This is a genomic window from Pseudomonas sp. LFM046, assembly GCF_000949385.2.
Lineage (GTDB): Bacteria > Pseudomonadota > Gammaproteobacteria > Pseudomonadales > Pseudomonadaceae > Metapseudomonas.
Map to the genome: position 1 here is coordinate 3737968 of NZ_JYKO02000001.1, position 57671 is coordinate 3795638.

Annotated in this window: 49 protein-coding genes, 4 tRNA genes and 2 pseudogenes (2 of these 55 only partly in view); 27 read left to right on the forward strand and 28 right to left on the reverse strand. The window is 62.5% G+C overall.

Annotation, left to right across the window (positions count from 1 at the left end; genetic code table 11):
- The 5 genes in view from TQ98_RS17210 to fabI are tightly spaced (at most 20 nt apart) and all read left to right on the forward strand, a layout consistent with a single transcriptional unit that may run on beyond the window.
- Positions 1 to 475, forward strand: the end of a protein-coding gene (locus TQ98_RS17210) for an extracellular solute-binding protein (protein WP_044874576.1). Its footprint begins 1373 nt before the window's first position; the window shows 475 of its 1848 coding nt (coding positions 1374–1848); its start codon lies beyond the left edge, outside the window; the stop codon is at positions 473 to 475.
- A complete protein-coding gene (locus TQ98_RS17215; RefSeq protein WP_044874575.1) occupies positions 476 to 1561 on the forward strand; it encodes a microcin C ABC transporter permease YejB in 1086 nt (361 codons plus the stop codon). It abuts the gene before it with no gap.
- A gap of 2 nt (positions 1562 to 1563) precedes the next feature.
- On the forward strand, positions 1564 to 2583 hold the full coding sequence (locus TQ98_RS17220) for an ABC transporter permease (RefSeq protein ID WP_044874574.1): 1020 nt from the start codon (positions 1564 to 1566) through the stop codon (positions 2581 to 2583).
- Position 2584: 1 nt separating this feature from the next.
- Positions 2585 to 4192, forward strand: a complete 1608-nt coding sequence (locus TQ98_RS17225) for an ABC transporter ATP-binding protein (RefSeq protein WP_044874573.1) — start codon at positions 2585 to 2587, stop codon at positions 4190 to 4192.
- 20 nt (positions 4193 to 4212) lie between these two features.
- Entirely contained in the window at positions 4213 to 5007 is a 795-nt protein-coding gene (gene fabI / locus TQ98_RS17230) for an enoyl-ACP reductase FabI (protein ID WP_044874572.1), read from the forward strand.
- Between the two features lie 177 nt (positions 5008 to 5184).
- Here the strand turns inward: fabI and TQ98_RS17235 are convergent, their stop codons facing one another.
- The 10 genes from TQ98_RS17235 to TQ98_RS17280 all read right to left on the reverse strand — a co-directional run bounded on the left by TQ98_RS17235 (position 5185) and on the right by TQ98_RS17280 (position 14414).
- Positions 5185 to 7059: a SurA N-terminal domain-containing protein gene (locus tag TQ98_RS17235; protein ID WP_044874571.1), complete on the reverse strand. Its 1875-nt coding sequence runs from the start codon at positions 7057 to 7059 to the stop codon at positions 5185 to 5187.
- 219 nt (positions 7060 to 7278) lie between these two features.
- The gene (gene hupB, locus TQ98_RS17240; protein ID WP_003087931.1) at positions 7279 to 7551 is read right to left on the reverse strand and encodes a nucleoid-associated protein HU-beta; all 273 of its coding nucleotides are present in this window, start codon (positions 7549 to 7551) and stop codon (positions 7279 to 7281) included.
- A gap of 135 nt (positions 7552 to 7686) precedes the next feature.
- Positions 7687 to 10083 carry an endopeptidase La gene (lon, locus tag TQ98_RS17245; RefSeq protein ID WP_044874570.1) on the reverse strand — a complete coding sequence of 799 codons (2397 nt, stop codon included), beginning with the start codon at positions 10081 to 10083 and terminating at the stop codon, positions 7687 to 7689.
- A gap of 133 nt (positions 10084 to 10216) precedes the next feature.
- Positions 10217 to 11497, reverse strand: a complete 1281-nt coding sequence (gene clpX / locus TQ98_RS17250; protein ID WP_016493555.1) for an ATP-dependent Clp protease ATP-binding subunit ClpX — start codon at positions 11495 to 11497, stop codon at positions 10217 to 10219.
- A gap of 109 nt (positions 11498 to 11606) precedes the next feature.
- Positions 11607 to 12248, reverse strand: a complete 642-nt coding sequence (gene clpP / locus TQ98_RS17255; protein WP_044874569.1) for an ATP-dependent Clp endopeptidase proteolytic subunit ClpP — start codon at positions 12246 to 12248, stop codon at positions 11607 to 11609.
- 97 nt (positions 12249 to 12345) lie between these two features.
- A complete protein-coding gene (tig, locus tag TQ98_RS17260; protein ID WP_044874568.1) occupies positions 12346 to 13656 on the reverse strand; it encodes a trigger factor in 1311 nt (436 codons plus the stop codon).
- Between the two features lie 242 nt (positions 13657 to 13898).
- Positions 13899 to 13974 (reverse strand) — tRNA-His (locus TQ98_RS17265).
- A gap of 115 nt (positions 13975 to 14089) precedes the next feature.
- Positions 14090 to 14174, reverse strand: a tRNA-Leu gene (locus TQ98_RS17270).
- Positions 14175 to 14227: 53 nt separating this feature from the next.
- Positions 14228 to 14303, reverse strand: a tRNA-His gene (locus tag TQ98_RS17275).
- Positions 14304 to 14337: 34 nt separating this feature from the next.
- A tRNA-Arg gene (locus TQ98_RS17280) sits at positions 14338 to 14414 on the reverse strand.
- 262 nt (positions 14415 to 14676) lie between these two features.
- Between TQ98_RS17280 and folD the strand changes: the two genes are divergently transcribed.
- Complete coding sequence (folD, locus tag TQ98_RS17285; protein WP_044874567.1) at positions 14677 to 15531, forward strand: bifunctional methylenetetrahydrofolate dehydrogenase/methenyltetrahydrofolate cyclohydrolase FolD; 855 nt, start codon at positions 14677 to 14679, stop codon at positions 15529 to 15531.
- Between the two features lie 55 nt (positions 15532 to 15586).
- On the opposite strand, the gene cysS is transcribed toward folD, so the two are convergent.
- Both cysS and TQ98_RS17295 read right to left on the reverse strand, forming a co-directional pair.
- Entirely contained in the window at positions 15587 to 16972 is a 1386-nt protein-coding gene (gene cysS, locus TQ98_RS17290; protein ID WP_044874566.1) for a cysteine--tRNA ligase, read from the reverse strand.
- The gene (locus TQ98_RS17295) at positions 16972 to 18639 is read right to left on the reverse strand and encodes a glutamine--tRNA ligase/YqeY domain fusion protein (protein WP_044874565.1); all 1668 of its coding nucleotides are present in this window, start codon (positions 18637 to 18639) and stop codon (positions 16972 to 16974) included. The genes cysS and TQ98_RS17295 overlap by 1 nt, the downstream gene beginning before the upstream one ends.
- Before the next feature lie 122 nt (positions 18640 to 18761).
- On the opposite strand from TQ98_RS17295, the gene TQ98_RS17300 reads away from it, so the two are divergent.
- Both TQ98_RS17300 and lpxH read left to right on the forward strand, forming a co-directional pair.
- Positions 18762 to 19256 carry a peptidylprolyl isomerase gene (locus tag TQ98_RS17300; RefSeq protein ID WP_044874564.1) on the forward strand — a complete coding sequence of 165 codons (495 nt, stop codon included), beginning with the start codon at positions 18762 to 18764 and terminating at the stop codon, positions 19254 to 19256.
- Complete coding sequence (gene lpxH / locus TQ98_RS17305; RefSeq protein WP_044874563.1) at positions 19253 to 19975, forward strand: UDP-2,3-diacylglucosamine diphosphatase; 723 nt, start codon at positions 19253 to 19255, stop codon at positions 19973 to 19975. Before TQ98_RS17300 ends, lpxH begins: the two co-directional genes overlap by 4 nt.
- 57 nt (positions 19976 to 20032) lie before the next feature.
- Here lpxH and miaE read toward each other — a convergent pair whose 3' ends face one another.
- Positions 20033 to 20635, reverse strand: coding sequence for a tRNA isopentenyl-2-thiomethyl-A-37 hydroxylase MiaE (gene miaE / locus TQ98_RS17310; protein ID WP_044874562.1), 603 nt, complete (start codon positions 20633 to 20635; stop codon positions 20033 to 20035).
- Between the two features lie 174 nt (positions 20636 to 20809).
- Between miaE and TQ98_RS17320 the strand changes: the two genes are divergently transcribed.
- Complete coding sequence (locus TQ98_RS17320) at positions 20810 to 21673, forward strand: universal stress protein (RefSeq protein WP_044874560.1); 864 nt, start codon at positions 20810 to 20812, stop codon at positions 21671 to 21673.
- 48 nt (positions 21674 to 21721) lie between these two features.
- Here TQ98_RS17320 and TQ98_RS17325 read toward each other — a convergent pair whose 3' ends face one another.
- Positions 21722 to 22198: a DUF1289 domain-containing protein gene (locus tag TQ98_RS17325; RefSeq protein WP_044874559.1), complete on the reverse strand. Its 477-nt coding sequence runs from the start codon at positions 22196 to 22198 to the stop codon at positions 21722 to 21724.
- Between the two features lie 401 nt (positions 22199 to 22599).
- Between TQ98_RS17325 and acnB the strand changes: the two genes are divergently transcribed.
- The 13 genes and pseudogenes from acnB (at position 22600) to cobA (ending at position 38534) form a co-directional block, all read left to right on the forward strand.
- Positions 22600 to 25209: a bifunctional aconitate hydratase 2/2-methylisocitrate dehydratase gene (gene acnB / locus TQ98_RS17330; RefSeq protein ID WP_103103155.1), complete on the forward strand. Its 2610-nt coding sequence runs from the start codon at positions 22600 to 22602 to the stop codon at positions 25207 to 25209.
- Between the two features lie 184 nt (positions 25210 to 25393).
- Positions 25394 to 25603, forward strand: coding sequence for a YgdI/YgdR family lipoprotein (locus tag TQ98_RS17335; protein ID WP_044870151.1), 210 nt, complete (start codon positions 25394 to 25396; stop codon positions 25601 to 25603).
- Between the two features lie 194 nt (positions 25604 to 25797).
- The gene (locus tag TQ98_RS17340) at positions 25798 to 27012 is read left to right on the forward strand and encodes a CmpA/NrtA family ABC transporter substrate-binding protein (RefSeq protein WP_044870152.1); all 1215 of its coding nucleotides are present in this window, start codon (positions 25798 to 25800) and stop codon (positions 27010 to 27012) included.
- An 18-nt stretch (positions 27013 to 27030) separates the two neighbouring features.
- The gene (locus TQ98_RS17345) at positions 27031 to 27609 is read left to right on the forward strand and encodes an ANTAR domain-containing response regulator (protein ID WP_044870153.1); all 579 of its coding nucleotides are present in this window, start codon (positions 27031 to 27033) and stop codon (positions 27607 to 27609) included.
- A 163-nt stretch (positions 27610 to 27772) separates the two neighbouring features.
- Positions 27773 to 29125 carry a pyridoxal-dependent decarboxylase gene (locus tag TQ98_RS17350; protein ID WP_044870154.1) on the forward strand — a complete coding sequence of 451 codons (1353 nt, stop codon included), beginning with the start codon at positions 27773 to 27775 and terminating at the stop codon, positions 29123 to 29125.
- Positions 29126 to 29221: 96 nt separating this feature from the next.
- Positions 29222 to 30463: an alanine transaminase gene (alaC, locus tag TQ98_RS17355; RefSeq protein ID WP_044870155.1), complete on the forward strand. Its 1242-nt coding sequence runs from the start codon at positions 29222 to 29224 to the stop codon at positions 30461 to 30463.
- Between the two features lie 463 nt (positions 30464 to 30926).
- The gene (locus tag TQ98_RS17360; protein WP_044870156.1) at positions 30927 to 31586 is read left to right on the forward strand and encodes a hypothetical protein; all 660 of its coding nucleotides are present in this window, start codon (positions 30927 to 30929) and stop codon (positions 31584 to 31586) included.
- Between the two features lie 246 nt (positions 31587 to 31832).
- Positions 31833 to 32519, forward strand: coding sequence for a polysaccharide lyase family 7 protein (locus TQ98_RS17365; RefSeq protein WP_044870157.1), 687 nt, complete (start codon positions 31833 to 31835; stop codon positions 32517 to 32519).
- A gap of 79 nt (positions 32520 to 32598) precedes the next feature.
- Positions 32599 to 33042, forward strand: a complete 444-nt coding sequence (locus TQ98_RS17370) for a thioesterase family protein (protein ID WP_044870158.1) — start codon at positions 32599 to 32601, stop codon at positions 33040 to 33042.
- Between the two features lie 417 nt (positions 33043 to 33459).
- Positions 33460 to 34671: a nitrate/nitrite transporter gene (locus TQ98_RS17375; protein WP_044870159.1), complete on the forward strand. Its 1212-nt coding sequence runs from the start codon at positions 33460 to 33462 to the stop codon at positions 34669 to 34671.
- A 63-nt stretch (positions 34672 to 34734) separates the two neighbouring features.
- Positions 34735 to 36405, forward strand: a complete 1671-nt coding sequence (locus TQ98_RS17380) for a bifunctional protein-serine/threonine kinase/phosphatase (protein WP_044870160.1) — start codon at positions 34735 to 34737, stop codon at positions 36403 to 36405.
- A 253-nt stretch (positions 36406 to 36658) separates the two neighbouring features.
- Positions 36659 to 37660, forward strand: a pseudogene (locus tag TQ98_RS17385) (FAD-dependent oxidoreductase); the annotation flags it as partial.
- A gap of 136 nt (positions 37661 to 37796) precedes the next feature.
- On the forward strand, positions 37797 to 38534 hold the full coding sequence (gene cobA, locus TQ98_RS17390; RefSeq protein WP_044870161.1) for a uroporphyrinogen-III C-methyltransferase: 738 nt from the start codon (positions 37797 to 37799) through the stop codon (positions 38532 to 38534).
- A 118-nt stretch (positions 38535 to 38652) separates the two neighbouring features.
- Here cobA and TQ98_RS17395 read toward each other — a convergent pair whose 3' ends face one another.
- The 9 genes from TQ98_RS17395 to ppsA all read right to left on the reverse strand — a co-directional run bounded on the left by TQ98_RS17395 (position 38653) and on the right by ppsA (position 46974).
- Positions 38653 to 39705, reverse strand: coding sequence for an OmpA family protein (locus tag TQ98_RS17395; protein ID WP_044870162.1), 1053 nt, complete (start codon positions 39703 to 39705; stop codon positions 38653 to 38655).
- Between the two features lie 110 nt (positions 39706 to 39815).
- Positions 39816 to 40406 (reverse strand): RNA polymerase sigma factor SigX, encoded by a 591-nt coding sequence (gene sigX / locus TQ98_RS17400; RefSeq protein WP_044870163.1) that lies wholly within the window; start codon positions 40404 to 40406, stop codon positions 39816 to 39818.
- A 95-nt stretch (positions 40407 to 40501) separates the two neighbouring features.
- Positions 40502 to 41326, reverse strand: a complete 825-nt coding sequence (locus TQ98_RS17405; protein ID WP_044870164.1) for a mechanosensitive ion channel domain-containing protein — start codon at positions 41324 to 41326, stop codon at positions 40502 to 40504.
- A 2-nt stretch (positions 41327 to 41328) separates the two neighbouring features.
- Complete coding sequence (locus tag TQ98_RS17410) at positions 41329 to 41583, reverse strand: CrfX protein (RefSeq protein ID WP_177410179.1); 255 nt, start codon at positions 41581 to 41583, stop codon at positions 41329 to 41331.
- 48 nt (positions 41584 to 41631) lie between these two features.
- Complete coding sequence (locus TQ98_RS17415) at positions 41632 to 42627, reverse strand: zinc transporter ZntB (RefSeq protein WP_044870166.1); 996 nt, start codon at positions 42625 to 42627, stop codon at positions 41632 to 41634.
- A gap of 48 nt (positions 42628 to 42675) precedes the next feature.
- A complete protein-coding gene (rraA, locus tag TQ98_RS17420; protein ID WP_044870167.1) occupies positions 42676 to 43164 on the reverse strand; it encodes a ribonuclease E activity regulator RraA in 489 nt (162 codons plus the stop codon).
- A 20-nt stretch (positions 43165 to 43184) separates the two neighbouring features.
- A complete protein-coding gene (locus TQ98_RS17425) occupies positions 43185 to 43484 on the reverse strand; it encodes a Rieske (2Fe-2S) protein (RefSeq protein ID WP_044870168.1) in 300 nt (99 codons plus the stop codon).
- Between the two features lie 68 nt (positions 43485 to 43552).
- Entirely contained in the window at positions 43553 to 44539 is a 987-nt protein-coding gene (locus TQ98_RS17430) for an alpha/beta fold hydrolase (RefSeq protein WP_044870169.1), read from the reverse strand.
- A 65-nt stretch (positions 44540 to 44604) separates the two neighbouring features.
- Positions 44605 to 46974, reverse strand: a complete 2370-nt coding sequence (ppsA, locus tag TQ98_RS17435; RefSeq protein WP_103102995.1) for a phosphoenolpyruvate synthase — start codon at positions 46972 to 46974, stop codon at positions 44605 to 44607.
- Here ppsA and TQ98_RS28165 point away from each other — a divergent pair.
- Positions 46921 to 47102: pseudogene (locus TQ98_RS28165) on the forward strand (hypothetical protein). The gene ppsA and the pseudogene TQ98_RS28165 sit on opposite strands and share 54 nt — an antisense overlap.
- 36 nt (positions 47103 to 47138) lie before the next feature.
- Positions 47139 to 47957 carry a pyruvate, water dikinase regulatory protein gene (locus tag TQ98_RS17440; protein ID WP_044870172.1) on the forward strand — a complete coding sequence of 273 codons (819 nt, stop codon included), beginning with the start codon at positions 47139 to 47141 and terminating at the stop codon, positions 47955 to 47957.
- Between the two features lie 64 nt (positions 47958 to 48021).
- Here the strand turns inward: TQ98_RS17440 and prpF are convergent, their stop codons facing one another.
- The 5 genes from prpF to TQ98_RS17465 form a co-directional block, all read right to left on the reverse strand.
- Complete coding sequence (gene prpF, locus TQ98_RS17445; RefSeq protein ID WP_044870173.1) at positions 48022 to 49209, reverse strand: 2-methylaconitate cis-trans isomerase PrpF; 1188 nt, start codon at positions 49207 to 49209, stop codon at positions 48022 to 48024.
- 130 nt (positions 49210 to 49339) lie between these two features.
- On the reverse strand, positions 49340 to 51961 hold the full coding sequence (gene acnD / locus TQ98_RS17450; RefSeq protein WP_044870174.1) for a Fe/S-dependent 2-methylisocitrate dehydratase AcnD: 2622 nt from the start codon (positions 51959 to 51961) through the stop codon (positions 49340 to 49342).
- Position 51962: 1 nt separating this feature from the next.
- The gene (prpC, locus tag TQ98_RS17455; protein WP_044870175.1) at positions 51963 to 53123 is read right to left on the reverse strand and encodes a 2-methylcitrate synthase; all 1161 of its coding nucleotides are present in this window, start codon (positions 53121 to 53123) and stop codon (positions 51963 to 51965) included.
- An 82-nt stretch (positions 53124 to 53205) separates the two neighbouring features.
- Positions 53206 to 54090 (reverse strand): methylisocitrate lyase, encoded by an 885-nt coding sequence (gene prpB, locus TQ98_RS17460; protein WP_044870176.1) that lies wholly within the window; start codon positions 54088 to 54090, stop codon positions 53206 to 53208.
- A complete protein-coding gene (locus TQ98_RS17465; protein WP_044870177.1) occupies positions 54087 to 54809 on the reverse strand; it encodes a GntR family transcriptional regulator in 723 nt (240 codons plus the stop codon). Before TQ98_RS17465 ends, prpB begins: the two co-directional genes overlap by 4 nt.
- 303 nt (positions 54810 to 55112) lie before the next feature.
- On the opposite strand from TQ98_RS17465, the gene TQ98_RS17470 reads away from it, so the two are divergent.
- The 3 genes in view from TQ98_RS17470 to TQ98_RS17480 are tightly spaced (at most 5 nt apart) and all read left to right on the forward strand, a layout consistent with a single transcriptional unit that may run on beyond the window.
- Positions 55113 to 55649 (forward strand): ATP-dependent zinc protease, encoded by a 537-nt coding sequence (locus tag TQ98_RS17470; RefSeq protein WP_044870178.1) that lies wholly within the window; start codon positions 55113 to 55115, stop codon positions 55647 to 55649.
- A gap of 5 nt (positions 55650 to 55654) precedes the next feature.
- Entirely contained in the window at positions 55655 to 57181 is a 1527-nt protein-coding gene (locus TQ98_RS17475) for an inactive transglutaminase family protein (RefSeq protein ID WP_044870179.1), read from the forward strand.
- A gap of 3 nt (positions 57182 to 57184) precedes the next feature.
- Positions 57185 to 57671 carry the 5' end (the start) of an alpha-L-glutamate ligase-like protein gene (locus TQ98_RS17480; protein WP_044870180.1) on the forward strand. Its footprint extends 500 nt past the window's final position, so only the first 487 of its 987 coding nucleotides appear in the window; it begins with the start codon at positions 57185 to 57187; the stop codon falls past the right edge of the window.

The following is a 57671-nucleotide window of genomic DNA, read 5'->3' on the forward strand; positions in this document are numbered from 1 at the left end:
TCTGGCGGAACTGGGCATCGACCTGCAGATCCGCCGGGTAGACGTTTCCCAATACATCAACCGTCTGCGTTCCCGGGACTTCGACATGATCCCTGCCACCTGGGGCCAGTCCAATTCGCCGGGCAACGAGCAAATGGAATTCTGGCACTCCCGCAGTGCCGACAGCCCCGGCAGCCGAAACTTCATCGGCCTGCGTGACCCGGCTATCGACACGCTGGTGGAAGGCCTGATCCGCGCCGACTCGCGGCAGAGCCTGGTAGAACATGCCCGCGCCCTGGACCGCGTACTGCTCTGGGGTCACTACGTGGTGCCGAACTACTATGTCGACACCTGGCGCGTCGCCTACTGGAACCACTTCCAGCGGCCGGAAAACACGGCGCTCTACGATTACGGCCTGATGACCTGGTGGCAGAAACCGAACACGGATACCGCCAGCCAGTCCGAGCAAACCCCTTCCGAGCCGGGTGTCCAGTAAATGCTCGCCTACATACTGCGTCGACTGCTGCTGATCATTCCCACGCTGTTCGGCATCCTTCTGATCAACTTCATCATCATCCAGGCAGCCCCAGGCGGCCCGGTGGAACAGATGATCGCCAAGCTGGAAGGCTTCGATGCCGCGGCCGGCGGGGCCACCGGGCGCATCTCCGGCGGCGGCGCCGAGGTCGCCACGGCCAGTTCCAACTACCGTGGCGCCCAAGGCCTGGACCCGGAGCTGGTGGCGGAAATCGAGAAGATGTACGGCTTCGACAAACCGCCCTATGAACGCTTCTGGCTGATGGTCTCCAACTACGCGAAGCTGGACTTCGGCAGCAGTTTCTTTCGCGACGCCAAGGTCATCGACCTGATCCTCGAGAAGCTCCCGGTCTCCATCTCCCTCGGGCTCTGGAGCACCCTGATCATGTACCTGGTGTCCATCCCGCTGGGCATCGCCAAGGCAGTGCGCCACGGCAGCGCCTTCGACGTATGGAGCAGCACCGCGATCATCGTCGGTTACGCCATCCCGGCCTTCCTCTTCGCCATCCTGCTGATCGTGCTCTTCGCCGGCGGCAGCTACTTCGACTGGTTCCCCCTGCGAGGCCTGACCTCGAACAGCTTCGACGAGCTGAGCTTCGGCGGCAAGATCATCGACTACTTCTGGCACCTGGCCCTGCCGGTGACCGCCCTGGTGATCGGCAACTTCGCCACCCTCACCCTGCTGACCAAGAACAGCTTCCTCGACGAGATCAACAAGCAGTACGTGATCACCGCACGCGCCAAGGGCCTTTCCGACCGGCGTGTGCTCTACGGCCACGTGTTCCGCAATGCGATGCTGATCATCATCGCCGGCTTCCCCTCCGCCTTCATCGGCATCTTCTTCACCGGCTCCCTGCTGATCGAAGCGATCTTCTCCCTCGACGGCCTGGGCCTGCTGAGCTTCGAGTCCGCCCTGAACCGCGACTATCCCGTGGTGTTCGGAACCCTCTTTATCTTCACCCTGCTGGGACTGGTGGTGAAATTGATCAGCGACCTCACCTACACCCTGGTCGATCCACGCATCGACTTCGAAGGCCGGGAGGGCTGACCATGACACTCTCCCCCATCAACCGGCGGCGCTTCGAGCGCTTCAAGGCCCACAAGCGCGGCTGGTGGTCGCTCTGGCTGTTCCTCATCCTCTTCGGACTGAGCCTGGGTGCCGAGCTGATCGCCAACGACAAGCCCCTGGCGGTGAGCTACGACGGGCAATGGTATTTCCCCTTCCTCAAGCGCTACCCGGAAACCACATTCGGCGGCGAATTCCCCCTGGAAGCCAACTACAAGACGCCCTATATCCGCGAGCTGATCGAGTCCAAGGGCGGTCGCATGGTCTGGGCGCCCATTCCCTTCAGCTACGACACCATCAATTTCGAGTTGAAGGTGCCCGCCCCCGCACCGCCCTCGGCCGACAACTGGCTGGGCACCGATGACCAGGGCCGCGATGTGCTGGCACGGGTGATCTACGGCTTCCGCATCTCGGTCCTGTTCGCCCTGACGCTCACCCTGCTGAGCTCGATCATCGGCGTGATCGCCGGCGCCCTGCAGGGGTTCTACGGCGGCTGGGTGGACCTGGCCGGCCAGCGCTTCCTGGAAATCTGGTCCGGCCTGCCGGTGCTTTACCTGCTGATCATCCTGGCCAGCTTCGTGCAGCCGAACTTCTGGTGGCTGCTGGGCATCATGCTGCTGTTTTCCTGGATGAGCCTGGTGGATGTGGTACGGGCGGAGTTCCTCCGTGGCCGCAATCTGGAATACGTGCGCGCCGCCCGCGCGCTGGGCATGCAGAACGGCGCCATCATGTTCCGCCACATCCTGCCCAACGCCATGGTTTCCACCATGACCTACATGCCTTTCATCCTCACCGGCGCCATCGGCACGCTCACCGCGCTGGACTTTCTCGGCTTCGGCCTGCCGCCGGGCGCACCGTCCCTTGGCGAGCTGGTGGCCCAGGGCAAATCCAACCTGCAGGCCCCCTGGCTCGGCATCTCTGCCTTCCTGGTGCTGGCGGTCATGCTGACCCTGCTGGTGTTCATCGGCGAAGCCGCGCGCGATGCCTTCGACCCGAGGAAGTGAGATGAGCGAAAACCTGATTGAAATCCGCAACCTCGCCGTCGAGTTCATCACCGGCGAGAAGGCGCAGCGCGTGGTCGAAAGCGTCAGCTTCGACATCCGCAAAGGTGAAACCCTGGCGCTGGTGGGCGAAAGCGGTTCCGGCAAATCGGTGACCGCTCACTCCATCCTGCGCCTCCTGCCCTACCCGCTCGCCCGGCACCCCAGCGGCAGCATCAGCTACGCCGGCAAGGACCTGCTGAAGCTGCCCGAGGCCAAGCTGCGCGGCATTCGGGGCAACCGCATCGCCATGGTCTTCCAGGAGCCCATGACTTCGCTGAACCCGCTGCACTGCATCGAGAAGCAGATCAACGAGGTGCTGGCCCTGCACAAGGGCCTGACCGGCAAGGCCGCGACCCAGCGCACCCTGGAGCTTCTGGAGCTGGTCGGCATCCCCGAGCCGCACAAGCGCCTCAAGGCCTTCCCTCACGAGCTTTCCGGTGGCCAGCGGCAACGGGTGATGATCGCCATGGCGCTGGCCAACGAGCCAGAGCTGCTGATCGCCGACGAGCCGACCACTGCTCTGGACGTCACGGTTCAGCTGAAAATCCTCGAATTGCTGAAGGAACTTCAGGCACGCCTGGGCATGGCCCTGCTGCTGATCAGCCACGATCTGAACCTGGTTCGGCGAATCGCACATCGCGTATGTGTCATGCAGCGCGGTTGCATCGTCGAACAAGCGTCGTGTGATGAGCTGTTCCACTCACCGCAGCATCCCTACACCCGGGAACTGCTCGCCGCCGAACCTTCGGGTCGGCCGGCGGAGAACCCGCAAGGGCCGCCACTGCTAGAGGTCGACGACCTTCGCGTGTGGTTCCCGATCAAGAAAGGGCTGTTGCGGCGCACCGTGGATCACGTCAAGGCGGTGGACGGAGTCAATTTCAGCCTGCGCCAGGGCCAGACCCTGGGCATCGTGGGCGAGAGCGGCTCCGGCAAGTCCACGTTGGGCCTGGCGATTCTGCGGCTCCTGGGCAGTCGCGGTGGCATTCGCTTCCAGGGCCACCCCCTGGACGGGCTGTCGCAGAAGGAAGTGCGGCCGTTCCGGCGCGAGATGCAGGTGGTCTTCCAGGACCCCTTCGGCAGCCTCAGCCCGCGCATGTGCGTGAGCGAGATTGTCGGCGAGGGGCTGCGGATCCACCACATCGGCACCGAGGCGGAGCGGGAGCAGGCCATCATCGACGCGCTCCTGGAGGTAGGGCTGGACCCGGAAAGCCGGAACCGCTACCCCCACGAGTTTTCCGGCGGGCAGCGGCAGCGGATTGCCATTGCCCGGGCATTGGTGCTGAAACCGGCACTGATCCTGCTGGACGAGCCCACTTCGGCGCTCGACCGGACGGTTCAGCGCCAGGTAGTGGAGTTGTTGCGAAAGCTACAGACCAAATACGACCTGACCTACCTGTTCATCAGCCATGATCTGGCGGTGGTCCGGGCGCTGAGCCACCAGTTGATGGTGATCAAGCACGGACAGGTGGTCGAACAGGGTCCGGCCGATGCCATCTTCGCCGACCCGCAGCACAGCTATACGAAGCAGTTGCTGGAAGCCGCATTCCTGGCTCCGGGAACTGCCCATTAACCAGAAGAGGATGAAAGCACATGGGTTTTCTCGCCGGTAAGCGCGTACTGATCGTTGGCGTGGCCAGCAAACTGTCCATCGCATCGGGCATCGCTGCAGCCATGCACCGCGAAGGCGCCGAGCTCGCCTTCACCTACCAGAACGAAAAGCTGAAGGGCCGCGTAGAAGAGTTCGCCGAAGGCTGGGGTTCGAGCGCCGAGCTCTGCTTCCCCTGTGACGTGGCCAAGGATGAAGAGATCGTTGCCGTATTCGAGGCCCTGAGCAAGAAGTGGGACGGCCTGGACTGCATCGTGCACTCCGTGGGCTTCGCCCCGGGCGACCAACTGGACGGCGACTTCACCGAAGTCACCACCCGCGAAGGCTTCCGCATTGCCCACGACATCAGCGCCTACAGCTTCGTGGCCCTGGCCAAGGCTGGCCGCGAGATGATGAAAGGCCGCAATGGCAGCCTGCTGACCCTGTCCTATCTGGGTGCCGAGCGCACCATGCCGAACTACAACGTCATGGGCATGGCCAAGGCCAGCCTGGAAGCCGGCGTGCGTTACCTGGCCGGCAGCCTCGGCCCGGAAGGCACTCGCGTGAACGCCATCTCCGCCGGTCCGATCCGCACCCTGGCTGCCTCCGGCATCAAGAGCTTCCGCAAGATGCTCGCCGCCAACGAGAAGCAGACCCCCCTGCGCCGCAACGTGACCATCGAAGAAGTCGGCAACGCCGGCGCCTTCCTCTGCTCCGACCTGGCCTCGGGCATCAGCGGCGAGATCATGTACGTCGACGGCGGCTTCAACACCACCGCCATGGGCAACATCGAAGACTGATTGTCGCCCTGATGAAAAAAGCCCGCACTTGTGCGGGCTTTTTTGTGGGTGCGGAACGGCGCGTGCCCTCCCGCTGGCTACACGCTCCCGCGGCTCGCGAATTGCCCCGTGAAGCCCACCCTACCAAGCGCCCAAAGAAAAAGGCCGCATCAGCGGCCTTCTTCTTCAGCGTATCGATCAGAAGCGTTCGATCTTCGCTTTCTCTTCCAGCTGGCGGCGGTAAGCAGCAAAGTCCTGCTGGCCGCTGCGCGATGCGAGGAAGCGGCTGTACATGGCCTTCTCCTGCTCGGACAGTTTCTCATCCGACTGGCTGACGCCGTTGAGGCGAACCACCACGAAGTCGCCGTTGTTCAGCTTCACGCCGGTGAACTCGGGCTTGTCCGCAGCGGTCGGCTTCGGCATGCGGAACACGGCTTGCAGCAGCACTGGCTCGACGCCTTCCTGGCTGCGGGTAGCGGCCTCCACCACCTGCCAGGACGCGCTGTCCTTCGCCTGATCCTCAGGGGTCTTGCCTTCGCGCAGGCTGGCGATCAGGGCTTCGCCCTTGGTCTTGGCGGCTTCGCTAGCTTTCTGGGTTACCAGGTGCTGGCGAATGCTGTCGCTGACCTTGTCCAGGGCCAACTGCTCAGGCTTCTTGTGCTCCTTGACCCGAAGTACAACCACGGTATCCGGATCCAGCTCGATGGCCGAGCTGTTGGCGCCGTCTTCCAGCACCTCTGGGCTGAAGGCCGCCTGAAGGACCTGGCGGTTGCCAGTCAGACCTTCGCCACCTTCGCGGCCGAAGGGTGCGCTGGTCTTCACTTCCAGCTTCAGCTCCTGAGCCGGCTGGGCCAGGTCAGAGGCCTCGAAAGCGGCGTCTTCCAGCTCTTTGCTCGCCTCAACGAAACGTTGCTCGACTTGCTGGGCCTTGATGTCGTGCTCAAGCTTCGCCTTGAGGCTCTCGAAGCTCGGTACTTCCGGTGCCTGGACGCCCAGCAGCTTGATCAGGTGCCAGCCGTACTGGGTACGCACCGGTGCAGACACTTCACCCTGCTTCAGGGCATACAGCGCCTCTTCGAAGGCCGGCTCATAGACGCCAGGACCGGCAAAGCCCAGGTCACCGCCGTTGGCAGCGGAGCCGGAGTCATCGGAGAGCTCTTTGGCCAGGGCGGCGAAGTCTTCACCCTTGTCCAGACGCTGCTTGATCTGCTCGATCTTGGCCTTGGCTTGTTCCTCGTTCAGCTTGTCATTGACCTCCACCAGGATGTGGGCGGCCTGACGCTGCTCGGCGAGGTTGCCGACCTCTTTCTGGTACTGGGCCTGGAGGTCTTCCTGCTTGGCCTCAACCTGGCTGAAGAACGCGGACTTCTTCAGCTCGACGTATTCGATCACCACCTGCTCGGGGCTCATGAACTGGTCGACGTGGCCATCGTAATAGGCCTTGATCTCTTCGTCGGACACGCTGGCCGCAGCCGGATCGGCTTTCAGGGTCAGGGTCGCGAAGTCGCGGGTCTGCTTCTCCAGACGGGCGAAAGCCTGCACTTCGGCGTCGGTGACGAAACCGCTGCCAGCCAGACCAGCGCGCAGTTGGCCGATGAGCATTTCCTGCTCGAGCATCTGGCGGAATTGCAGACGGTTGTAGTTCATCTGGCGGATGACCTGGTCGAAGCGGTCGGCGTTGAACTTGCCGTCCACCTGGAATTCCGGCGTCTGCAGGATGAGCTGGTCAAGGGCGCCCTGGGAGAAGGCGAAGTCGGCCTCCTTGGCACCTTGCAGCATGAGCTTGCGCTCGATCAGCCCTTTCAGCGCAGCTTCGCGCAGCAGCTTCTCGTCCAGCAGCGAGGCATCGAAGTCCTTGCCCAACTGCTGCTGCAGCTGGCGGCGCTGCAGGTTCACCGCTTCGCTCAGCTGGTCCAGGGTGATCTTCTCACCGTTGACCTCAGCCGCGTTCTGGCGATTGCTGGTGGCATTGAAGATGGCGTCGAAGCCGGTCAGTGCCAGCAGCGCGATGATGACGCCAATGATGGTTTTGGCAATCCACCCCTGTGAATTGTCCCTGATGTTCTGCAGCATGGGTCCCCCAGAAACGGCTGCATGGGATCGCAGCCGAGTAACGCGGGTAGAGTATCCGAATATGAGAAAGGCGCATCCTAGGTCCTAGGATGCGCCTTCTCGTAACTTGCGGGGCCTGAGATTCAAACTCTCTAATGGCTGGAAGGAACGCTTCGCCGCCACCGCTCCGCTATCGGGCCAGGCTGGACCCGACCCGGTCGGGCAGAGCCCGGAAGACGCTTAGTTTACGGCGTCTTTCAGAGCTTTGCCGGCCTTGAAGCCAGGGATCTTGGCAGCAGCGATCTTGATCGGCTTGCCAGTCTGCGGGTTACGGCCAGTACGAGCAGCACGCTCTTTAACAGCGAAAGTACCGAAGCCTACCAGCACCACGGAGTCACCAGCCTTCAGAGCGCCAGTAACGGATTCGATAACTGCGTCCAGCGCGCGGCCGGCTACAGCTTTCGGGATGTCAGCAGATGCGGCGATAGCATCGATCAGTTCCGACTTGTTCACTCTTAAGTCCCCTTATTTCTGTTGAGTTGTTTCTTAGTTGTTTGGTGTAAGCAAAGCGGGTGCTGGATGGCCTGCTAACACATAAGAGCCGCTTTATAACAAGGGCTCAAAAAATATGTCAAGGAAGCCCCCCGGCTAATGCGTGCTGATTCGCTCCTTGGAATCAGTCTCGCGCTTGTCATCCTTTGCAACCATCTCCGGAGCCGCATCGGGCAAGGGCTCCGGGGCGTATTGCAGCGCAATTTGCAGGACCTCGTCAATCCATTTAACGGGTTTAATTGCCAAGTCTTGCTTGATATTTTCGGGAATTTCTTTCAGGTCGCGCACATTTTCTTCGGGAATGATCACAGTCTTGATTCCACCGCGATGTGCTGCGAGTAACTTCTCTTTCAGACCACCAATCGCGAGTACCTGACCGCGCAGAGTGATCTCACCGGTCATGGCCACATCGGCACGAACGGGAATCTGGGTCATCGCCGAAACCAGCGCAGTGCACATACCGATGCCGGCGCTCGGACCGTCCTTCGGAGTGGCGCCCTCAGGCATATGGATGTGAATGTCGCGCTTCTCGTGGAAATCCGACGGGATTCCCAAGCTCTTGGCACGGCTACGTACCACGGTCAGGGCTGCGGTAATGGACTCAGCCATCACGTCACCCAGGGAACCGGTCTTGGTCAGCTGGCCTTTACCCGGAACAACCGCCGCCTCGATCGTCAGCAGTTCACCCCCCACCTGGGTCCAGGCCAGGCCAGTCACCTGACCGATCTGGTCCTGCTGCTCGGCAAGGCCGTAACGGTACTTGCGCACGCCCAGGAAGTGCTCGAGCGACTCAGCGGTGACCTGCACGGCAAAGCGCTTCTCGCGAGCATGCTCTTTCACCGCCTTGCGGCAGACTTTGGCGAGCTGACGCTCCAGGCTGCGCACGCCGGCCTCGCGGGTGTAGTAACGGATGATGTCGCGAATCGCTGCCTCGTCGAACTCCAGCTCGCCCTTCTTCAGGCCGTTGGCCTTGGTCTGCTTCGGCGCGAGGTACTTGACGGCGATGTTGACCTTTTCGTCCTCGGTGTAGCCCGGCAGACGGATCACCTCCATGCGGTCCAGCAGCGGCGCCGGAATGTTCATGGAGTTGGCGGTGCAGAGGAACATCACATCGGAGAGGTCGTAATCGACTTCCAGGTAATGGTCGTTGAAGTTGTGGTTCTGCTCCGGATCGAGGACTTCCAGCAATGCAGAGGCCGGATCGCCACGCATGTCGCTGCCCATCTTGTCGATCTCGTCCAGCAGGAAGAGCGGGTTGCGCACGCCGACCTTGGTCATCTTCTGGATCAGGCGTCCCGGCATGGAACCGATGTAGGTGCGGCGGTGACCACGGATCTCGGCCTCGTCACGCACGCCACCCAGGGCCATTCGCACGAACTTGCGGTTGGTGGCACGGGCAATGGACTCCGCCAGGGAGGTCTTGCCGACGCCGGGCGGACCGACCAGGCAGAGCACCGGGCCCTTGACCTTCTTCACCCGCTTCTGCACGGCGAGGTATTCAAGGATGCGTTCCTTGACCTCTTCCAGACCGTAATGGTCGGCATCGAGGATGTCCTCGGCCTTGGCCAGGTCGAGGCGAACCTTGCTCTCGGCTTTCCACGGTACGTTGACCAGCCAATCGATATAGGAACGCACCACGGTGGCTTCGGCGGACATCGGCGACATCTGCTTGAGCTTGTTCAGCTCAGCGTTGGCCTTGACCAGGGCTTCCTTGGAAAGACCGGCGTTGTCGATGCGCTTCTTCAGCTCCTCGACTTCATTGTGGCCTTCGTCGATATCACCCAGCTCTTTCTGAATGGCTTTCATCTGCTCATTCAGGTAGTACTCGCGCTGGCTGCGCTCCATCTGCTTCTTGACGCGGCCACGGATGCGCTTTTCCACCTGCAGCAGGTCAATCTCGGCATCCAGCAGCGCCAGGACGTGCTCGACGCGCTCTGGAAGATCTGTCAGTTCGAGGATTTCCTGCTTCTGCTCGATTTTCAGCGCCATGTGGGCAGCCATGGTATCCACCAGGCGACCCGGCTCATCGATGCTGTTGAGGGACGACAGCACCTCGGACGGCACTTTCTTGCCCAGCTGGACATACTGCTCGAACTGGCTGAGCAGGCTGCGAATGAATACTTCGGACTCACGTTCGCCAGCGTCGATTTCGTCGATCAGGCTGACTTCAGCACGGCAATGGCCGTCGACTTCGATGAATCGCTCGATTGCACCACGCTGCTCTCCCTCGACCAGCACCTTGACGGTGCCGTCCGGCAGTTTCAGAAGCTGAAGGACGGTAGCCACGGTGCCCATGCGATAGAGGGCGTCTTCACCCGGGTCGTCATCGGCTGGGTTCTTCTGGGCAACCAGGAGAATCTGCTTGTCTCCCGTCATCGCGGCTTCCAGCGCCTCGATGGATTTCTCGCGGCCCACGAACAGCGGGATGACCATGTGCGGATAAACCACAACATCGCGCAATGGCAGGAGAGGTAATTCGGCAGTCGTATTCATGGTATCAGCTCTACGGCGGCCCTCGGGCCGTAAACAGATGGGGAAACCCTTGGCCCTAAGATGGGGTTAGGTCCCGGAAAAAACAAGCGTCGAGGCAGGAAATACAAAGGGGCCCGCAGGCCCCTTTGTTTCATCAAGCGTCAGGCGCCGCCTTGGCAGGCTGCTCGTTGTTTTCGTAGATCAACAACGGCTTGGACGATCCTTCGATGACACTTTCGTCGATTACCACTTTGCTTACATCTGTTTGAGAGGGAATCTCATACATCGTGTCGAGCAGGATACCTTCGAGGATGGAACGCAGGCCGCGGGCACCAGTCTTGCGCTCCAGCGCGCGATGGGCAACGGCCTTCAGCGCGTCCGGACGGAACTCAAGATCCACCCCTTCCATCTCGAACAGCTTGGCGTATTGCTTGGTCAGCGCGTTCTTCGGCTCGGTGAGAATCTGCATCAGGGCAGGCTCGTCCAGCTCGTCGAGGGTGGCGATGACCGGCAGACGACCGACAAACTCCGGAATCAGGCCGAATTTCACCAGGTCTTCCGGCTCCACTTCGCGGAGGGCTTCGCCTACCTTCTTGCCCAGGTCCTTGCTGCGAACTTCTGCGTTGAAGCCGATGCCGCCCCGGGTGGAACGGTTCTGAATCACCTTTTCCAGCCCGGCAAAAGCACCACCGCAGATGAACAGGATGTTGCGGGTGTCGACCTGCAGGAACTCCTGTTGCGGGTGCTTGCGACCGCCCTGCGGCGGAACGGAGGCAACGGTGCCTTCGATCAGCTTCAGCAGTGCCTGCTGAACGCCCTCACCAGACACATCGCGGGTGATGGACGGGTTGTCGGACTTGCGGGAGATCTTGTCGATTTCGTCGATGTAGACGATGCCCATCTGGGCCTTTTCGACGTCGTAATCACATTTCTGCAGCAGCTTCTGGATGATGTTCTCGACATCCTCGCCGACATAGCCCGCCTCGGTGAGCGTGGTGGCATCGGCGATGGTGAAGGGGACGTTGAGCAGTCGAGCCAGGGTTTCAGCCAGCAGGGTCTTGCCCGATCCAGTGGGACCGATCAGCAGGATGTTGCTCTTGCCCAGCTCGACATCATCTTTCTTGTCACGCTGGTTCAGGCGCTTGTAGTGGTTGTACACCGCTACCGCCAGCACCTTCTTCGCGCGCTCCTGACCAATGACGTACTGGTCGAGGATGGTGCGGATTTCCTTGGGCGCAGGCAGTTTGTGCGCGCTGCTCTCAGCCTGCGCTTCCTGCACCTCCTCGCGGATGATGTCGTTGCACAGGTCCACGCACTCGTCGCAGATAAAGACGGAGGGACCAGCAATCAGTTTGCGCACTTCGTGCTGGCTTTTGCCGCAGAAGGAGCAATAAAGCAGTTTGCCGTTGTCCTCGCCATTGCGGGTGTCAGTCATTCGATCGATCCAATCGGGTAGGCTTGAAACACAAGATGAAGGCAAATGCGGGCATTTTCAACCCCGCGAAGCGGCCGGTTTTTTGCCGGCCGCGGTCCTGCGGAAGGGCTTAGCCCGCGAGTTGGCGCTTATTCAGCACTTGGTCGATGAGGCCATATTTGACCGCCTCGTCACCACTCATGAAGTTGTCGCGATCGGTGTCGCGGGCAATCACGTCGATCGGCTGACCGGTGTGGTCTGCCAGGATCTTGTTCAGGCGCTCACGGATGGTGAGGATTTCCCGGGCATGGATTTCGATGTCCGAAGCCTGACCCTGGAAACCACCCAGCGGCTGGTGAATCATCATCCGCGAGTGCGGCAGGCAATAGCGCTTGCCAGCGGCACCGCCCGCCAGGAGCAGAGCACCCATGCTGCAGGCCTGGCCGATGCAAAGCGTCGACACATCGGGCTTGATGAACTGCATGGTGTCGTAGATCGACATGCCAGCGGTCACCGAACCACCCGGGGAGTTGATGTAGAGCTGGATATCCTTGTCGGGGTTTTCTGCCTCGAGGAACAGCAGCTGCGCCACCACCAGATTGGCCATGTAGTCTTCAACCGGACCCACCAGGAAGATCACGCGCTCCTTCAAGAGGCGCGAATAGATGTCGTAGGCGCGCTCGCCACGGGCAGACTGCTCGATCACCATCGGCACCAGGCCGCCGGCGGCTTGGATATCAGGCATTTGCTGCATAAAAGAATTGCGGGACATGTCCTGCGATCACTCCCTAACTTAGATAGTCATGTCTCAAAGACGCATAAGCCAGCTCGGAGGCTGGCTTATGGTGTACTCGAAGCAGGCGGAACAATCAGTCGGCTTTCGGAGCTTCTGCCGGCTTGACTGCCTCTTCGTAGGAAACCGATTTATCGGTTACGTTGGCCTTCTGCAGGACAGTATCTACAACTTGTTCTTCCAGCACAACAGAACGGACTTCGTTCAGTTGCTGGTCGTTCTTGTAGTACCAGGCCACCACTTGCTCCGGCTCCTGGTAAGCAGAAGCCATCTCTTCGATCAGCTCACGCACGCGAGCTTCATCGGGCTTCAGCTCGAACTGCTTGACCACTTCAGCAACGATCAGACCCAGGACCACACGACGCTTGGCCTGCTCTTCGAACAGTTCCGCCGGCAGTTGGTCGGGCTTGATGTTGCCACCGAATTGCTGGACAGCCTGCACGCGCAGACGGTTCACTTCGTTGGAGATCAGGGCCTTCGGCACTTCAACCGGGTTGGCAGCCAGCAGGCCGTCCATTACCTGGTTCTTCACCTTGGACTTGGTAGCCTGACGCAGCTCGCGCTCCATGTTCTTGCGAACTTCGGCGCGGAAGCCGTCCAGGCCGCCTTCCTTGATGCCGAACAGGGAGAAGAACTCGTCGTTCAGTTCCGGCAGCTGGGGAGCGGAAACGCCATTCACGGTAACGGTGAATTCAGCGGTCTTACCGGCCAGGTCCAGGTTCTGGTAGTCAGCGGGGAAAGTCGGGTTGATTACGCGCTCTTCGCCAGCCTTGACGCCAACCAGGGCTTCTTCGAAGCCGGGGATCATGCGGCCGGAGCCCAGAACCAGCAGGGAGCCCTTGGCGGAACCGCCAGCGAAGGCTTCGCCGTCGATTTTGCCGACGAAATCGATGTTCAACTGGTCACCGTTCTCGGCAGCACGCTCAACAGCCTCGAAACGGGTGTTCTGCTTGCGCAGGATGTCCAGCATGTTGTCGACATCCGCGTCGCCAACTTCAGCCTGCAGGCGCTCGATGGCGATGCCGTCGAAGCCAGCAACCTGGAACTCGGGGAATACTTCGAAGGTGGCGATGTATTCCAGGTCCTTGCCCTTCTCGAACACTTTCGGCTCTACGGACGGAGCGCCGGCCGGGTTCAGCTTCTGCTCGACAACGGCCTCATAGAAGGAGGACTGGATCAGATCACCCAGCACTTCCTGACGAGCGGAGTCCTCGTAGCGCTGACGAATGACGCTCATCGGCACTTTGCCCGGGCGGAAGCCGGCAACCTTGGCGCGGCGGGCAGTCTGCTGCAGGCGCTTGGTCACTTCGTTCTCGACGCGCTCGGCCGGCACGCCGATGGTCATGCGGCGCTCAAGAGCGGAGGTGCTTTCTACAGAAACTTGCATGGATATTCCTCGTTGCACAGACATTAGCCGGCCGTTCCGGCCCCAGAATCAAGGGCATGCATTCTAGTGGGTCGATTTACAGAAGTCACCCGCCAGAAACAGCCAGCAAATCGACGGGATAGAAGAAAGGGAAATCAGGATGTTTCAGGCGGTAGACAGCGACCTGCCCTCCCCACCACGGAGCGGCCGTAACCAGGCCGAAAATGAAAACGCCAGGCAGGAGCCTGGCGCTTTCATGAATATGGGGTGGACGATGGGAATCGAACCCACGACACCAGGAGCCACAATCCTGTGCTCTACCAACTGAGCTACGCCCACCATATTACGCATTCGCCGATTTGCTCGGCAGCGGAAGCCACTGGGGCCGCCGCTCTACAACCAGAATCGTCAAGAACCAGCAGAACATCCACCAATCAGAACGACTCGAACATCTTGGTGCGGACGGAGAGACTCGAACTCTCACGCCTTGCGGCGCTGGAACCTAAATCCAGTGTGTCTACCAATTCCACCACGTCCGCAGAGGCACGCTTGAAACGAAAACGCCAGGCTCGGCCTGGCGCTTTCTCGAATATGGGGTGGACGATGGGAATCGAACCCACGACACCAGGAGCCACAATCCTGTGCTCTACCAACTGAGCTACGCCCACCATATTACGCATTGCTTGTGCCAATTGTGCCAAATGGCACGCCCGGCAGGACTCGAACCTGCGACCATCCGCTTAGAAGGCGGATGCTCTATCCAGCTGAGCTACGGGCGCTTTTATCTGCGAGCAGACTATAAAGCTTTGGCTTCGATTGAATCGACTGACTCCACCTAGCCATCTTACCCAGCGACAGGCTGTGCTCGACAAGCGGGGCGCATGTTATAGCCAGCCCCACCCTCCGTCAACAGGAAAATTGAAAAAAATCAGAAAGATAAAGGAGTTACGGGAAAATGCTGACCAGCCGCCTTTGCCCGCCCGCCCCTCCATGCGAGAATACGCGCCCTTTTTAGCCCTTCCCGATGGTTAATCTAGCGTCATGACCGCACAACTGATCGACGGCAAAACGATCGCCGCCCGCCTCCGCCAGCAGATTGCACAACGTGTCGCAGAGCGCCGCCTGCAAGGACTCCGAGTCCCGGGCCTCGCTGTGATCCTGGTCGGCAGCGATCCCGCCTCCCAGGTCTATGTCGCCCACAAGCGCAAGGACTGCGAAGAAGTCGGTTTCCTTTCCCAGGCTCATGACCTGCCGGCCAGCACCAGCCAGACCGAACTGCTGGCCCTGATCGACCGGCTCAATGAAGACCCGGCCATCGACGGCATTCTGGTTCAGCTTCCCCTGCCGGAACACCTGGACGCCTCTCAGCTGCTGGAGCGCATCCACCCCGACAAGGACGTGGACGGCTTCCATCCCTATAACGTTGGCCGCCTGGCTCAGCGCATTCCCCTGCTCCGCCCCTGCACGCCCAAAGGCATCATGACGCTGCTGGAAAGCACCGGCGCGGATCTCTACGGGATGAATGCTGTCGTGGTAGGCGCGTCCAACATCGTTGGCCGCCCGATGGCCCTGGAGTTGCTGCTGGCCGGCTGCACCGTGACCGTTACCCACCGCTTCACCAAAGATCTGGCCGGCCATGTGGCCAACGCCGACCTGGTAGTGGTAGCCGCCGGCAAGCCCGGCCTGGTCAAAGGTGAGTGGATCAAGCCCGGCGCCATCGTCATCGACGTCGGCATCAACCGCCAGGAAGATGGCAAGCTGGTGGGCGACGTGGAATACGACGTAGCCGAACAGCGCGCCAGCTGGATCACCCCAGTGCCGGGCGGCGTCGGCCCCATGACCCGCGCCTGCCTGCTGGAAAACACCCTCTATGCTGCCGAAACGCTTCACGCGTAACGGATAGCAATAAAAAAGGCCGCATCAAGCGGCCTTTTTTATTGGGGCGATCAACTCAATCAGCCAAGCGCCAGGTCGTACCGCCCTTGCCGTCCTCCAGCACCACGCCCATCGCAGTGAGCTGGTCACGGATGCGGTCGGACTCAGCCCAGTTCTTCTCCGCACGGGCCTGCAGACGCGCCTGGATAAGCGCTTCCACTTCGGCCGCATCGACCTTGCCTTCAGCACCGGCGCGCAGGAACGCATCCGGCTCCAGTTGCAGCACGCCGAGCAGGCTGGCCAGAGACTTCAGCTGCGCAGCCAGGGCCGCTGCCGCAGCAAGATCGCTGTCGCGAAGGCGATTGACCTCGCGCACCATCTCGAAAAGCACGGCACAGGCTTCCGGACTATTGAAGTCGTCATCCATTGCCACGCCGAAACGCTCGACAAACGCCTCGCCACCCGCTGGAACCGCCTCAGGCAGGCCACGCAGCGCATGGTAGAAGCGCTCCAGGGCGCCTTTGGCTTCCTTGAGGCTCTCTTCGGAGTAGTTGATCGGGCTGCGGTAGTGGCTGGACACCAGCAGGTAACGCACCACTTCCGGATGATATTTCTCCAGCACCTCGCGAATGGTGAAGAAGTTGCCCAGGGACTTGGACATCTTCTCGCCATCCACGCGCACGGCGCCGGCGTGCATCCAGGATTTGGCGTAGAGCTTGCCGGTGGCCGCCTCGCTCTGGGCGATCTCGTTCTCGTGGTGAGGGAATACCAGGTCCGGACCGCCGCCATGGATATCGAAAGTCTCGCCGAGGCAGCAGGTGGACATCACCGAGCACTCGATGTGCCAGCCCGGTCGACCCAGCCCCCACGGAGACTCCCAACTGGGTTCGCCCGGCTTGGCGCCCTTCCACAGGACGAAGTCCAGCGGGTCTTCCTTGATCTCGTCCACTTCGATACGAGCGCCGATCTTCAGCTCGTCGATCTTGCGGCGGGATAGCTTGCCGTAGCCCTCGAACTTGCCGACCCGGTAGTACACATCGCCGTTACCCGGCGCGTAGGCATAACCCTTGTCGATCAGGGTCTGGATCATCTGATGCATGCCGGCGATATGACCGGTGGCACGGGGCTCGATATCCGGGCGCAGCACCGACAGGCGCGCCTCGTCTTCATGCATCGCCGCAATCATGCGGTCCACCAGCGCCTCGAACGGTTCGCCGTTCTCATTGGCGCGACGGATGATCTTGTCGTCGATGTCGGTAATGTTGCGTACGTAGGTGAGGTCATAGCCGCGATGGCGCAGCCAGCGCGCCACCACGTCGAAGGCCACCATCACGCGGGCATGGCCGATATGACAGAAGTCATAGACCGTCATGCCGCAGACGTACATGCGCACCTGGTTGCCGACCAGCGGCTGCAGCGTTTCCTTGGTCTTGCTGAGGGTGTTGTAGATCGACAGCGTCATCATTGGCCCCAGGAATCGCGCAGGGTCACGGTACGGTTGAACACCGGCTTGCCAGGCTGGGAATCCTTCAGGTCGGCGACGAAGTAGCCTTCACGCTCGAACTGGAAGCGATCTTCCGGCTGCGCCTGAGCCAGGGACGGCTCGGCACGGCAGCCAGTCAGCACCTGCAGGGAATCCGGGTTGATGTTGTCGAGGAAGCTGCCACCCTCTTCCGACTTCTCCGGGTTCGGCGAGCGGAACAGACGGTCGTACAGGCGCACTTCACACTCGACGCTGCCTTCGGCCGGCACCCAGTGGATCACGCCCTTCACCTTGCGACCCTCGGGGTTCTTGCCCAGGGTGTCCGGGTCATAGCTGCAGCGCAGCTCAACGATATTGCCGTCGGCGTCCTTGATGGCTTTGTCGGCACGAATCACGTAGCTGCCGCGCAGACGCACCTCACCACCCGGGATCAAGCGCTTGAAGCCGGCCGGCGGGACTTCCTCGAAGTCGGTGGCGTCGATGTACAACTCACGGGAGAACGGCAGCACGCGCACACCCATGTCTTCTTTCGGGTGACGCGGCAGCTCCAGGTTCTCCACCTGGCCTTCCGGATAGTTGGTGATCACCACTTTGAGGGGGTGCAGCACACACATGGCACGCGGAGCAGAGGCGTCCAAGTGGTCACGGATGCTGAATTCCAGCATGCCGATGTCCACTACGCCGCCCGCGCGGTTTACACCGATCATCTCGCAGAAGTTGCGGATGGATTCCGGGGTGTAGCCGCGACGACGGTAGCCGGACAGGGTGGACATGCGCGGGTCGTCCCAGCTGCTCACATGACCTTCGTCCACCAGTTGTTTGAGCTTGCGCTTGCTGGTGATGGTGTAGTTCAGGTTCAGGCGCGAGAACTCATACTGGCGCGGCTGAGCCGGGACCGAGAGGTTTTCCAGGAACCATTCGTAGAGCGGGCGATGGTCCTCGAACTCCAGGGTGCAGATGGAGTGAGTGATGCCCTCGATGGCGTCAGACTGGCCGTGGGTGAAGTCGTAGCTCGGGTAGATGCACCACTTGTCGCCAGTCTGATGATGGTTGGCATGGCGGATGCGGTAGAGGATCGGGTCGCGCAGGTTCATGTTCGGCGACGACATGTCGATCTTCGCGCGCAGGGAGCGGGTGCCATCCGGGAACTCGCCAGCCTTCATGCGGGCGAACAGGTCCAGGTTCTCCTCCACCGAGCGGTCACGGAACGGGCTGTTCTTGCCCGGCTCGGTCAAGGTGCCACGGTAGTGGCGCATCTCTTCAGGCGAAAGGTCGCAGACGAAAGCCTTGCCGGCCTTGATCAGCTCGACGGCCCAGTCGTGCAGCTGGTCGAAATAATTGGAGGCATGGCGCACTTCACCGGACCACTCGAAGCCCAGCCACTTCACATCGCTTTCGATGGCGTCGATGTACTCCTGGTCTTCCTTGGCCGGGTTGGTGTCGTCGAAGCGCAGATGGCAGTCACCGCCGAACTCCTTGGCGAGGCCGAAGTTCAGGCAGATCGACTTGGCATGACCGATATGCAGGTAGCCGTTGGGCTCCGGCGGGAAGCGGGTGACGATCTTGGTGTACTTGCCGGCATCCAGGTCCGCCTGGACGATCTGGCGCAGGAAATTGGAAGCGGCGGGAGTCTCTGGCTTGCTCATGGGGTCCTTAGAACTAGCTGGTGCGCGGCTCAGGGTAGGCCGGCCAAATCAAAGCGCTTATCATAGCCCAAGCTGTCAATCCCCTGACAGGCCTTGGATTTCTCGATAGAGCGAATAGCCAAATGATCAAGCTGCATACCAACCACGGCGTCATCACCCTGCAACTCTTTGACGACAAAGCCCCGGAAACCGCGGCCAACTTCAAGGAGTACGTGAAGTCCGGCCATTACGACGGCACCATCTTCCACCGCGTGATCGGCAACTTCATGATCCAGGGCGGCGGTTTCGAGCCGGGCATGAAGCAGAAGTCCACCCGCGCGCCGATCAAGAACGAGGCCAACAACGGCCTGTCCAACAAGGTCGGCACCATTGCCATGGCCCGCACCATGGAGCCGCACTCGGCTTCCGCCCAGTTCTTCATCAACGTCGCCGACAACACCTTCCTCAACCACAGCGCACCCACCGTTCAGGGCTGGGGCTACGCCGTGTTCGGTGAAGTGGTCGAAGGCATGGACGTGGTGAACAAGATCAAGGGCGTGGCGACCACCATGAAGGCCGGCCACCAGGACGTCCCGGTTGATGACGTGGTTATCGAGAAGGCCGAGATCGTCGAGTGATCCTGCTGATCTCCGATCTGCATCTTGAAGAGGAACGCCCGGACATTACCCGGGCGTTTCTTCATTTCCTGCAGACCCGCGCCCCTCAAGCCGAAGCCCTCTACATACTCGGCGACTTCTTCGAAGCCTGGGTCGGCGACGACGCCATGACGCCCTTCCAGCACTCCATCGCCCAGGCCCTGCGCACGCTGGCCGACGGAGGTACGCGCATCTACCTGATGCATGGCAACCGGGATTTCATGATCGGCAACGCCTTCTGTCGCAAAGCCGGGTGTACCCTGCTGCCTGAGCCAAGCCTGGTGCGCATGAACGGCGAATCCGTGCTGCTGATGCATGGAGACAGCCTCTGCACCCAGGACGAAGCCTACATGCGCCTGCGCCGCTGGCTGCGCAACCCCGTCAGCCTGTTCATCCTGCGCAACCTGCCCCTGGCCACCCGACACAAGCTGGCGCGCAAACTGCGCAAGGAAAGCCGGATGCAAACGCCACAGAAGGCAGCTGAAATTACCGACGTCACCCAGGAAGAAGTCCCGCGCATCCTTCGCCAGTACGGCGTCAGAACCCTCATCCACGGCCACACCCACCGCCCCGCCAGCCATGAACTGGACCTGGACGGTCAATCCGCCCGACGCATTGTGTTGGGAGACTGGGACAAGCAAGGCTGGGCCCTGCAAGTGGATGAACAAGGCTTCAGGCAAACTCCGTTCAGCCTCGCCTGATCCATTCCGCACAACGAAAAAAGCGCCCAATGGGCGCTTTTTCACACGAACTGGCAATCAGGCCGGAACACCGCTGTGGAAGCGGAACTCCTCATCCAGCGACTCGATCAGCTCTCGCTCAGCCGCCCTCACTTTCTCGATGGTGCGATCCACATCCTTCGCGTCGCCGTATTGATAGGCCAGCTTCAGGTAACCCTGATAGTGGCGCGACTCGCTCTTCAGCAGTCCGCCATAGAACTTGCCCAACTCCTCGTCCAGATGCGGCACCAGGGCCTCAAAGCGCTCGCAGGAGCGCGCTTCGATGAAGGCCCCTACCACCAGTGTGTCCACCAGCTTGTGCGGCTCATGGCTGCGCACCAGCTTGCGCAGGCCTGAGGCGTAGCGGGATGCGGACACGGGTTTGAGGTCGATCTTGCGGCGCTTCATGATCCGCAGCACTTGCTCGTGATGCACCAACTCCTCACGCGCCAGGCGCGACATGAAGTTGATCAGGTCGAGTTGGGTAGCGTACTTCGCCATCAACGCCATGGCCGTGGACGCTGCCTTGTACTCATTGTTCTTGTGGTCGATCAGCAGGGTCTCCTGATCGGCCAACGCAGCTGCCACCCAGGCGTCAGGCGTACGGCAACCAAGAAAGTCATGGATTTCAGGCAGGTTCACAGGCAGGTCTCGTCAGGCTGGGTGCCGCGCTGGCCGGGCTCCCGAAGGCGGAGCATTATACGAATGCAGGACGCGACGACCAGTCCGAGTGGCTTGAGATATATCAAGAACACGAAAGCCGATTCGGGGCTAAATTTGCTTTGGCTATAAGCAACCGACAGGGAGATCAGGACCATGCAAGCCATACGCAGCATTCTGGTGGTATTGGAGCCGGACCGGCCGGAGGGCCTTGCCCTGAAAAGGGCGAAACTGATCGCCGGGGTGACCCAGTCGCACCTGCATCTCTTGATCTGCGATCGCAAGGGTGATCATGCCGACTACCTGAGTGACCTGGCCGATTCGCTCAGGGCCGAGGGTCATAGCGTCAGCACCCAGCAGAGCTGGCTCGACAACCAATACCAGACCATCATCGCTGCGCAGCAAGCGGAAGGTTGCGGCCTGGTGATCAAGCAGCACGTGCCGGACAACCCGCTGAAGAAGGCCCTGCTCACACCGGATGACTGGAAGTTGCTGCGGTTCTGTCCGGGGCCCGTCCTGATGGTCAAGACTGACTCGCCCTGGGCTGGCGGCAACATCCTCGCCGCGGTAGACGTGGGCAACAGCGACAGCGAGCACCGCACCCTGCATGCCACCATTGTCAGCCACGGCTACGACATTGCCAGCCTCGCCCACGGCACCCTGCACGTGATCAGCGCCCACCCCTCCCCCATGCTCTCGGCGGCGGACCCCACGTTCCAGCTAAAGGAAACCATCGAGGCCCGCTATCGGGACGAATGCCGCGCCTTCCAGGCCGAATACGACATCAGTGACGAACGGCTGCATATCGAAGAAGGCCCCGCCGACGTGCTCATCCCCCACATCGTCCACAAGCTGGGGGCGGTCGTCACGGTAATAGGAACGGTGGCGCGTTCCGGCCTGTCCGGCGCACTGATCGGCAATACGGCAGAAGTGGTGCTGGATACGCTGGAAAGCGATGTGCTGGTCCTCAAGCCCGAGGCCATCATCGCCCACCTGGAGGAGCTGGTCGCCCAGCGCTGAGCCCATAAGACAGAGAAAAGCCGCCCTCGGGCGGCTTTTTTCATGCGGTCAGACGCGGATTTCCATGCCTTCGCGGAGGAAGCGCGGGGCGATATAGCGCTCGTAGTGAGCTTCGGAGAGCAGGAAGAATTCGCGATCGATGGCTTCCCGCAGGTCCGGCAGCGCCCAGCCGCGAAACTCCGGCAGCAGCGCGATGCCGTAGGCATCCAGGCGGCTGATCATGCGCGAGCCCCGCGCAATCAGTTGGTAAGCCCAGCAGTAGTGAGACTGCTCCGGTACGAAGCGCACCTGATGCTGCTCCAGTTGTCGACGCAACCGATCAGGGTCGAACACTTCCAGCTTGGCTGCCATCACCTGCACCAGGAGGATTTCCAGGCGCCGCCATACCGCGCGCTTCTCCTCCTCGTTGTAGAGGTTCCAGTTCACCACCTCGTGATGGAAGCGCTTGCAGCCACGGCACACATGGTCGCCATAGACAGTGGAACAGAGGCCGACGCAAGGCGTCTTGATGCGCTGGTTGGACATGGTGAAAACGGATTCGGCGGGTGAAACAGGGGCGCCATCTTAGCCCTTTGTCTAATCAGGGTCACCCTCGGCCAAATGGGGATTTCGTCTTAACTTTGCCACGTCTTTCCATTAGAATCGGCGCGCCATTTAAGGCGCCGATATCCGTTGGAAGCTGTTTTCAAAGCGTCACGAGCACAGTTCATCCGGCAGGAAACAATGGCGTCGGGCATCTCGACCGGGATGTTCGCCGCCAGCCCTCATCAGGCCTTCCTTCCGGCGTAAAACTTTGAAAACAGCTTCTCGATGGAGGCCGCCGAAGCCTTGGCCAGACAGCCCAAAAAGCTGTGCGGCGCATGTGTTCGGCGGATTCCTGGATGAGCGCCCTGGACGACTCCAGGGCCACTGATGAGGGTAAAACTGTGCTTGAAGCCTATCGCAAACACGTAGAAGAGCGTGCCGCCCAGGGCGTCGTGCCCCAGCCGTTGAACGCCGAACAAACCGCAGGCCTGGTCGAGCTGCTGAAAAACCCGCCGGCCGGTGAAGAAGCCTTCCTCCTGGATCTGATCACCAACCGCGTACCGCCGGGTGTCGACGAAGCCGCCTACGTCAAAGCGGGCTTCCTCTCCGCCATCGTCAAGGGCGAAGCCAACTCCCCGCTGATTTCCAAAGAACGCGCCACCGAACTGCTGGGCACCATGCAGGGCGGCTACAACATCGCCACCCTGGTCGAGTTGCTGGACGACGCTGCCCTGGCCAATGTTGCCGCCGAGCAACTGAAGCACACCCTGCTGATGTTCGACGCCTTCCACGACGTCGCCGAGCGCGCCAAGAAAGGCAACGCCGCTGCCCAAGCCGTGCTCAAGTCCTGGGCCGAAGGCGAGTGGTTCGTCAACAAGCCCGCCGTACCGGAAAAGGTCACCCTGACCGTGTTCAAGGTGCCTGGCGAAACCAACACCGACGACCTGTCCCCCGCTCCGGACGCCTGGTCCCGCCCTGACATCCCGCTGCACGCCCTGGCCATGCTGAAGATGGCCCGCGACGGCATCGAGCCGATCCAGCCGGGCTCCGTCGGTCCGCTGAAGCAGATCGAAGCGGTCAAGGCCAAGGGCTTCCCGGTCGCCTACGTCGGTGACGTGGTCGGTACCGGTTCTTCCCGCAAGTCCGCCACCAACTCCGTGCTGTGGTTCTTCGGTGACGACATCCCCTACGTGCCGAACAAGCGCGCCGGTGGTTTCTGCTTCGGCACCAAGATCGCCCCGATCTTCTACAACACCATGGAAGACGCCGGCGCCCTGCCGATCGAATTCGACTGCACCAACCTGGCCATGGGCGACGTCATCGACGTGTACCCCTATGAAGGCAAGGTCGTTCGTCACGACAGCGGCGAAGTCGTCACCACCTTCGAACTGAAGACCCCGGTGCTGCTGGACGAAGTCCGCGCCGGCGGCCGCATCCCGCTGATCATCGGCCGCGGCCTGACCGAGAAGGCCCGTGCCGAACTGGGCCTGGGCGCTTCCGACCTGTTCAAGAAGCCGGAATCCCCGGCCGACAGCGGCAAGGGTTTCACCCTGGCGCAGAAGATGGTGGGCCGTGCCTGCGGTCTGGCAGAAGGCCAGGGCGTGCGTCCGGGCACCTACTGCGAGCCGAAGATGACCACCGTCGGCTCCCAGGACACCACCGGCCCGATGACCCGCGACGAGCTGAAAGACCTCGCCTGCCTCGGCTTCTCCGCCGACCTGGTGATGCAGTCCTTCTGCCACACCGCCGCCTATCCGAAGCCCATCGACGTCAACACCCACCACACCCTGCCGGATTTCATCCGCACCCGTGGCGGCGTTTCCCTGCGTCCGGGCGACGGCATCATCCACAGCTGGCTGAACCGCATGCTGCTGCCGGACACCGTCGGCACCGGCGGTGACTCCCACACCCGCTTCCCGATCGGCATTTCCTTCCCGGCCGGTTCCGGCCTGGTCGCCTTCGCCGCCGCCACCGGCGTGATGCCGCTGGACATGCCGGAATCCGTGCTGGTGCGCTTCAAGGGCAAGATGCAGCCCGGGATCACCCTGCGTGACCTGGTGCATGCCATCCCCTACTACGCCATCCAGGCCGGCCTGCTGACCGTCGAGAAGAAGGGCAAGAAGAACATCTTCTCCGGCCGCATCCTCGAAATCGAAGGCCTCAACGAGCTGACCGTCGAGCAAGCCTTCGAGCTGTCCGACGCCTCCGCCGAGCGTTCCGCCGCCGGTTGCACCATCAAGCTGCCGGAGCAGGCGATTGCCGAGTACCTGCAGTCCAACATCACCCTGCTGCGCTGGATGATCGGTGAAGGCTACGGCGACGCCCGCACCCTGGAGCGTCGCGCCCAGGCGATGGAAGCCTGGCTGGCCAACCCGCAACTGCTGGAAGCCGACAAGGACGCCGAATACGCCGCGGTCATCGAGATCGACCTGGCCGACGTGAAAGAGCCCGTGCTCTGCGCGCCGAACGACCCGGACGACGCCCGCCTGCTGTCCACCGTGGCCGGCGACAAGATCGACGAGGTGTTCATCGGCTCCTGCATGACCAACATCGGTCACTTCCGCGCGGCCGGTAAGCTGCTGGACAAGGTCAAGGGCGGCATTCCGACCCGTCTGTGGCTGGCCCCGCCGACCAAGATGGACGCTCACCAGCTGACCGAGGAAGGCTACTACGGCATCTACGGCAAGGCCGGCGCGCGCATGGAAATGCCGGGCTGCTCGCTGTGCATGGGCAACCAGGCCCGCGTGCAGACCGGTGCCACCGTGGTCTCCACCTCCACCCGTAACTTCCCGAACCGCCTGGGCGACGCCACCAACGTCTACCTGGCCTCCGCCGAGTTGGCGGCCGTGGCCTCGATCCTGGGCAAACTGCCGACCGTGGCCGAGTACATGGAATACGCGAAGAACATCGACAGCATGGCGGCCGATATCTACCGCTACCTGTCCTTCGACCAGATCGCCGAGTACAAGGAAGCTGCTGCAAACGCCAAGATTCCGGTGGTCCAGGCCTAAGGCCCCATCGATATCCTGGTAACGAAGAAGCCCCGCCCCGTGCGGGGCTTTTTCGTTCCATGCCCCCTCCATCCCGCATTCGCCAACCCCCGCACAGTTCCTGAGCACGCCCATCGGGCCAACTTGCAGCCGCCCTGCCAGAAGCTATGTTCCACATATAGGCCGCTACGAAGAGGGCACCGATGTGAAGACTTGGTTCCTGACTCTCCTCTGCACCCTGGGCTTGGCCGGTTGCTCCAGCGAATACCTGATTGCCACGGTCGACGGCCAGATCATCGCCACCGATGAGAAGCCTGAACTCGACGACGACACCGGCATGCTCGAGTTCGAAGACCACGAAGGCCGCGTCCAGGAGATCCCGCAAGCTCAGGTAAAACAGATCATCGAACGTTGAGGTAGCTCCGACCTCGAACCCTTGCCCCGCCCCTGGCGGGGCTCCTTTTTTTGGTCGCTGGCATATCGCTTGCTAGATCCGCCCCGACGAGTCTCACTCCAACGACGGAGCGGGCTGATGACGATGGCGTCGATACCGGCCGGCCCATGGCCGCACCGGATCGGCGCCATTTTGCAGATAGGCGGCCAACCACGATGACGGACAAGCAGAACACCACGCGTACAGACAGCCTGGCCTGGGTCAGCGGCAGCGATGCACCGGAGAAGTGCATGCTCAACCTGGGCTTCATGCCCCTGACCGACTCAGCCTCCCTGATCGTTGCTGCCACCCAGGGGTTCGCCCAGCCTTATGGCCTGACCTTGAACCTCAGGCGCCAATCCTCCTGGGCCACCCTGCGGGACAAACTGCTCTCCGGCGAACTGGACGCTGCCCAGGCCCTCTACGGCCAGGTCTACGGCATAGAACTGGGCATTGGCGGCCCCAGCGCGGAAATGGCCATCCTCATGGGCCTGTGCCAGAACGGCCAGGCCATCAATCTGTCCGAGCCACTCAAGCGCATTGGCGTGACCAGTTCCGAGGCACTGGTCCGTCATGTGCGCCACGGCGGTGCACGGCTGACCTTCGCACAGACCTTTCCCACCGGCACCCATGCCATGTGGCTGAACTACTGGCTGGCGGCTCACGGCATCCACCCGCTGCGCGATGTGGACACCGTCGTGGTACCGCCCTCGCAGATGGTCGCCCACCTCAAGGCGGCCCGCATCGACGGATTCTGTGCCGGCGGCCCCTGGGGCGCGCTGGCGGTGGACCAGCAGCAGGGCTTTACCCTGGCCACCAGCCAGATGATCTGGGCGGACCACCCGGAAAAGGTGCTCGGCGTGACCCGCGAATTCGTCGAGCGGTACCCGAACACCGCCCGTGCCCTGACCATGGCTGTTCTGGAGGCCAGCCGCTTCATTGAAGCCAGCCTGGAAAACCGTCGCAGCACCGCTCACCTGATCAGCGGCAGCGACTATGTGGACGCACCGCTCTCGGCTGTGGAACCGCGCTTCCTCGGCCACTACCAGGACGGCCTCGGCAATGCCTGGGAGGACGCACACCCGCTGCGTTTCTTCGACGACGGCCGGGTGAACATGCCCTATCTCTCCGATGGCATCTGGTTCATGACCCAGTTCCGCCGCTGGGGATTGCTGCGGGACGACCCGGACTACCTGGAAGTCGCCCGGCGTGTGCAATGCCTCGACACCTACCGGCAAGCCGCCGAGGCCCTTGACATCAGCGTGCCGGACCTGGCGCGCAGCGCCACCCTGATTGACGGCCGCACCTGGGACGGCAGCGATCCGGCCGGGTATGCACGCAGCTTCCCGATCCACTCGATGGCCGGCAACGTCCGCGCCATTGCCCTGTAGCCGTTAGGGACGACCGCCATGCTGCGTATCCTGCTGATCAACGACACCGCCAGGAAAGTCGGCCGCCTCAAAGCCGCCCTGGTGGAGGCCGGCTTCGAGGTGATCGACGAATCCGGCCTGACCATCGACCTGCCCGCCCGTGTCGAAGCTATCCGCCCGGACGTAGTACTGATCGATACCGAATCCCCGAGCCGTGACGTGATGGAACAGGTAGTCCTGGTCACCCGCGACCAGCCCCGCCCCATCGTGATGTTCACCGACGAGCACGACCCCAAGGTGATGCGCCGGGCCATCGAGGCCGGCGTCAGCGCCTACATCGTCGAAGGCATCCAGGCCGAGCGCCTGCAACCGATCCTCGACGTCGCCATGGCGCGCTTCGAGAGCGATCAAGCCCTGCGCGCCCAGCTCAGCGCCCGCGACCAGCAACTGGCCGAGCGCAAGCGCATCGAACTGGCCAAAGGCCTGCTGATGAAGATGAAGAACTGTAACGAGGAAGAGGCCTACACCCTGATGCGGCGCCAGGCCATGAGCCGCCAGCAGAAGCTGATTCAGGTGGCCGAGCAGATCATCGCAATGCACGACATGCTCGGTCACTGAACCCTGTCGGTGGCGGGCAACTGTACCGCCCGCCACCCCCGCTGTACCGGCTCAGAAGCCATCTCGCAAAGCACTGTTATGCCTGCCTTCGTCGCAGCCTGTATCTGCCGCGCCTCTCCACTCCCGGCTAGCGTATGAGCTCCACCCCACACGAGCCCGGACCATGAACGAACGCGCCCTGCTGCACGAGGCCGACCAACGCGCCCTCGCCTATTTCGACGGCATCCCCTCCCGCCGCGTGTTCCCTGACTCCCGCGCCATCGCCGCCCTGGAAGCCTTCGACCAGCCGCTGCCCAGTAGCGGCAAGGCGGCCATTGATGTGCTGCGCGAGCTTGATGAAATCGGCTCCCCAGCCACCGTGGCCAGCAACGGCCCGCGCTACTTCGGCTTCGTCATCGGCGCCACCCTGCCCGCAGCGGCCGCCGCCGAGCGCCTGGTGCTGGCCTGGGACCAGTGCGCTTCCTCGTTCGACAACTCGCCCGCCGCAGACCGCCTGGAAAAGGTCGCCGGCCGCTGGGTCTGCCAGGCCCTGGGACTGCCCGCCGACAGCGCGGTAGGTTTTGGCACCAGCGCCACCGCCTGCACCCTCGCCTGCCTCTCTGCCGCCCGCCGTGCACTGCTGGCGCGCTTGGGCTGGGATTTCGATGGCGACGGCCTGATGGGCGCCCCGGAGTTACGCGTGGTGCTCTCTGAAACCGCCCATATCACCGTGAAGAAGGCCCTGCGCATCCTCGGCTTCGGCATGAATCGCCTGCTCTACGCCAAGGTGGACGACCGGGGCCGTATTGACCCTGAGCAACTGCCAACCCTGGACGAGCGGACGTTGCTGATCCTCCAGGCCGGCGAGGTCAACACCGGCGAGTTCGACCGCTTCGCCGAGCTGATTCCACGGGCGCGCGCTGCGGGGGCCTGGGTCCATGTCGACGGTGCCTTCGGACTCTGGGCTCGCGCTTCCTCTTCCGCCCACCTGGCCGACGGCGTGGAGCAGGCGGACAGCTGGACCACCGACGGCCACAAGTGGCTCAACACCCCCTACGACAGCGCCATGGCCATCTGCCGCGACGCCGAGGCCCTGGCCACGGCGATGAACAGCGACGCTGCCTACGCCACCGCCAGCCGCGATGCGCAGAAGAATCTCACCCTGGAATTCTCCCGCCGCGCCCGTGGCGTCGCCGTCTGGGCGGCCCTGGCGAGCCTCGGACGGGACGGCCTGTGCGAGCTGATCGACCGCCATATCCGCCAGGCCGGCGAACTGGCCAATGCCCTGCGCCAGGGCGGTTTCGAGGTGCTCAATCGTGTGGTGCTGAACCAGGTGCTGGTCCGCGCCGACTCGGACGCCCAGACGGTGGCCATCCGCGTGGCGGCGCAAGCCTCGGGAGAAGTCTGGTTCGGCCCGACGCTCTGGCAGGGACGCCCCGCATTCCGCCTCAGCGTCAGTTCCTGGCGCACCACCGACGCCGATATCCGCATCCTGGCCGACCTGCTGCTGCGCCTGAAAGCACAACAGCGGCTCTAGACAGGGCACGTCACGGCGCTTTATTGTCGCCCCTGGCCACGCCACGTGGCCCACGTCGCTCGGACGGTTCCGGGCGCTTACGTATCCGAGGAAAACATGGCAGAGAACGCCAAGCGCCGTTTTGCGCGCATCGATCGTCTCCCCCCCTACGTCTTCAACATCACCGCCGAACTCAAGATGGCCGCGCGCCGTCGTGGCGAGGACATCATCGACTTCTCCATGGGCAACCCCGATGGCGCGACTCCGCCGCACATCGTCGAAAAGCTCGTGCAGGTCGCCCAACGCGAAGACACCCACGGATACTCCACTTCCCGCGGTATTCCGCGCCTGCGCCGCGCCATCTCGCGCTGGTACAAGGACCGCTACGAAGTGGAGATCGATCCTGAAACCGAAGCCATCGTCACCATCGGCTCCAAGGAAGGCCTGGCACACCTGATGCTCGCCACCCTCGACCACGGCGACACGGTGCTGGTCCCCAACCCCAGCTACCCCATCCACATCTACGGTGCGGTGATCGCCGGTGCGCAGGTGCGTTCGGTACCGCTAGTGCCCGGTGTGGACTTCTTCGCCGAACTGGAGCGGGCGATCCGCGAAAGCATTCCGAAGCCGAAGATGATGATCATCGGCTTCCCCTCCAACCCCACCGCCCAGTGCGTGGAGCTGGACTTCTTCGAGCGCGTAGTGGCCCTCGCCAAACAGTACGAAGTGCTCGTGGTGCACGACCTGGCCTACGCCGACATCGTCTACGACGGCTGGAAGGCCCCTTCGATCATGCAGGTGCCCGGCGCCAAGGACATCGCGGTGGAGTTCTTCACCCTGTCCAAGAGCTACAACATGGCCGGCTGGCGAATCGGCTTCATGGTTGGTAATCCGGAGCTGGTCAGTGCCCTGGCGCGGATCAAGAGCTACCACGACTACGGCACCTTCACCCCGCTGCAGGTGGCAGCCATCGCCGCCCTGGAAGGCGACCAGCAGTGCGTACTGGATATCGCCGAGCAGTACCGTCAACGCCGCAATGTGCTGGTGAAGGGGCTGCATGAACTTGGCTGGATGGTGGAGAACCCCAAGGCCTCCATGTACGTCTGGGCGAAGATCCCGGAGCCTTACGCACACCTGGGTTCTCTGGAATTTGCCAAGAAGCTGCTGGCCGAAGCGAAGGTCTGCGTCTCGCCAGGCCTGGGCTTCGGCGACTACGGCGATGACCATGTGCGATTCGCCCTGATCGAGAACCAGGACCGCATCCGCCAGGCCGTCCGCGGCATCAAGGGAATGTTCCGCGCCGATGGCCTCATCGAACAGCCGACTCCCCCCAAAACCCGGAAATCGAGCAAGGCCTGACGCCGTTTCGCGTCCCCTGGTCACAGGGGACGCACATCCCGCTGAACTTTCCTGAAACGCCCGCCCGGCAAGGTTTCCTTGCCTTTTCAGCGACTCCAAACGCCCCGCTGGTCACAGCCGCTCGTCGGCTTTCCGATCATTTTTTGAACAAAACCGGGGTATGATCACTCTGATGAAAGCCTGAGTGTATCGCGCCATTTCTGGTCCACGACCTTCGAAATGGCGCACATGTCTTTTCCCCTTGAGTCCGGAGAGATTCCCAGCGCACGAGTTTACGTGCAGGTGATTTCTTTGCCTCTAGAAAAGGAGGAGTGCCTATGAAGACATGAAAAGAATTAGAGCTTGAAAAACAACATGACGGCCACTCGCTGTCCGAAAAGACCAACGAGTAAATATTAAAATACATATCGGTGCCCGAACTGCATCAGCACACCAACTTACTTTGTAAAACAAGAGGTCAACCATGGAGCTGTATCATCTAATTACTTCCCTGTTTAAACAGGAAGCAACCATGGAATTAATGCGCATGGGTGTCGTCTATGCCCACCTGATCGCTTGCTGCGTGGCTATCGGCCTGGTCCTGACCAGCGACTATGCCATGATCAAGCAAATGATCACTGGCAAGGAAGACGAAACTCACAGCGACAAAACCCATCTTGATACTCTGAAGACTACTGTACTGCTTGCTCTGGCGGCACTCTGGGTAACAGGGATAGGTATCATTCTGCTGGACTACTCTGTCAAAGGCGCGGTGTACTTCCTCAACCCCAAACTCCAGGCCAAAGTCCTGGTCGTAGTACTGCTCACCATCAATGGCTACCTGCTGCATAGTGCAGTGCTGCCTGCCATCAAAAAGGCCGGCACCCTGGTCAAGATGGAAGCCAATGCCCGTACCCTTGCGGTATTCTCGGGCGTCGTCTCCGGAGTTTCCTGGTTCTACGGAGCCATGCTGGGCATCGCTCGTCCGCTCAGCTGGAAATACTCCCTTGGCGAAATCATGTTCGCTTACCCGCTGTTCATCTGCCTTGGCTTCGTCGCGATGACGCTGCTGGTGAAGTGGGCAAGCAACCGTGCTGAAAACATCACTCCTTCCCGAGTGAACCCCGCACTCGCCTCGTGGTAAGAGATGACTGGGCAGGGATGCCCAGTTTCAACAAAGCATCTTTCAGGAAAGTCTCGGAAGTTAATTCGTAAACTTCCCAATTAAATATATCCCCCGCGCTTCGCCAGATCCCCCACCCCGCCCCTGCCTCTACCAGGCACTAAAGTCCAAGTTTCTCCCCCCTCCTCCCGTCAGTCGAATTGGAACTTTTCCGTCGTCTGCATGTACGAACTGCTGCCCCATACCATCCAGCAGTAAGGACATTCAGTGATCGACCTCACCACCTGGAACCTCACGGTCCCAGCCACCACGTCCAATACCCTCATTACCACCGACCGTCTCAACAACGGTTATGAAAGCCAGTATTTCCGGCGCAATAGCGATGGCAGCATCACGTTCTGGGTACCCGTAAAGGGGGCCCGCACGGAAGACTCCCGCTATCCACGCACGGAGCTGCGGGAAACCCAGGCCGACGGCACCCTCAGCTACTGGCATTACAGCAGTGCGGACAACTACCTCAGCGCTGTTCTCTCGGTGGAGAAGGTGCCGAGCGAAGGCAAGGTCGTCGTCGGCCAGATCCACAGCAAGGACCAGCCCGGGAGCTACAACGACCCACTGATCAAGATCCAGTACCACTACCTGCGCGGCAATGGCCGGATCGAGGCGCTAGTGCGCAAGCGCCCGGGCGATTCCGAAGTGGAGAACATCCTCCTCGCGCAGCACGTCGACCTGGGCGAACGCTTCGGCTATGACCTGCGCATCACCCCCAGCGGCAAGCTGGGTATCACCATCACCAGCAACGGCGATGACGGCGGCCTCTACCGCGAGCTCAGCGGTTACTGGGGTCCACAGCTGCTCTACTTCAAGGCCGGCGCCTATATCCAGGACAACTATGGCAGCGACACTGAAGGCGGCCGCGTCACCTTCTACTGGCTGAACAGCCTGCACCGCTGATATTCAGCACGGAAATGCCGAGCAATCCGGCCCGACGGACGTAGAATCGGCACCTTGCCGCTTCTACTCCCGAGGTCCTATGGCCCGCCTGACCCTGAATTTCCCGGAAGACCAGTACTGCTACTCCACTCACCTGACCGTACGCGTCACCGATATCAACGGGGCCAACCACCTGGGCAATGACTCGATGATCTCCATGATCTCGGAGGCCCGGGCCCGCTTCCTCTTCGAGTTCGGCATCAGCGAAACCGCGGAGGACGGCACCGGAATCATCGTCACCGATCTGGCCACCACCTACAGGGCCGAAGCCCACGCCCGCGACCAGTTGCAGTTCGAAGTGGGGGTGATGGATTTCAACAAGTACGGCGGCGATATCACTTTCCGCATCAGTCGCCCGGCCGACGACAAGCTGGTGGCCATGGCCAAATCCGGCTTCGTCTTCTTCAACTACCGGGAGTCCCGCGTGGTTCCCATGCCAGAGAGCTTCCGCAAAACCTTCCCCAGGGTGAACTGGCTGGACTGAGCCATCGCGGCCTCAACTCGGTGCAACGGGCGGCCCACCGCCCTCTTTTGAATCAGTCAGAAATTTCGTAGAACCGCGAGGGGCCGCTCTAGAACAGGCACTTCAAAGATTGGCCCGGCTCTTGCTCTGCTTCACGCAGCGGTAGCCAACGGCGGTTGCCCTACTACACGACAAAGGCGTCGCGTCACTCCCCAGCAATGCGGGCAGTGGTGCGGCGCCTTTTTCGTTCCGGCCCCGGTAACGGGGCGGTGGACGGGCCGGGATCCGGACGTTCGCTTGCAGCTCACTCAATCCCGCTGCGGCCCAGGCCGCAGGACGAAGCGCCATAAGCGCGACGTTTTACCGGGATGTGCGACCGCCGTGCCCACGATCACGGCGGTCGCGCATCCCGGCCCCTACATGCAGATGAGGTGTTCGATGACAACGAGTTTCTGGAAAGCCGGCCACACTCCCACCCTGTTCTCCGCCTTCCTCTATTTCGACCTGAGCTTCATGGTCTGGTACGTCCTCGGCCCACTGGGCGTACAGATCGCCGCCGACCTTCAACTCAGCACCCAGCAACGCGCCATGATGGTGGCCACGCCGATTCTCGCCGGTGCCGTGCTGCGCTTCCTCATGGGTATGCTGGCCGACCGCACGTCCCCCAGGACCGCTGGCCTGGTTGGCCAGGTGGTGGTAATCAGCGCGCTCTTCGTCGCCTGGCAGGTGGGTGTCCGTACCTACGAGCAGGCCTTGCTGCTCGGCCTCTTCCTCGGCTTCGCCGGCGCCTCCTTCGCTGTGGCCCTGCCCTTGGCGTCCCAGTGGTATCCGCCGCAGCACCAGGGCAAGGCCATGGGCATTGCCGGCGCCGGCAATTCCGGCACCGTACTGGCCGCCCTGTTCGCTCCGGGCCTGGCCTCTCTCTACGGCTGGAACAATGTCTTCGGCCTGGCACTGATCCCGCTGGTACTGACCCTGGCGATCTTCTTCCTGGCTGCCCGCAATGCGCCCAACCGTCCGGCACCCAAGGCGCTCGGCGACTACCTCAAGGCCCTTGGCGACCGTGATAGCTGGTGGTTCATGCTGTTCTACAGCGTGACGTTCGGTGGCTTCCTCGGCCTGGCCAGCACCCTGCCCGGCTACTTCCACGACCAGTACGGCCTGGCCCCGGTGACCGCTGGCTACTACACCGCCGCCTGCGTCTTCGCCGGCAGCCTGATGCGCCCCCTGGGCGGCGCCTTCGCCGACCGCGTCGGCGGCATCCGCACCCTGTTGGCCGTCTACACCGCAGCGTCCATCTGCATCGCTGCCGTAGGCTTCCATATCTCCAGCCCCACCCTGGCACTGGCCCTGTTCGTGGTGGCCATGCTGAGCCTGGGCGCAGGCAATGGTGCGGTGTTCCAACTGGTGCCGCAGCGCTTCCACAAGGAAATCGGCGTAATGACCGGCCTGATCGGCATGGCCGGCGGCATCGGCGGCTTCTGCCTGACCGCCGGACTCGGCGCCATCAAGCAGCATACCGGCGACTACCAATTGGGCCTCTGGTTGTTCGCCAGCCTGGGCGTCGTGGCATGGTTCGGCCTCTACGGCGTCAAGCAGCGCTGGCGCACCACCTGGGGTTCGGCCGCCGTCACCGCTGCCCGCGTCTGAAACCAGGCAATGATCGACAAGGAGCGCCTCGCGCTCCTTTTGCCATAGAGGACCCACGCCCCGATGACCTTGCAACTCAGCTTCGGCGAAGCCAGCGCCACCGGTCCCCGCGCCGAGAACCAGGACGCCCTGCGGGTGGTGACGCCGGCTCCGGCCCTGGCCGCGAGCAAGGGCTACCTCTTCGCCCTGGCCGACGGCGTCAGCCAATGCGCCGACGGAGGCCTGGCGGCACGCGCGACCTTGCAGGCCCTGGCGCTGGACTACTACTCCACCCCCGAGACCTGGGCCGTGGCCCAATCCCTCGATCGCCTGCTGGTGGCCCACAACCGCTGGCTCCAGGCCAACGGCGGCGGCCAACCGCTGCTGACCACGCTGACCGCGCTGGTCCTGCGCGGACGTCGCTATACCCTCGCCCACGTCGGCGACTGCCGCGCCTACCGCTGGACCGGCAGCCAGTTGGTCCGCCTCAGCGAGGACCATGTCTGGGAACAGCCCGGTATGCAGCACGTGCTCAAGCGCGCCCTCGGCCTGGACCAGCATCTGGTGGTGGATTACCTCGACGGCGAGCTACAGGCGCGCGAAGGATTCGTGCTGGTCAGCGATGGCGTCTGGGCGGTGCTCGGTGACCATGGCATCCAGCGCATCCTCCAGGACGAGCAGGACCTCGGCGCCGCCGCCCAGGCCCTGGTCAGCGCCGCACATCTTGCAGGTGGCCAGGACAATGCCAGCGCACTGCTGATACGGGTCGACAACCTGCCCGAAACCGGCCTTGCGGATACCCTGGCGCAGCTCGACCACTGGCCGCTGCCGCCTCGCCTGCAGGAAGGCCAGGCATTCGAAGGCTGGCACGTGGAGCGCCTGGTGGCCGAGTCCCGCCAGTCCATGGTCTACCGAGTACGGGATGCCCAGGAGCGGCGCTGGCTGCTCAAGACCCTTCCCGCCAGCCGTCACGACGAGCCCGGCGCCGGTCCGGCGCTGTTGCTGGAAGAATGGTTCCTGCGCCGGGTGGCCGGGCGTCATTTTCCCGAGGCCCATCCCCTGCCCCAGCGCCAGCACCTCTATTACGTCCAGCGGGAATACGCTGGGCAGACCCTGGCCGAACACCTGCGGCTCAGCGGCCCGATGGCGCTGCCGCAATGGCTGGACATCGCCCCGCGCCTACTCAGGGCCCTGGGCCAGCTGCACCGGCGCAACATCCTGCACCGCGACATCAAGCCGGAGAACCTGCTCTGGGGCGACGACGGCGAACTGCGGCTGCTGGACTTCGGCCTGGCCTACTGCCCCGGCCTGTCTCAGGACGAAGCCCATAGCCTGCCCGGCACGCCAAGCTACATCGCCCCGGAAGCCTTCACTGGCGTGCCGCCCTGCCCGCAACAGGATCTCTATGCCGCCGGCGTGACCCTCTACCACTTGCTGACCGGGCACTACCCCCACGGAGAAGTGGAAGCCTTCCAACATCCCCGCTTCGGCACGCCGACCCCGGCCAGCCGCTACCGGCCCGACCTGCCGACCTGGCTGGATGAGTGCCTGGCCCGCGCCGTGGCCGCCGATCCGGCAGGACGCTACGAGACCATGGAAGAGTGGCTCCTGGCCCTTGAGGTGGGCGAACGCCGCGCCCTCACCGCCAAGCCCAGGCCGCTGCTGGAGCGCGAACCGCTGAGGGTCTGGCGCGGCATGGCACTGCTCTCCCTGCTGTTCAACGTCCTGTTGCTGGCGCTACTGCTGCACGGCTGACGCACCAGAACGGGGCAAATCGCCCCAGGCAAGTGCGGCGCGACCCGGAGGTCATGTCGCAGAACCGCAAACGACAAGGCCTTGCGGGATTGGCACGGGGCCTGCAATACCTGCTTCGACAATCTACAAAAGCGTCCGCCTCAACGAAGAGACGGCACTTTCCCGATCGAACGGGACTTGGACAAAGGCGTCCTGCTGGTCACAGCGGGACGCCTTTTTTGTTGGTTCGACATCGATGCAGGAGTGTTCCGGCATGAAGAAATCCAAGCTGGTGATGATCGGAAACGGCATGGCCGGGGTACGTACGCTCGAAGAGCTGTTGCGCCTCGCGCCCGACCACTACCAGATCACGGTGTTCGGCGCAGAACCCCACCCGAACTACAACCGTACCCTGCTCTCGCCCGTACTGGCGGGAGAGCAGTCCTTCGAAGAGATCATCCTCAACGACCTGGCCTGGTACGCGGAACACGGCATCGAGCTGCTGCTGGGTCGCAAGGTGGTGAAGATCGACCGCAAGCGCCGCCAGGTCATTGCCGAAGACGGCACCACCGCGGAGTACGACCGCCTGGTGATCGCCACCGGCTCCACCCCGAGCCGCCTGTCCATCCCCGGCAACCGCCTTCAGGGTGTGATCGGCTACCGCGACATCGCCGGCACCCACGCCATGATCGAGACCGCCCGCACCCACAGTCACGCCGTGGTCATCGGCGGTGGCCTCCTGGGCCTGGAAGCAGCCAACGGACTCAAGCAGCGCGGCATGGACGTCACCGTGGTGCATCTGGAGGACTGGTTGCTGGAAAAGCAGCTCGACCAGCCTGCCGGCGAGAAGATGCTGCGCGCCTTGCAAGCACGCGGCATCCGATTCCGCCTGGGTACCGCAACCGAGGAGCTGGTCGACAACGGCGACGGCCGCGTCTGTGCCGTGCAACTGACGGGTGGCGAGGTCATCACCGCGGACCTGGTGGTGATGGCCGCCGGCATCCGCCCCAACACCGAACTGGCCGAGATGGCGGGCTTGCCCTGCAAGCACGGCATCCTCGTGGATGACACCCTGCAGACCTACGATCCGCGCATCTACGCCATCGGGGAGTGCGCCAACCACCGTGGCGTTTCCTACGGGCTGGTCGCGCCGCTGATGGAGCAGGCCAAGGTCTGCGCCAACCACCTGGCCATGCTGGGCTTCGCCCGCTATCGGGGCACGCGTACCGGTACCCGGCTCAAGGTGGCGGGGATCGAAATGTTCAGCGCCGGTGACGGGCCCAATCCGGACCAGGCTCCCGACTTGCCCGGCACCTGCCCGCTGCACGACTGGCAGATCGAACTGGCCTCCGACGACGTATTGACCTGGACCTGAATAAGTTGCGGCGCGCGTTGCGCCCTGGAGAATCCCGATGAACGGCAAAGTCTGGCTGGTGGGCGCGGGCCCCGGTGACCCTGAACTCCTGACCCTGAAAGCGGTTAAAGCCCTGAATCAGGCGGACGTGGTCATGATCGACGACCTTGTGAACCCGGCGGTGCTGGAGCACTGCCCCACCGCACGCATCATCCGGGTCGGAAAGCGCGGCGGTTGCCGTTCCACACCCCAGGCATTCATTCATCGCCTGATGCTGCGCTATGCACGCCAGGGCAAATGCGTGGTGCGACTGAAAGGTGGCGACCCGTGCATTTTCGGGCGAGGCGGCGAGGAAGCCGAATGGCTGGCTGCGCGCGGAATCGAAAGCGAGCTGGTCAATGGCATCACCGCCGGTCTGGCCGGCGCCACCAACTGCGGCATCCCGCTCACCCTACGAGGCATCAGCCGCGGCGTGACCCTGGTCACCGCCCACACCCAGGACGACAGCAGCCTCAACTGGCAGGCTCTGGCGCAGTCCGGCACAACGCTGGTGGTCTACATGGGTGTCGCCAAGCTGTCGGACATCCGTGAAGGGCTGCTGGCCGGCGGCATGCCGGGTGCAATGCCCGTGGCGATGATCGAGAACGCCTCCCTGCCCCATCAGCGCGAATGCCGAAGCACGCTCGGAAGCATGCAGGCGGACGCGCAGGCCTTTGCCCTGAAGAGCCCGGCCATCCTGGTCGTCGGCGAAGTCGCCGCAGCAACCGAAGTCCTCCCGATGGCGCAACGCGCCTGACCTCTCTTCGCTCCTGCGAAGTAGTGCTTGCCCGGCGTTGCCGGGCTTTTTTATGGCACTTTTCTCCGGGCAAAGAAAAACCCGGCCGAGGCCGGGTTTCTCCTGATGCTCAAACCAATTACTTGGCCTGGGCTTCCACTTCGGCTTCTACGCGGCGGTTAACAGCGCGGCCTTCAGCAGTGGCGTTGTCAGCAACCGGGCGGGATTCGCCGTAGCCAACAGCGTTAACACGCTCGCCACCTACACCGTACTGGTTGACCAGCACTTCGCGAACGGCGTTGGCACGACGCTCGGACAGCTTCTGGTTGTAGGCGTCGGTACCAACGGAGTCGGTGTGGCCTTCAACGGTGGTGCTGGTGGACGGGTACTGGTTCATGAAGTCAGCCAGGTTCTTGATGTCGCCGTAGCTTTCTTCTTTGACCTTGGCCTTGTCGAAGTCGAACTTCACGTCCAGCTCAACGCGAACGACTTCGGCAACAGCCGGGCAGCCATCAGCGTCAACGGTGACGTTGGCCGGGGTGTCCGGGCACTTGTCGACGTTGTCGCAAACGCCGTCGTTGTCGCTGTCAGCGCAGACTTCAGCAACCGGAGCCGGAGCCGGCTCGGCCTGCTTGGTGGAGCCGCCGAAGTTCACGCCCACACCTACGCCAGCCATCCACTCGGATTCGTTGGCGTCGATGTTGTACATGCCGTCAACGCTCGCCTTGGCGAAGAAGTTCTCGGTGAAGTAGTACTTCAGACCGGTACCAACGTTGGCGAAGGTGCTGTGGTCACGACCGGTGCGCGCCGGGATGTTGCTGATGTTCTGATGGGCGAAGCCGGCAGAAACGTAAGGACGCAGGCCAACACCCGGGGTGCCGAAGTGATAGACGGCGTCCAGGGAAGCCAGGCCGCCCTTGATGTCTTTGTGGCCGTCGGTGCCGAAGGAGTCTTCGGAGGTCATGTCGTGGTATTCGCCGTACGACAGAGCCAGGGAGACGTCGTCGGTCAGGTAGTAGCCTACCGAGCCGCCGTACAGGTTGCCGTCCTCGAGATTGCGAGAACTGTCGGTGAAGTAACGCTTACCGAAAGCTTCCACCTCAACTGCGCCTTGGCCCTGAGCCAGCGCGTTCAGCGAAAAGGCGGCAACAAGAGAGCCAACGGCTACGCCTAAGGTGTTTTTCAGTTTCATCCGTAAATCCCCATCTTTGGTGGTCAGTAAGTTGTCGAACAATCTCCAGACAACTTGGGCGGCAAGTCTAGCAGAACGTACCGCCCCATAAAGAGATAAATTTTCCCGAACTAAGTTTCCGAGAGGCCCGAGAATTTTTCGCGCAAGCGATCCAGCGCACGTTTGTAGCGCATTTTTGTCGCGCTCAGGCCCATGTGCATAATGTCGGCGATCTCCTGGAACTCCAGCTCTGCGACAAAACGTAGCACCAGAATTTCCCGGTCAATGGGGTTGACATGGACCAGCCAACGCTCTAGACCCCCTCTTTCCTCGACCTTGGGGGCCTTCTCGTCAGAAGCTTCCTCCAAAGGATCCAGACTTAGCGCATCAAGCAATCGGCGTTTTCGACGCTCTTTCCGATATTGGGTAATGCACTCGTTGTAGGTAATGCTGTAGAGCCAGGTCTTGAACTTCGACTTGCCTTCGAAGTTCTTCAATCCATAGAGCACCTTGAGCATCACTTCCTGGCAGACGTCATCTGCGTCGCGATCGTTCCCTAAGTAACGGGCGCAGACGTTGAACAAGGTGCGTTGATAGCGACGCATCAACTCTTCATAAGCGCGAGTGACATGGAACAGCTCGACATGCGCGCGCTCCACCAGCTCCTCGTCCGAGAGCTCGCGCGGGTCATAACGCAAGGAAAGCGATTGGGGCTTGTTCAAAACGGGTCGGGCCGACAGTCAGGTCAAAAGCCGCCGGGGGCGCGGGTTCGCGCACCCTGTCTGGCGGCATACATTAGCAGGGAAAAGCCGTCGTGTTAGCGGCTGGTTACCCGTTGATCGAGCAAAGTACGATTCGACACCGATACCAGCTCACCGTCCTCGGTAAGCAGCAGGGTCTTCACCGTGCCGATTTCCTCGATCTGCCCTTCGACATCGCCGACCTTTACTTGTTGCCCGACCTGATAGAGCTCTCGTACGTAGATGCCGGCGAGGATCTGCCCGGCGATTTCGCGGCTGCCAAGGCCCAGTGCCAGCGCCGCCGCCAGGCCGATGGAAATCAGCACGATGGCGATGACGTTGTTCAGCAGCTCGGTCTTGACCTCCAGCTGGCCGATGGCCACGGAGATGCTGATGATGATCACCAGGCCCTGGGCGATGCGCCCCAGGCCATGGGCATACTCCAGCCCCACCCCTTCGGCGGCGCCACGCACCAGGCCGCTGACCAGCTGTGCCAGCAGGACGCCCGCCAGCAGCACCAGCGCCGCACCCAGTACTTTCGGCAGGTAGAGGGCCAGCACGTCGAGGGTGGCGGATACGCGGTCAAGGCCCAGGGACTCGGCCGCAGAGACCAGGAAGATCAGCAGCACGAACCAGTAGACGATCTTGCCGATCAGGGTGGAAACCGGTACCTGGATACCCGCGCGGGCCAGCATCTTGGTCAGGCCGGTGCCCGCCATCAGGCGATCCAGCCCCACCTTCGCCAGCAGCTTGGACAGCAGGGTGTCCAGCAGCTTGGCCACCACGAAGCCCAGCAGCACCACCACCAGCGCACCGAATAGGCGCGGAATGAAGCCCGCCACCGGTGTCCACACCGAGGTCATGGCGTTAACGAGTCCTTGGGTCCAGGGGTCGAATTCCATGTTCAATCAGCCTTATCTGCAGAACGGACAGAAGCATTGCGGCGCGACACGGGCGCCAGGTGGGGCGAGCCATTGTTGAGGGCCATCATCAGGGCTTCGAGCCAGTGCCCCATGAGGTTGAACAGATCCCCCGCGCCCACCTGACGATTGGCAGTCTTGAGCACCCGGCCCAAGGTCGCGTCGTCATCGTGGTCGGAGAGCGGGGAAGCCTTTAGCAGGTCCCGCAGGGATTCTTCGAACGGATCGTGCATGCGCACCTCGCGTGGATATGTCGGCTAGACGTGGCTGGAGCTGGCCGGGTCACATCAAAGCCAACGCAATCGACGGAAAAGCCAGAGCTGAAACCCCGCGACCCCCAGAATCAACAGGCAGGCCAGGATGAAGCCGTAGGGCGTTTCATCTCCGGGGATGCCCCGCACGTTCATGCCCAGCAGACCGGTGATGAAACTCAGCGGCAGGAAGAAACCGGTGGTGATGCCGAGCAGGTACATGGTGCGACTGGTGCGCTCGCCCTGGCGACGGCTTTCACTTTCCAGCACCAGGCCAATGCGTTCGCGGATCAGCTCCAACTCTTCCAGATAACGTGTCAGCCGGTTGTTGAGCTCATTCCAGTAGTCGGCGTCGTCCTCGACGAACCAGGGCATCCGGCTGCGTGCCAGTTGCGCGTAGATATCCCGCTGAGGCGCGAGGAAACGCTTGAGGCCGGCGGCTCGACGCCGAACCTGCAACATCAGGTCATGGTCCGGGCGGAAACGCTCGCTGTTGTCCAGATGCTCTTCTTGCGCATCGATCTTCTCGGTCAGCTCCGCCACCAGCGAATCAACCTTGTCGGTCAGGTGCTCGGCCAGGTAGAGCATTACTTCGGATGCGACCTTCGGCCCGCCGCCCTTGGCCCACTGCTCGATCAGTTCATCGGTTGCGTGCAGCGGCCGCAGGCGCAAGGAAATGATGCGCTGCGCCGAGGCGAAGATGCGCACTGAAACCATGTCCTCGGGAACCGCACCCGGATTCAGGTTCACGCCACGCAGGAATAGCAGCAGTTGATCCTCCGGCATGGGCAGCATGCGCGGACGGGTACTCTCTTCCAGCAGCAGATCGCAGGTGAACTCGGACAACCCGCTCTGCTCCCGCAGCCAGCGACGCGCCAGGGGATGGCTGCGATCCCAGTGCAGCCAGAGACTCTGTTCCGGCTTCAACTCCAGGCCGGCCAGCGCCTCCCGGGAAATCGACTCGGCGCCACCCTGCCCGTCCAGGACGAAGGCATGCACCAGCCCCCACTCGGCGTTCTGCTCCTCGAACATTCGCTTTCCTTGAACGATCGAGCCCGGCTTTCGCCGGGCTCCCAGGGGTCAGGCCGGCATTTCCAGGGGCTTGGGCGAAATGATGATGCCGTTGTTGTCGGCATACAGGTACTCACCCGGGCGGAAGGTGACGCCGCCGAAAGTCACCGCGACGTTCAGGTCGCCGATGCCGCGCTTGTCGGTCTTCATCGGGTGGCTGGCCAGGGCCTGGACGCCGAGGTCGGTCTGGGCGATCACATCGACATCACGGATGCAGCCATAGACGACGATGCCTTCCCAGCCATTCTTCGCGGCCTTCTCGGCCAGCATGTCGCCCAGCAGGGCACGGCGCAGGGAGCCGCCACCATCCACCACCAGGACCTTGCCCTTGCCGGGCAGATCGACCTGCTCCTTGACCACGGAGTTGTCCTCGAAGCACTTGATGGTGACGATCTCACCACCGAAGGAATCGCGACCACCGAAGTTGCTGAACATGGGTTCGACGACCTGGACCAGGTCCGGATAGGCATCGCACAGATCAGGGGTAACGTATTGCATGGACATCTCCTTGATAGCAGTTACAGATCGAGACCGATGCGGTCGCCGTCGTAGGCCAGCGTTAGGCGCTGCAACGGAGGGCAAGGGGCATTGACCGGTCGGCCACTGGCCAGGTCGAACGCAATGCCATGCCGTGAACAACGCAGTGCGCCACCGTCGAGCGTGGCGTTGTGCAGGGGCGCGCCCTGGTGAGGACAGCGATTTTCCATGAGGATCGGTTGCTGATCAACGACGATCAGTAATAATTGACGGCCCTGGACCTGAAAAGTGCCTCGATAGCCGTCCTGCAGGTTGATCAGTCGTTCCAGCGCTACGAACATGGAGCCTCCGCCCCGCAATTCCCGCCATCTTTAGCACAGCCCCCGGCGGCCCGAAACTGGAAACCGCCCTAGAGCGCCATCGCTTCGGCTGTCGATGTCGCAGCCGGCAGCCGCTGGTGCTCCAGCCAGTAGACCACCAGCGGCCAGACCTCGCGCTCGGCCGCCTTGCTCACCAGCATCTCGATATGTCCGAAGTCGTCACTGAATCCCTCGTCCTTCGCGAGTTGCAGGAAATGGCGATGCTCGGTCGGCACCTGTTCCACCAGCTTGCGGCATGCCCAGACCGGGTCCTGCTGGTCACCCGCCGCCGCCACCGCCAACACCGGCACCTGAACGTCCGAAAGACCCGCCCACCAGTCCCGCTCGGCGTCGCCGAAGCGCCCGAACAGCCCGTGCCAGCGCAGGCTTTCCAGCGCCACGCCAATGGGCTCATCTTCAGGGCCACGCTTGAGCCGGGAACCGGACAGCACGCCGAAGCGCTTGAGCAGCAGGCGGCTGCTCCACGCCACCGGCGGCACCTTGAGCGGCCAGTAGATGCGGCTGATCTGGCTACCGAACAGTGCCGCCGAAGCCACATCGCCCTCGCCGAGGTACTGCCCACCCAGGGCGGCAGCCAGGGTGGTGCCGCCGAGGGAATGGCCGATCCAGTGAGGCACCTGCCCGTTCTGCTCACGAACGAAAGCCGCGATGACCGGCAGGTCGTATCGCGCATAGTCGGCCACTCGATTGCGGCGATACTGCTGGTTGCGCGGCGAGAGGCCATGACCACGCATCTCGGCGATCCACACGTCGAATCCGATTCGGGCAAGGTGCGGCCCGAGGCCGAGCCCCTTGGGCGAATACCAGAAACGGCGATTGGAGAAACTGCCGTGGACCAGGATGACCGGCACGCCGCGCGCCCCCTCGTGGCCGAAACGACCGAGTCGGGTCAGGACCAGCTCGACACTGGGGTCCGGGCTGTTGCCGGGCTTCAGGCGATAGACATCCTCAGTCAGGTCGCCTCGAAGTTCTGCGCTCATCAGCGCCACGGGAAAGAGATCGCTACTGCTCTGCATGATTGCTGCTTGCACAAAAAAGGGCGGGTTTCAAACCCGCCCTTTTCGTTTCGATCAACGAAGGATCAGGCCTGACCTTCCGCGAGGAAGAACCAGGTATCCAGCACCGAGTCAGGGTTCAGGGAGACGCTTTCGATGCCTTGCTCCATCAGCCACTTGGCCAGATCCGGGTGGTCGGACGGGCCCTGGCCGCAGATGCCGATGTACTTGCCAGCGTTGTTGCAGGCGGCAATGGCATTGGCCAGCAGTTTCTTCACGGCCGGATTACGCTCGTCGAACAGGTGGGCGACGATACCGGAATCGCGGTCCAGGCCCAGGGTCAGCTGGGTCAGGTCGTTGGAGCCGATGGAGAAACCGTCGAAGAACTCCAGGAACTCCTCGGCCAGCAGGGCGTTGGAGGGCAGCTCGCACATCATGATGACCTTCAGGCCATTCTCGCCGCGCTTCAGGCCGTTGCTGGCCAGCAGCTCGACCACCTGGGAGGCTTCGCCCAGGGTGCGCACGAAGGGCACCATGATCTCGACGTTGGTCAGGCCCATTTCATTGCGGACCTTCTTCAGCGCACGGCATTCCAACTCGAAGCAGTCGCGGAAGGATTCGCTGATGTAACGGGACGCACCGCGGAAGCCGAGCATCGGGTTCTCTTCTTCCGGCTCGTAGAGCTTGCCGCCGATCAGGTTGGCGTATTCGTTGGACTTGAAGTCCGACAGGCGCACGATGACCTTTTTCGGCCAGAAGGCCGCGGCCAGGGTGCTGATGCCTTCAACCAGCTTCTCGACGTAGAAGCCCACCGGATCGTTGTAGCCGGCGATGCGCTTCTCGACGCTTTCCTTGATCTCGGCCGGCAGCCCGGCAAAGTTCAACAGCGCCTTCGGGTGCACGCCGATCATGCGGTTGATGATGAATTCCAGGCGAGCCAGGCCCACACCCTCGTTGGGCAGTTGGGCGAAGTCGAAGGCGCGGTCCGGGTTGCCGACGTTCATCATGATCTTGAACGGCAGGTCGGGCATTGCATCAACGGAGTTGGTGCGGATGTCGAAGCCCAGTTGGCCCTCGAAGATGAAGCCGGTGTCGCCCTCGGCGCAGGAAACGGTCACACCCTGGCCATCCTGCAGGACGGAGGTGGCGTTGCCGCAACCGACGACAGCCGGGATGCCCAGCTCACGGGCGATGATCGCGGCGTGGCAGGTACGACCACCACGGTTGGTGACGATGGCGCTGGCGCGCTTCATCACGGGCTCCCAGTCCGGGTCGGTCATGTCGGAGACCAGCACGTCGCCCGGCTGGACCTTGTCCATCTCGGAAACGTCGTGGATCACGCGAACCTGGCCGGCGCCGATGCGTTGGCCAATGGCACGGCCTTCTACCAGAACCTTGCCCTTTTCCTTCAGCAGGTAGCGCTCCATCACGGTGGCGCTGGCGCGGCTCTTCACGGTTTCCGGACGGGCCTGCACGATGTACAGCTTGCCGTCGTCACCGTCCTTGGCCCACTCGATGTCCATCGGACGACCGTAGTGCTTCTCGATGATCAGGGCCTGCTTGGCCAGTTCGGCGACTTCGGCGTCGGACAGGGCGAAACGGGCGCGGTCGGCGCGATCCACGTCCACGGTCTTCACCGACTTGCCGGCCTTGGCTTCTTCGCCGTAGACCATCTTGATCGCCTTGCTGCCGAGGTTGCGGCGCAGAATCGCGGGGCGGCCAGCCTCGAGGGTGGCCTTGTGCACGTAGAATTCGTCGGGGTTCACAGCGCCCTGTACCACGGTCTCGCCGAGGCCGTAGGCGGCAGTGATGAAGACGACATCACGGAAACCGGACTCGGTGTCCAGGGTGAACATCACGCCGGCGGTGCCGGTTTCCGAGCGGACCATGCGCTGCACGCCGGCGGACAGGGCGACCAGCTTGTGGTCGAAGCCCTGGTGCACGCGGTAGGCGATGGCACGGTCGTTGAACAGGGAGGCGAACACCTCTTTGGCAGCGCGGATCACGTTGTCCACGCCACGGATGTTAAGGAAGGTTTCCTGCTGGCCGGCAAAGGAGGCGTCGGGCAGGTCTTCGGCGGTGGCGGAGGAACGCACGGCCACGGCCAGGTTGTCATTGCCCTTGGCCAGTTCGGCGAAGGCAGTGCGGATTTCGGCATCCAGGCGCGCTGGGAACTCGGCGTCCATCACCCACTTACGGATTTCGGCGCCAGTCTTGGCAAGGGCGTTGACGTCATCCACATCGAGCTTGTCGAGGGCGGCGTGGATACGATCGTTCAGGCCGCTCTGCTCGAGGAAGTCACGGTAGGCCTGAGCAGTAGTGGCGAAACCACCGGGAACGGAAACACCGGCGCCAGCCAGATTGCTGATCATCTCGCCCAGGGATGCGTTCTTGCCCCCCACATGCTCAACATCGTGAACGCCGAGCTTATCGAGGGAAACTACGTACTCTACCAAGGTGATCTCTCCACTATTTGTTGGAAAAGCTCATGCGGAACAACTCCGCAGCGTTCTGGCTTTGGTCCAGAAAAATACGTCACAATGCCGACCGGCTCGGGCCTGGCGAAAAACGCGGCCTATCATAGCCAAGAATCGTTCCTGACTTAAGGCCTTTGGCGCAAATGAAACGCACCGCTTTCTTCATCTCCGACGGTACTGGCATCACTGCGGAAACCCTTGGCCAGAGCCTCCTGGCGCAGTTCGAAACCATTACCTTCCAAAAGATCACGCGGCCCTATATCGACAGCGTTGAAAAAGCGCGCGCCATGGTACAGCAAATCAATAAGGCTGCGGAGGTAGACGGCGCCCGCCCGATCATCTTCGACACCATCGTGAACCAGGAGATCCGTGACATCCTGGCCACCTCCAACGGCTTCATGATCGACATCTTCTCCACCTTCCTTTCGCCGTTGGAACAGGAACTTACCTCGCACTCCTCCTACTCGGTCGGCAAATCCCACTCCATCGGCCAGCACTCCAATTACATGGAGCGGATCGAGGCGGTGAACTTCGCCCTCGACAACGACGACGGCGCCCGCACCCATTACTACGACAAGGCCGACCTGATCCTCGTCGGCGTCTCCCGCTGCGGCAAGACGCCCACCTGCCTGTATATGGCAATGCAATACGGAATTCGTGCCGCAAATTATCCGCTGACCGAGGAAGACATGGAGCGCCTGCAGCTTCCCGCCGCCCTCAAGCAGCACAAGGACAAGCTGTTCGGCCTGACCATCGACCCGGACCGCCTCACCGCGATCCGCAACGAGCGCAAGCCCAACAGCCGCTACGCCAGCTTCGCCCAGTGCGAGTTTGAAGTGCGCGAGGTCGAGAACCTGTTCCGCCGCGAAAACATCACTTTCATCAACTCCACGCATTTCTCGGTGGAAGAGATTTCCGCCAAGATCCTGGTGGAGAAAGGCGTCGAGCGCCGGCTCAAGTAAGCCCTCGACACCCAATGAAAAAGCCCGCCTCGGCGGGCTTTTTCATTGGCCGGAGCCGGCAACCTTAGAATGCGTCGCCGGGTACCCGCACCCAACCTTCCATCAGAACGCGGGCGCTGCGGCTCATGATCGCCTTGGTCACGACCCACTCGCCGTCGACCTTGGCGGCTTCCGCACCTACACGCAGGGAGCCCGACGGATGGCCGAAGCGCACGGCGTTACGCTCGCCACCACCGGCGGCCAGGTTCACCAGGGTTCCCGGAATGGCGGCCGCAGTGCCGATGGCCACGGCGGCGGTACCCATCATCGCGTGATGCAGCTTGCCCATGGACAACGCACGCACCAGCAGGTCGACGTCTTCGGCCTTGACCGTCTTGCCGCTGGACGCCACGTAATCCCTGGATTGAGCGACGAAAGCGATTTTCGGCGTGTGCTGGCGGGTGGCCGCCTCTTCCGGGGTCTTGATCAGCCCCATGCGCAGCGCGCCGGCAACCCGGATGGCCTCGAACCGGGCCAGTGCCTCGGGGTTTCCGTTGATGTGCTCGCGCAGCTCGGTGCCGGTGTAGCCGATGTCCTCGGCGTTGACGAACACCGTGGGAATACCGGCGGTGATCATGGTTGCCTTGAAGGTACCGACACCCGGCACCTCCAGGTCATCAACCAGGTTGCCGGTGGGGAACATCGAGCCGCCCTCCTCCCCGTCATCGGACGGATCGAGGAACTCCAGCACGATTTCCGCAGCCGGGAAGGTCACGCCGTCCAGATCGAAATCACCGGTTTCCTGGACCTGGCCGTTGGTGACCGGCACATGGGCGATGATGGTTTTCTGGATATTGGCCTGCCAGATGCGTACCACGCAGGTGCCGTTCTCCGGAATGCGCGCCGGATCCACCAGGCCGGCGTGCAGGGCAAAGGCGCCGGCAGCGGTGGACAGGTTGCCGCAGTTGCCGCTCCAGTCGACGAAGGCCTTGTCGATGGAGATCTGACCATAGAGGTAGTCCACATCGTGATCCGGCTGGCTGCTCTTGGACAGGATCACGCATTTGCTGGTGCTGGAGGTGGCCCCGCCCATGCCGTCGATGTGGGCGGAATAGGGATCGGGACTGCCGATCACCCGCATGAACAGCTTGTCGCGTGCCTCACCCGGCACCTGGCAGCGCTCGGGCAGGTCCTGCAGGCGGAAGAACACGCCCTTGCTGGTACCGCCGCGAATGTAGGTGGCGGGGATTTTCACTTGGGATACGTGAGGCATGGATTCGCTGTCCTGAAATTCTGTTGGGTTTCGCCGCGCTCAATACCAACCTGCGGTTGGTATGCGCCGCGTAGGACGGGTTGAGCGGAGCGATACCCCATGGGGCATCGCTCCGCTCAACCCAATCGCATCAGGCGGTGGCCTTCTGCGAGGACGACTCGAGGAAGTCCTTGGCGAAGCGCTGCAGGACGCCACCGGCGTTGTACACGCTCACATCGGCGGCGGTGTCCAGGCGGCAAGTCACCGGCACTTCGACCACTTCACCGTTGCGGCGATTGACCACCAGGGTCAGGTCGCAGCGGGGCGACAGGTCACCCTTGATGTCGTAGGTCTCGGTGCCGTCGAGGCCGAGGGTCAGACGGGTGGTGCCCGGCTTGAACTCGACCGGCAGGACGCCCATGCCGACCAGGTTGGTGCGGTGGATGCGCTCGAAGCCCTCGGCCACGATGACCTCGACCCCGGCCAGACGCACGCCCTTGGCCGCCCAGTCACGGGACGAGCCCTGGCCGTAGTCGGCGCCGGCAACGATGATCAGGTTCTGCTTGCGGTTCATGTAGGTTTCGATGGCTTCCCACATGCGCATGACCTTGCCTTCCGGCTCGACGCGGGCCAGCGAACCCTTCTTCACTGCGCCATCGACAACGGCCATTTCATTGACCAGTTCCTTGTTGGCGAAGGTCGCGCGCTGCGCAGTCAGGTGGTCGCCGCGGTGGGTGGCGTAGGAGTTGAAGTCCTCCTCCGGCAGGCCCATCTTGTGCAGGTACTCACCGGCGGCCGAGTTCATCAGGATCGCGTTGGACGGCGACAGGTGGTCGGTGGTGATGTTGTCCGGCAGGATCGCCAGCGGCAGCATGCCTTTCAGGGTGCGCTCACCAGCCAGCGCGCCTTCCCAGTACGGGGGACGGCGGATGTAGGTGGACATCGGGCGCCAGTCGTACAGCGGGCTTTCCGCTTCCTGCACGCTGCCCAGATCGAACATCGGGATGTAGATCTGGCGGAACTGCTCCGGCTTCACGCTGGCGGCGACGATGGCGTCGATCTCTTCGTCGGACGGCCACAGGTCCTTCAGGGTGACGGGGTTGCCGTCCTTGTCGGTACCCAGCACATCCTGCTCGATGTCGAAGCGCACGGTGCCGGCGATGGCGTAGGCAACCACCAGCGGCGGCGAAGCCAGGAAGGCCTGCTTGGCGTACGGGTGGATACGGCCGTCGAAGTTGCGGTTACCCGACAGCACGGCAGTGGCGTACAGGTCGCGGTCGATGATTTCCTGCTGGATCGCAGGCTCCAGCGCCCCGGACATGCCGTTGCAGGTGGTGCAGGCGTAGGCGACGATGCCGAAGCCCAGCTTTTCCAGTTCTGGCAGCAGACCGGCTTCTTCCAGGTACAGCTTGGCGACCTTGGAACCCGGCGCGAAGGAGGTCTTCACCCACGGCTTGCGCACCATACCCAGCGCGTTGGCTTTCTTCGCCACCAGGCCGGCGGCGACCACGTTGCGCGGGTTGGAGGTGTTGGTGCAGCTGGTGATGGCGGCGATGATCACCGCGCCATCGGGCATCAGGCCTTCAGCTTCTTCGGCCTTGCCGCTTTGCAGCTTGGCCTCGTCGGCGATACCGCGCTCGGCCAGTGCCGAGGTCGGCAGGCGGCGGTGCGGGTTGGACGGACCGGCCATGTTGCGCACAACGGTGCCCAGGTCGAAGCTCAGTACGCGCTCGTACTCGGCGGTCTGCAGCGCGTCGCTCCACAGGCCGAGGGTCTTCGCGTAGTTCTCCACCAACGCTACCTGCTCCGGCTCGCGGCCTGTGAGCTTGAGGTAATCGATGGTCTGCTGGTCGATGTAGAACATCGCCGCGGTGGCGCCGTATTCCGGGCACATGTTGGAGATGGTCGCGCGGTCGCCGATCGACAGGCTGTCAGCGCCCTCGCCGAAGAATTCGACGTAGGCACCCACCACGCGCTCCTTGCGCAGGAACTCGGTCAGCGCCAGGACGATATCGGTGGCGGTGATGCCCGGCTTGCGCTTGCCGGTCAGCTCGACACCGACGATGTCGGGCAGACGCATCATCGATGGATGGCCGAGCATCACGGTTTCGGCTTCCAGGCCGCCGACGCCGATGGCGATCACGCCCAGGGCATCGACGTGCGGGGTGTGCGAGTCGGTGCCGACGCAGGTGTCGGGGAAGGCCACCCCGCCGCGCGCCTGGATCACCGGGCTCATCTTCTCCAGGTTGATCTGGTGCATGATGCCGTTGCCGGCCGGGATCACGTCGACGTTCTTGAACGCGGTCTTGGTCCACTCGATGAAGTGGAAGCGGTCTTCGTTACGGCGATCCTCGATGGCGCGGTTCTTCTCGAAGGCTTCCGGGTCGAAGCCCGGGGCTTCAACGGCCAGCGAGTGGTCGACGATCAGTTGGGTCGGCACCACCGGGTTGACCTTGGACGGATCACCACCCTGCTCGGCGATGGCGTCACGCAGGCCGGCCAGGTCGACCAGGGCGGTCTGGCCGAGGATGTCGTGGCAGACCACGCGCGCCGGATACCAGGGGAAGTCCAGGTCACGCTTGCGGTAGATCAGCTGTTCCAGCGACGCGGTCAGGCTCGCTGGTTCGCAGCGACGCACCAGCTGTTCGGCGAGTACGCGGGAGGTGTAGGGCAGTTTTTCCCAGGCACCCGCCTGGATCGCCTCGACGGCCGCGCGGGCGTCGAAGTAGTCCAGCTGAGTGCCCGGCAGGCTCTTGCGGTATTGGCTGTTCATCTTATTTGCGGTCCTTGAGCGGCACGAACTTCAGATCTTCCGGGCCGACGTAGTTGGCGCTCGGACGGATGATCTTGCCGTCGATGCGCTGCTCGATGACGTGGGACGACCAGCCGGCAGTGCGGGCGATCACGAACAGCGGGGTGAACATGGCGGTGGGCACGCCCATCATGTGGTAGCTGACGGCGCTGAACCAGTCGAGGTTCGGGAACATCTTCTTGATGTCCCACATGACGGTTTCCAGGCGCTCGGCGATGTCGAACATCTTGGTGTTGGACTGCTCGGCGGACAGCTGGCGAGCAACTTCCTTGATCACCTTGTTGCGCGGGTCGGCGATGGTGTAGACCGGGTGGCCGAAACCGATGATCACTTCCTTCTTCTCGACGCGGGCGCGAACGTCGGCTTCAGCTTCGTCCGGATTGTCGTAGCGCTTCTGGATTTCGAAGGCCACTTCGTTGGCGCCGCCGTGCTTCGGACCACGCAGGGCACCGATGGCGCCAGTGATGCAGGAGTACATGTCGGAGCCGGTGCCAGCGATCACGCGGGCGGTGAAGGTCGAGGCGTTGAACTCGTGCTCGGCGTACAGGTTCAGCGAGGTGTGCATGGCGCGAACCCACGACTCGCGCGGCTTCTCGCCGTGCAGCAGGTGCAGGAAGTGGCCGCCGATGGAGTCATCGTCGGTTTCCACGTCGATGCGCTTGCCGTTGTGGCTGAAGTGGTACCAGTACAGCAGGGCCGAACCCAGGCTGGCCATCAGCTTGTCGGCAATGTCGCGGGCGCCCGGATGGTTGTGGTCTTCCTTCTCCGGCGACAGGCAGCCCAGAACGGACGTGGCGGTGCGCATCACGTCCATCGGGTGGGCGGACGGCGGCAGTTGCTCCAGGGCGGCCTTGACGCCAGCCGGCAGGCCGCGCAGGGCTTTCAGCTTGGCCTTGTAGCCCGCCAGTTCGGCGACGTTCGGCAGCTTGCCGTGGACCAGCAGGTGGGCGATTTCCTCGAACTCGCTGGTGTTGGCGAAGTCGAGAACGTCATAGCCGCGGTAGTGCAGGTCGTTGCCGGTGCGGCCAACGGTGCACAGGGCGGTGTTGCCGGCGGCGGTGCCACTCAGGGCCACGGACTTCTTCGGCTTGAAGGCAGTAGTGGTTTCGGCGGAAGCGGTCATCGTGGAATTCTCCTCATTCAATCCGGTGCTTGCGTCTTGTTTTTCCGTGGGCCGCCCCGCTCGGGGAGCGGCCCACGTCCGGTTACTTCTTGGCGGCGAACAGCGCGTCGAGCTTCTGCTCGAAGGCGTGGTAGCCGATGCGGTCGTACAGTTCCGCGCGGGTCTGCATCAGATCGATCACTTCTTTCTGGTGACCATCACGGCGAATGGCGGTGTAGACAGCCTCTGCGGCCTTGTTGGCGGCGCGGAAGGCCGACAGCGGATACAGCTGGATGGAAACACCCACCGAGGCCAGCTCGTCGCGGGAGAACAGCGGGGTGGCGCCGAACTCGGTGATGTTGGCCAGGATCGGCACGTTCAGCGCATCGACGAAGCGCTTGTAGGTCGGCAGGTCGTAGGCCGCCTCGGCGAAGATGGCGTCAGCGCCGGCTTCGACGTAGCGCTGGCAGCGCTCGATGGCGGCGTCCACACCTTCAGCCTGGATGGCGTCGGTACGGGCGATCAGGAAGAAATTCGGGTCGGTCTTGGCGTCAGCGGCAGCCTTCACGCGGTCAGCCATCTCCTCGGTGGAGACGATTTCCTTGCCCGGACGGTGGCCGCAGCGCTTGGCGCCAACCTGGTCTTCGATGTGGGCAGCGGCAGCGCCGGCCTTGATCAGGTTCTTGACGGTACGCTCGATGTTGAAGGCGCTGGGACCGAAGCCGGTGTCGATGTCCACCAGCAGCGGCAGGTCGCACACGTCGGTAATGCGACGCACGTCGGTGAGCACGTCATCCAGGGTATTGATGCCCAGGTCCGGCAGGCCCAGCGAACCGGCAGCGACACCGCCGCCGGACAGGTAGATGGCCTTGAAGCCGGCACGCTTGGCCAGCAGTGCATGGTTGGCGTTGATGGCGCCGATGACCTGCAGCGGACGTTCCTCGGCAATGGCGTCGCGGAAGCGCTGGCCCGGGGTTTTCAAACTCATGACTCACCTCGTGTTTTGGACGGGTTGGCGAGCGCTTCCTGGTAGTGGCGCTCAATGTTGCGCTTGGAAGCACCGATGTGACGGCGCATCAGCAGTTCGGCCAGTTCGCCGTCTCGGTCGGCGATGGCATCGAGAATTCGGTGGTGCTCGGCGAAGGCCTGGCGAGGCCGGTTCGGCACGGTGGAGAACTGGAGGCGATACATCCGTACCAGTTGATAGAGCTCGCCGCAGAGCATCTTGGTCAGGGTCTTGTTACCGCTGCCCTGGATGATGCGGTAGTGGAAGTCGAAGTCGCCCTCTTGCTGGTAGTAGCCGCGACCGGCCTGGAAGGCCTCGTCACGCTCATGGGTATCCAGCACCCGGCGCAGTTCATCGATCTCGGCCTGGCTCATACGCTCGGCAGCCAGGCGGCAGGCCATGCCCTCGAGGGACTCGCGGATTTCGTAAAGCTCGATCAGCTCGGCATGATTGAGGGAAACCACCCGCGCCCCCACATGGGGCACCCGCACCAGCAGGCGCTGCCCTTCCAGGCGGTGGATCGCCTCGCGCAGCGGACCGCGGCTGATACCGTAGGTGCGCGCCAGCTCGGGCTCGGAGATCTTGCTGCCCGGAGCGATCTCACCCTGCACGATGGCAGCCTGGATACGCCGGAAGACGTGCTCGGAGAGGGTTTCCGAGTCCAGTTGTTCAGTAGCGGGGGTTTCGGGAGTAGCCTGCATGATTGTCGACACATTAGTCAGCGGTTGCGCAAAACTACTGTCGCACTGGTCGTTTGTCAAACAACAATCTGACAATTGTCGACAATCTGCTTCTAACCAAAAATTCTAAGCACTGAGCCACACACCTGTCTTTGGCACCATATGCGTCTGTCGCGGTGCAAAATCCGCATGCTAGAATGCGCGCCGCCAGCGCCAGTCTGGGCGCCATTCACTTGCCTGCTAGACTCCCAGACCAGGCGCAACAGCCAAGAAGGCCGTGAGCCGGGCTCCTGGACCGATGACCGCTTTACGCTCAAAGGACTTATGACACTCAAGCCCTTCGCCCTTTTCGCCTGCCTCCTCGCCCTACCCGGTCTGAGCCTCGCCAACGAGAAGACCGTCTACGGCCTCAATGAATACGCCCGGCTGAAGGATCTCGACCTCGTCGTCGCCGCCAAGCTCGATACCGGCGCCAAGACCGCCTCGCTCAGTGCCCGCGACATCACGCGCTTCAAGAAGAATGGCGAAAGCTGGGTACGTTTCTACCTGGCCATCGACGACGCCCACGAACACCCGATCGAACGCCCCCTCGCGCGAATCAGCAAGATCAAGCGCCGCTCCGGCGACTACGACCCCGAGGAAGGCAAGACCTACACCGCACGCCCGGTCATCGAACTGGAGGTGTGCATGGGCAAGGCCCTGCGGCAGATCGAAGTGAACCTCACCGACCGCAGTGCATTCCAATACCCGCTTCTGATCGGTTCCGAGGCGCTCAAGCGCTTCGATGCACTGGTCGACCCGAGCCTTAAATACGCCGCCGGCAAACCCGGCTGTGCCACCGACGCAAACTCTGACGAGTAACCCACATGCGCTCTCTTACCCTGCATCTGAAAGTCCTGATCACCCTATTGGTGAGCCTGGGCGTTCTGATAACGGCCTACCAGATCTTCATCCAGGGCATCCCGATCACCGAGGATGCGACCGACGACCTCTGGAACATCGACGCCAAGGTCGAATTCCAGGCGAGCCCCAAGGACCCGATCAAGGTCCAGATGTTCGTTCCGCCACTGAATCGGGACTACGTCAGCCTCAATGAGAGCTTCATCTCCAACAACTATGGGGTGAGCATCAACCGCACCGATGGCAACCGTAAGGTGACCTGGTCCGCGCGTCGCGCCAGTGGCAACCAGACCCTCTACTACCGCCTGGTGCTGACCAAGCGCTACAGCGGCGAGAAGCCGAAGGACAAGGGGCCGATCTTCCGCGACAGCATCCCGGTGGAAGGCCCCGAGAAGATCGCTGCCGAGGCCCTGTTGGCACCCATCCGCCAGCACTCCGCCGACGTCGAGACCTTCATCAGCGAGACCATCAAGCGTGTCAACAATCTGAACGATGACAACGTCAAGCTGCTGCTGGCTGGCGACACCAGCACCCCGAACAAGGCCAAGGCCATCGAGCTGCTGCTGTCCATCGCCCACGTGCCGATGGAGCGCGTCCATACCATTCGCCTGGTGAGCGAGCAGGCCCAGAGCCCCGAACTCTGGCTGCGCAGCTTCAATGGCGAGAACTGGCTGTATTTCAACCCCGAAACCGGCGAGCAGGGCCTGCCGGGCGATCGCCTGATCTGGTGGACCGGTGACGACAACCTGATCAACGTCGACGGCGGCAAGAAGGTCCAGGTGACCTTCAGCATGAACAACAGCGAGATGAACGCCATTCGCCTGGCCAAGCTGACCGACGAGAACACCGACGCCGACTTCCTCGAGTACTCGCTCTACGGCCTGCCGCTGCAGACCCAGCAGACCTACCAGATCATGATCATGATCCCGATCGGCGTACTGGTGATCCTGATCCTGCGCAACCTTGGCGGCCTGCAGACCCTGGGTACCTTCACCCCGGTGCTGATCGCCCTCGCCTTCCGCGAAACCCAGCTGGGCTTCGGCATCGTGCTCTTCACCATCATCACGGCGCTGGGCCTGTCGCTGCGTTCCTACCTCGAACACCTGAAGCTGCAGATGCTGCCACGACTATCGGTGGTGCTGACGTTCGTGGTGGTGCTGATCGCGGTCATCAGCCTGCTGAGCCACAAGCTGGGCCTGGAGCGCGGCCTGTCGGTGGCCCTGTTCCCGATGGTGATCCTGACCATGACCATCGAACGCCTGTCCATCACCTGGGAAGAACGCGGCGGCGGCCATGCCTTCAAGGTGGCGATCGGCACCCTGGTCGCGGCCACCCTGGCACACCTGCTGATGACCGTACCGGAGCTGACCTACTTCATCTTCACCTTCCCGGCGGTGCTGCTGATCATGGTGGGCTTCATGCTGGCGATGGGTCGCTACCGCGGCTACCGCCTGACCGAACTCTTCCGCTTCAAAGCCTTCCTGAAGGACTGAGCCATGTTCGGCCTGCTCAAGACGTGGAAAGCCCTCGAAGCCAAAGGCATCATGGGCATCAACCGGCGAAACGCGGATTACGTGCTGAAGTACAACAAACGGCACCTGTACCCGATCGTCGACGACAAGATCATCACCAAGCAGCGCGCCATCGAGGCAGGGATTCACGTACCCGAGATGTACGGGATCATCTCCACCGAGAAGGAAATCGAGAAGCTCGACGAGATCATCGGCGAGCGCAACGACTTCGTGATCAAGCCGGCGCAGGGCGCCGGCGGCGACGGCATCCTGGTGATCGCCGACCGCTTCGAAGGCCGCTACAAGACCGTGTCCGGCAAGATCATCAGCCGCGAGGAGATCGAGCATCAGCTCTCCTCCATCCTCACCGGCCTCTACTCCCTGGGCGGGCACCGTGACCGCGCGCTGATCGAGTACCGCGTGACCCCGGACCAGATCTTCAAGAGCATCAGCTACGAAGGCGTGCCGGACA

Coding starts and splice junctions, on each gene's coding strand:
- prpF (WP_044870173.1), bottom strand. CDS start 49,209: ATGCCTCACGTATCCCAAGTGAAAATCCCCGCCACCTACATTCGCGGC.
- TQ98_RS17360 (WP_044870156.1), top strand. CDS start 30,927: ATGGAGCTGTATCATCTAATTACTTCCCTGTTTAAACAGGAAGCAACC.
- TQ98_RS17300 (WP_044874564.1), top strand. CDS start 18,762: ATGATCAAGCTGCATACCAACCACGGCGTCATCACCCTGCAACTCTTT.
- TQ98_RS17370 (WP_044870158.1), top strand. CDS start 32,599: ATGGCCCGCCTGACCCTGAATTTCCCGGAAGACCAGTACTGCTACTCC.
- TQ98_RS17430 (WP_044870169.1), bottom strand. CDS start 44,539: ATGCAGAGCAGTAGCGATCTCTTTCCCGTGGCGCTGATGAGCGCAGAA.
- TQ98_RS17415 (WP_044870166.1), bottom strand. CDS start 42,627: ATGTTCGAGGAGCAGAACGCCGAGTGGGGGCTGGTGCATGCCTTCGTC.
- TQ98_RS17320 (WP_044874560.1), top strand. CDS start 20,810: ATGCAAGCCATACGCAGCATTCTGGTGGTATTGGAGCCGGACCGGCCG.
- cobA (WP_044870161.1), top strand. CDS start 37,797: ATGAACGGCAAAGTCTGGCTGGTGGGCGCGGGCCCCGGTGACCCTGAA.
- prpB (WP_044870176.1), bottom strand. CDS start 54,090: ATGAGTTTGAAAACCCCGGGCCAGCGCTTCCGCGACGCCATTGCCGAG.
- TQ98_RS17325 (WP_044874559.1), bottom strand. CDS start 22,198: ATGTCCAACCAGCGCATCAAGACGCCTTGCGTCGGCCTCTGTTCCACT.
- TQ98_RS17425 (WP_044870168.1), bottom strand. CDS start 43,484: ATGTTCGTAGCGCTGGAACGACTGATCAACCTGCAGGACGGCTATCGA.
- TQ98_RS17475 (WP_044870179.1), top strand. CDS start 55,655: ATGCGCTCTCTTACCCTGCATCTGAAAGTCCTGATCACCCTATTGGTG.
- TQ98_RS17235 (WP_044874571.1), bottom strand. CDS start 7,059: ATGCTGCAGAACATCAGGGACAATTCACAGGGGTGGATTGCCAAAACC.
- TQ98_RS17295 (WP_044874565.1), bottom strand. CDS start 18,639: ATGAGCAAGCCAGAGACTCCCGCCGCTTCCAATTTCCTGCGCCAGATC.
- clpP (WP_044874569.1), bottom strand. CDS start 12,248: ATGTCCCGCAATTCTTTTATGCAGCAAATGCCTGATATCCAAGCCGCC.
- TQ98_RS17405 (WP_044870164.1), bottom strand. CDS start 41,326: ATGGAATTCGACCCCTGGACCCAAGGACTCGTTAACGCCATGACCTCG.
- TQ98_RS17380 (WP_044870160.1), top strand. CDS start 34,735: ATGACCTTGCAACTCAGCTTCGGCGAAGCCAGCGCCACCGGTCCCCGC.
- TQ98_RS17350 (WP_044870154.1), top strand. CDS start 27,773: ATGAACGAACGCGCCCTGCTGCACGAGGCCGACCAACGCGCCCTCGCC.
- rraA (WP_044870167.1), bottom strand. CDS start 43,164: ATGCAATACGTTACCCCTGATCTGTGCGATGCCTATCCGGACCTGGTC.
- TQ98_RS17395 (WP_044870162.1), bottom strand. CDS start 39,705: ATGAAACTGAAAAACACCTTAGGCGTAGCCGTTGGCTCTCTTGTTGCC.
- prpC (WP_044870175.1), bottom strand. CDS start 53,123: ATGACCGCTTCCGCCGAAACCACTACTGCCTTCAAGCCGAAGAAGTCC.
- cysS (WP_044874566.1), bottom strand. CDS start 16,972: ATGACGCTGTCGATCTACAACACCCTCAGCAAGACCAAGGAAACGCTG.
- fabI (WP_044874572.1), top strand. CDS start 4,213: ATGGGTTTTCTCGCCGGTAAGCGCGTACTGATCGTTGGCGTGGCCAGC.
- TQ98_RS17225 (WP_044874573.1), top strand. CDS start 2,585: ATGAGCGAAAACCTGATTGAAATCCGCAACCTCGCCGTCGAGTTCATC.
- lon (WP_044874570.1), bottom strand. CDS start 10,083: ATGAATACGACTGCCGAATTACCTCTCCTGCCATTGCGCGATGTTGTG.
- TQ98_RS17440 (WP_044870172.1), top strand. CDS start 47,139: ATGAAACGCACCGCTTTCTTCATCTCCGACGGTACTGGCATCACTGCG.
- TQ98_RS17215 (WP_044874575.1), top strand. CDS start 476: ATGCTCGCCTACATACTGCGTCGACTGCTGCTGATCATTCCCACGCTG.
- acnD (WP_044870174.1), bottom strand. CDS start 51,961: ATGAACAGCCAATACCGCAAGAGCCTGCCGGGCACTCAGCTGGACTAC.
- alaC (WP_044870155.1), top strand. CDS start 29,222: ATGGCAGAGAACGCCAAGCGCCGTTTTGCGCGCATCGATCGTCTCCCC.
- TQ98_RS17465 (WP_044870177.1), bottom strand. CDS start 54,809: ATGCAGGCTACTCCCGAAACCCCCGCTACTGAACAACTGGACTCGGAA.
- clpX (WP_016493555.1), bottom strand. CDS start 11,497: ATGACTGACACCCGCAATGGCGAGGACAACGGCAAACTGCTTTATTGC.
- TQ98_RS17375 (WP_044870159.1), top strand. CDS start 33,460: ATGACAACGAGTTTCTGGAAAGCCGGCCACACTCCCACCCTGTTCTCC.
- folD (WP_044874567.1), top strand. CDS start 14,677: ATGACCGCACAACTGATCGACGGCAAAACGATCGCCGCCCGCCTCCGC.
- TQ98_RS17220 (WP_044874574.1), top strand. CDS start 1,564: ATGACACTCTCCCCCATCAACCGGCGGCGCTTCGAGCGCTTCAAGGCC.
- tig (WP_044874568.1), bottom strand. CDS start 13,656: ATGCAAGTTTCTGTAGAAAGCACCTCCGCTCTTGAGCGCCGCATGACC.
- TQ98_RS17340 (WP_044870152.1), top strand. CDS start 25,798: ATGACGGACAAGCAGAACACCACGCGTACAGACAGCCTGGCCTGGGTC.
- TQ98_RS17345 (WP_044870153.1), top strand. CDS start 27,031: ATGCTGCGTATCCTGCTGATCAACGACACCGCCAGGAAAGTCGGCCGC.
- TQ98_RS17470 (WP_044870178.1), top strand. CDS start 55,113: ATGACACTCAAGCCCTTCGCCCTTTTCGCCTGCCTCCTCGCCCTACCC.